This window comes from Pseudomonas sp. PDM22, from assembly GCF_014851965.1.
Taxonomy (GTDB): Bacteria; Pseudomonadota; Gammaproteobacteria; order Pseudomonadales; family Pseudomonadaceae; genus Pseudomonas.
In genome coordinates, this window is the sequence record NZ_JACVAR010000009.1 from 170,909 (window position 1) to 228,579 (window position 57,671).

At 67.6% G+C, this 57,671-nt stretch carries 34 protein-coding genes (2 of these 34 running past the window's edge); 20 read left to right on the forward strand and 14 right to left on the reverse strand.

Features of this window, described 5'->3' with window-relative positions; translation table 11 throughout:
- Positions 1–5,123, reverse strand: partial view of a VCBS domain-containing protein gene (locus IB255_RS27070; protein ID WP_081516982.1) — the 5' portion only. Its footprint begins 5,446 nt before the window's first position; 5,123 of the gene's 10,569 nt are visible here — the first part of the coding sequence; the start codon lies at positions 5,121–5,123; the stop codon falls past the left edge of the window.
- Between the two features lie 383 nt (positions 5,124–5,506).
- Here IB255_RS27070 and IB255_RS27075 point away from each other — a divergent pair, with 383 nt between their 5' ends.
- A complete protein-coding gene (locus tag IB255_RS27075; protein ID WP_081516983.1) occupies positions 5,507–6,295 on the forward strand; it encodes an SDR family NAD(P)-dependent oxidoreductase in 789 nt (262 codons plus the stop codon).
- 1 nt (position 6,296) lies between these two features.
- On the opposite strand, the gene IB255_RS27080 is transcribed toward IB255_RS27075, so the two are convergent.
- Both IB255_RS27080 and IB255_RS27085 read right to left on the reverse strand, forming a co-directional pair.
- A complete protein-coding gene (locus IB255_RS27080; RefSeq protein ID WP_151186868.1) occupies positions 6,297–6,587 on the reverse strand; it encodes a putative quinol monooxygenase in 291 nt (96 codons plus the stop codon).
- Positions 6,588–6,949: 362 nt separating this feature from the next.
- The gene (locus IB255_RS27085; RefSeq protein WP_192211105.1) at positions 6,950–8,380 is read right to left on the reverse strand and encodes a PLP-dependent aminotransferase family protein; all 1,431 of its coding nucleotides are present in this window, start codon (positions 8,378–8,380) and stop codon (positions 6,950–6,952) included.
- A gap of 149 nt (positions 8,381–8,529) precedes the next feature.
- On the opposite strand from IB255_RS27085, the gene IB255_RS27090 reads away from it, so the two are divergent.
- A complete protein-coding gene (locus IB255_RS27090) occupies positions 8,530–8,970 on the forward strand; it encodes a carboxymuconolactone decarboxylase family protein (protein WP_081516986.1) in 441 nt (146 codons plus the stop codon).
- A gap of 74 nt (positions 8,971–9,044) precedes the next feature.
- Here the strand turns inward: IB255_RS27090 and IB255_RS27095 are convergent, their stop codons facing one another.
- Both IB255_RS27095 and IB255_RS27100 read right to left on the reverse strand, forming a co-directional pair.
- The gene (locus IB255_RS27095; protein ID WP_192211106.1) at positions 9,045–10,205 is read right to left on the reverse strand and encodes a YbfB/YjiJ family MFS transporter; all 1,161 of its coding nucleotides are present in this window, start codon (positions 10,203–10,205) and stop codon (positions 9,045–9,047) included.
- A complete protein-coding gene (locus IB255_RS27100) occupies positions 10,202–11,074 on the reverse strand; it encodes a LysR family transcriptional regulator (protein WP_192211107.1) in 873 nt (290 codons plus the stop codon). The genes IB255_RS27095 and IB255_RS27100 overlap by 4 nt, the downstream gene beginning before the upstream one ends.
- Positions 11,075–11,179: 105 nt before the next feature.
- Between IB255_RS27100 and IB255_RS27105 the strand changes: the two genes are divergently transcribed.
- On the forward strand, positions 11,180–12,244 hold the full coding sequence (locus IB255_RS27105) for an NAD(P)H-dependent flavin oxidoreductase (protein ID WP_192211108.1): 1,065 nt from the start codon (positions 11,180–11,182) through the stop codon (positions 12,242–12,244).
- A 205-nt stretch (positions 12,245–12,449) separates the two neighbouring features.
- Here the strand turns inward: IB255_RS27105 and IB255_RS27110 are convergent, their stop codons facing one another.
- Positions 12,450–13,343, reverse strand: a complete 894-nt coding sequence (locus tag IB255_RS27110; RefSeq protein ID WP_151186873.1) for a DMT family transporter — start codon at positions 13,341–13,343, stop codon at positions 12,450–12,452.
- Positions 13,344–13,437: 94 nt separating this feature from the next.
- Between IB255_RS27110 and IB255_RS27115 the strand changes: the two genes are divergently transcribed.
- Complete coding sequence (locus IB255_RS27115) at positions 13,438–14,235, forward strand: AraC family transcriptional regulator (RefSeq protein WP_192211109.1); 798 nt, start codon at positions 13,438–13,440, stop codon at positions 14,233–14,235.
- 3 nt (positions 14,236–14,238) lie between these two features.
- Here the strand turns inward: IB255_RS27115 and IB255_RS27120 are convergent, their stop codons facing one another.
- Entirely contained in the window at positions 14,239–14,775 is a 537-nt protein-coding gene (locus IB255_RS27120) for an RNA polymerase factor sigma-70 (RefSeq protein WP_138214347.1), read from the reverse strand.
- A 347-nt stretch (positions 14,776–15,122) separates the two neighbouring features.
- On the opposite strand from IB255_RS27120, the gene IB255_RS27125 reads away from it, so the two are divergent.
- The 12 genes from IB255_RS27125 to IB255_RS27180 all read left to right on the forward strand — a co-directional run bounded on the left by IB255_RS27125 (position 15,123) and on the right by IB255_RS27180 (position 46,834).
- Positions 15,123–15,332 (forward strand): MbtH family protein, encoded by a 210-nt coding sequence (locus IB255_RS27125; RefSeq protein WP_192211110.1) that lies wholly within the window; start codon positions 15,123–15,125, stop codon positions 15,330–15,332.
- A gap of 3 nt (positions 15,333–15,335) precedes the next feature.
- Positions 15,336–16,058: a thioesterase II family protein gene (locus IB255_RS27130; protein ID WP_192211111.1), complete on the forward strand. Its 723-nt coding sequence runs from the start codon at positions 15,336–15,338 to the stop codon at positions 16,056–16,058.
- A 21-nt stretch (positions 16,059–16,079) separates the two neighbouring features.
- Positions 16,080–17,060 carry a TauD/TfdA family dioxygenase gene (locus IB255_RS27135; RefSeq protein WP_192211112.1) on the forward strand — a complete coding sequence of 327 codons (981 nt, stop codon included), beginning with the start codon at positions 16,080–16,082 and terminating at the stop codon, positions 17,058–17,060.
- A gap of 160 nt (positions 17,061–17,220) precedes the next feature.
- Entirely contained in the window at positions 17,221–29,985 is a 12,765-nt protein-coding gene (locus tag IB255_RS27140) for a non-ribosomal peptide synthase/polyketide synthase (protein WP_192211113.1), read from the forward strand.
- Positions 29,985–37,901, forward strand: a complete 7,917-nt coding sequence (locus IB255_RS27145) for a non-ribosomal peptide synthetase (RefSeq protein ID WP_081516997.1) — start codon at positions 29,985–29,987, stop codon at positions 37,899–37,901. Before IB255_RS27140 ends, IB255_RS27145 begins: the two co-directional genes overlap by 1 nt.
- Complete coding sequence (locus IB255_RS27150; protein ID WP_081516998.1) at positions 37,898–38,860, forward strand: alpha/beta hydrolase; 963 nt, start codon at positions 37,898–37,900, stop codon at positions 38,858–38,860. The genes IB255_RS27145 and IB255_RS27150 overlap by 4 nt, the downstream gene beginning before the upstream one ends.
- 433 nt (positions 38,861–39,293) lie before the next feature.
- Positions 39,294–39,863, forward strand: a complete 570-nt coding sequence (locus IB255_RS27155) for an antibiotic biosynthesis monooxygenase (RefSeq protein ID WP_081517000.1) — start codon at positions 39,294–39,296, stop codon at positions 39,861–39,863.
- 70 nt (positions 39,864–39,933) lie between these two features.
- Positions 39,934–40,752, forward strand: a complete 819-nt coding sequence (locus IB255_RS27160; RefSeq protein WP_081517001.1) for an alpha/beta fold hydrolase — start codon at positions 39,934–39,936, stop codon at positions 40,750–40,752.
- Positions 40,753–40,763: 11 nt separating this feature from the next.
- The gene (locus IB255_RS27165) at positions 40,764–42,617 is read left to right on the forward strand and encodes an amidohydrolase (protein ID WP_081517002.1); all 1,854 of its coding nucleotides are present in this window, start codon (positions 40,764–40,766) and stop codon (positions 42,615–42,617) included.
- A 307-nt stretch (positions 42,618–42,924) separates the two neighbouring features.
- Positions 42,925–45,117, forward strand: a complete 2,193-nt coding sequence (gene katG / locus IB255_RS27170) for a catalase/peroxidase HPI (protein WP_192211114.1) — start codon at positions 42,925–42,927, stop codon at positions 45,115–45,117.
- 145 nt (positions 45,118–45,262) lie between these two features.
- On the forward strand, positions 45,263–46,351 hold the full coding sequence (locus tag IB255_RS27175) for a glycerophosphodiester phosphodiesterase (protein ID WP_192211115.1): 1,089 nt from the start codon (positions 45,263–45,265) through the stop codon (positions 46,349–46,351).
- Between the two features lie 87 nt (positions 46,352–46,438).
- On the forward strand, positions 46,439–46,834 hold the full coding sequence (locus IB255_RS27180) for a DUF2501 domain-containing protein (RefSeq protein ID WP_192211116.1): 396 nt from the start codon (positions 46,439–46,441) through the stop codon (positions 46,832–46,834).
- A gap of 178 nt (positions 46,835–47,012) precedes the next feature.
- Here the strand turns inward: IB255_RS27180 and IB255_RS27185 are convergent, their stop codons facing one another.
- The 4 genes from IB255_RS27185 to IB255_RS27200 form a co-directional block, all read right to left on the reverse strand.
- Complete coding sequence (locus IB255_RS27185; RefSeq protein WP_192211117.1) at positions 47,013–47,471, reverse strand: GNAT family N-acetyltransferase; 459 nt, start codon at positions 47,469–47,471, stop codon at positions 47,013–47,015.
- Between the two features lie 17 nt (positions 47,472–47,488).
- Positions 47,489–47,992, reverse strand: a complete 504-nt coding sequence (locus IB255_RS27190; protein WP_192211118.1) for a GNAT family N-acetyltransferase — start codon at positions 47,990–47,992, stop codon at positions 47,489–47,491.
- A 58-nt stretch (positions 47,993–48,050) separates the two neighbouring features.
- Positions 48,051–48,308: a YjhX family toxin gene (locus tag IB255_RS27195; RefSeq protein WP_081517008.1), complete on the reverse strand. Its 258-nt coding sequence runs from the start codon at positions 48,306–48,308 to the stop codon at positions 48,051–48,053.
- Positions 48,309–48,618: 310 nt separating this feature from the next.
- Complete coding sequence (locus IB255_RS27200) at positions 48,619–49,113, reverse strand: Bro-N domain-containing protein (RefSeq protein ID WP_192211119.1); 495 nt, start codon at positions 49,111–49,113, stop codon at positions 48,619–48,621.
- Between the two features lie 455 nt (positions 49,114–49,568).
- Here IB255_RS27200 and IB255_RS27205 point away from each other — a divergent pair, with 455 nt between their 5' ends.
- The 3 genes from IB255_RS27205 to IB255_RS27215 all read left to right on the forward strand — a co-directional run bounded on the left by IB255_RS27205 (position 49,569) and on the right by IB255_RS27215 (position 52,769).
- Positions 49,569–50,474 carry a LysR substrate-binding domain-containing protein gene (locus IB255_RS27205; protein ID WP_081517010.1) on the forward strand — a complete coding sequence of 302 codons (906 nt, stop codon included), beginning with the start codon at positions 49,569–49,571 and terminating at the stop codon, positions 50,472–50,474.
- Between the two features lie 119 nt (positions 50,475–50,593).
- A complete protein-coding gene (locus tag IB255_RS27210; protein WP_151186889.1) occupies positions 50,594–51,793 on the forward strand; it encodes an MFS transporter in 1,200 nt (399 codons plus the stop codon).
- A gap of 73 nt (positions 51,794–51,866) precedes the next feature.
- Positions 51,867–52,769 (forward strand): LysR family transcriptional regulator, encoded by a 903-nt coding sequence (locus IB255_RS27215; RefSeq protein ID WP_192211120.1) that lies wholly within the window; start codon positions 51,867–51,869, stop codon positions 52,767–52,769.
- On the opposite strand, the gene IB255_RS27220 is transcribed toward IB255_RS27215, so the two are convergent.
- The 3 genes from IB255_RS27220 to IB255_RS27230 all read right to left on the reverse strand — a co-directional run bounded on the left by IB255_RS27220 (position 52,763) and on the right by IB255_RS27230 (position 55,991).
- The gene (locus IB255_RS27220) at positions 52,763–54,250 is read right to left on the reverse strand and encodes a DHA2 family efflux MFS transporter permease subunit (protein ID WP_225595069.1); all 1,488 of its coding nucleotides are present in this window, start codon (positions 54,248–54,250) and stop codon (positions 52,763–52,765) included. The genes IB255_RS27215 and IB255_RS27220 overlap by 7 nt on opposite strands.
- Before the next feature lie 101 nt (positions 54,251–54,351).
- Positions 54,352–55,479 (reverse strand): HlyD family secretion protein, encoded by a 1,128-nt coding sequence (locus tag IB255_RS27225; protein WP_151186891.1) that lies wholly within the window; start codon positions 55,477–55,479, stop codon positions 54,352–54,354.
- Between the two features lie 11 nt (positions 55,480–55,490).
- Positions 55,491–55,991 (reverse strand): winged helix-turn-helix transcriptional regulator, encoded by a 501-nt coding sequence (locus IB255_RS27230; protein ID WP_192211121.1) that lies wholly within the window; start codon positions 55,989–55,991, stop codon positions 55,491–55,493.
- 635 nt (positions 55,992–56,626) lie between these two features.
- On the opposite strand from IB255_RS27230, the gene IB255_RS27235 reads away from it, so the two are divergent.
- A protein-coding gene (locus tag IB255_RS27235; RefSeq protein WP_081517015.1) for an OprD family porin crosses the window boundary here: on the forward strand, positions 56,627–57,671 show its 5' portion. Its footprint extends 296 nt past the window's final position; 1,045 of the gene's 1,341 nt are visible here — the first part of the coding sequence; it begins with the start codon at positions 56,627–56,629; its stop codon lies beyond the right edge, outside the window.

Here is a 57,671-nt window from a genome sequence, read left to right on the forward strand (position 1 = left end):
TCGAAGATCGTGGCGCTGTGGCCGCGGTCGACCCCGCCGCCGGTGCCGACGTGTTCGAACACATTCATGCTCAGCTGCGCACCGCTAATGTTTGAGGCGATGTTGGCGACGCGCACGTTGAACTCCAGGATCACCCCTTCGATATCGCCGTCGTTGATCTCGTTGTTGGTCAGGTTGCCCAGGTTGAAGGTGATGGTCCGACCATCAGGGGAAATCTGCAGGCGCCCGCTGTTGATATTGAAGATGCCGGTGGGCTTGTCGCCGGACAGGTCGGGATGGATCGGCAGCGATACGTCACTGTTCTGGTTGCCGACCATGCCCAGGGTGCCGCCGCTGATCAGGTCGGTGGCGTCGGTGGTGAGGCCGCCAATGGCGCTGGAACCCAGGGCGATAAGGATGTTGTTGAGGTCGGCGGGGATGAACTCCAGCCCGGGAGCCAACTCGATGCGGATCTGGTAATTGGGGTTTACGCCGGTGGGCACCACGATCGCCACGCGGTAGCGGACGATCTCGCCGACCACCACGGTTTCTTCCAGCCCAGCGGTATCGGTGGCGCCCGAGGAGTTGGTCGCCGGCGGCGTGGCGTCGAGGCCGCCGACGCGCGAGACCTGGATGCCGTTGGTGACGGGAATGAGCAGCGTGTTGATCTGCCGGTAGTCGTTGAGCACCCCGGAGTTGAGCAGTCCGTCGTCGCCGCCGCGCTCGCCGGCACCCGTGTCGGTGGCGTTGCCCAGGCCGTCCAGGCTGGTCCAGCGCACCACGACGTTGTTCGTGATGACTGCCTGGCCGGCTGCCGAGGCGTTCACCACGCCCGAGAGGGAAATGACGATGCTGCCGCCATTGGCGATATCGATGTTGGCGCCGCTGGCGGTGACCAGCTGGCCGTTCTGGATGATGAAGTCCACGCCGCCGTTGTTGGTGGCGCCGTTGTAGACCTTGCCGGTGATCACGATGTTGTCCATCTGCGTGGGCAGTATGTTCAGCAGGCTGAGATCGAAGGCATTGGTGCCGGAAGTGTTGCTGATGGTGATGGTGTAGGTGACCGTGTCGCCTTCGTCGAAGCCGCCGTAGGTGGGGGTGGCCGTGACCTGCTGGCTCACCGTCAGGGTCGGCTCGACGATGGTCACCGAGGGCTGCTGCGGGCTGGCGACGGTGCGGTCCACTGCCGTGGCGCCGTTGGGGGTATCGCCGTCGGGGTCGCTGTAGGTCAGCTGCGCGCCGTTGTTCAGGGTGACGCCCTGCTGGTTGCCCTGCACGTTGCTCGCCACCAGCACCAGGCGGATGACGAAGGCGTTGTTGCCGATGTTGTTGTCGGCCGTGGAGCCGGCGGCACTGAACAGCAGGTTCAGGTCGCCGCCATCGCTGCCGTCGCCGCTGAAGGTGAGGACGTTGACAGAGCCGGCGAAGGCCTGGGTGAGTGCGCCGCTGAACGGATCGATGCCGTTGTTCACGGCGTTGTAGATGATCTGGTAGCCCGCCCCGCTGAAGGCCGTGAGGTCCAGGCGCAGCCCCGGCGGAATCAGGTCGGAAAGACGCAGGTTGGCGGTACTGCCTTCGGGCAGGGTGACCACGATGTCGTAGGTCATCTTCTCGCCGATCACCAGGTTGCTGCCGCTGGTGTGGCCGGCGCTGGAGTCGTCGTCGGTGAGGCTGCCGTTCTGGTAGGTCTTGCTGATGGTCGGCGCGGCCACCTGCTGGTTGGCGACCTCGACGATGTCCACCGGGGTGAAGTCCTGGCCGCCCTCGACGCTGGCGTAGTTGGTCAGCGCCGCGCTGCTTTGCAGGGTGCTGGAGGCGAGGATGGCGTTGCTCACCGTGACGTCGTAGGTGATCACCACGACGTTGGCGCCGGAGAGGTCGTTGGCCGTGCCGGCGCGGCCGGCGAGCAGGGTGCCCTGGTTGTTGGGGTCGAGGAAGGTGATGCTGTTGCCGCTGATGCTGTAGTCGACGCCCTGCACCAGCAGGCTGCCGTCGCCGCGATGGATCTGCAGGTTGGCGGTGGACAGGCTGCCGCCGACGAACGCCAGGCCTGCCGGCAGGGTGATGCTGGTGGACACGTCGAAGGCGTTGCCGCCGCCGCTGTTCTTGATCGCCGTGGCCAGGCGCAGGGTGTCGGCGCCGTCGATGCCGCTGACGTTGCCATCCACCGCCGCCAGGCTGGTCACGCTGCCGCTGAAGGGCGTGCCGGTGGTGCCCGGCTGGGCCCAGGTGCCGGTGGTGCCGGTGACCGTGCCATGGGTGGTGGAGACCACGCCGTGCTTGATGTCCAGCACCGGTTCGGCGACCGATTCGATGACCGCGACATCCGAGGAAATCAGCGGCGTCTTGTCGATGGTGGTGGTCTGGCTGGACTGCGCCAGCACGTCGAGTTCGCGCTGGTCGGCATAGGGCTGGTCGCCGACCACCATGGTGAAGCGCACCTGCACGGTACCGCCGTTGAGGCCGCCGGAAACGTAGTTGCCGAAGTCGAAGATGATCGAGTTGCCCGCCCCGGTGGTGACGCTGTCGGGCACGTCGAGGATGCTGTTGCCGGCGCCGAAGCTCCACTGGCCGACACCGTTGCCAATGCTCCAGTTGATGCCCGCCGCGTTGAGCAGCGGTAGCGGCAGGTAGGCGGTGAGCTTGAAGTTCTCGTAGTCCGCCACCAGCAGGTCGTAGGTGATGGTGAAGGTGACCACGTCGCCGGGACGCAACTCGCCGTTGGCAGGCGGGTTGCCGCCGTTCACCTGGGTCAGGGTGATATCGATGTTGGAGGTGTCGATGGTGCTGGTGGTGCCGGAGCCGTCGGTCTGCTCGCCGCCAATGTTCAGCGAGTCGCGCAGCACAGTGGCATCCACCGTTGCATTGTTGCTGACGCTGTCGCCCTCGTTGAGCTGGTCGTGGGGCGGGTGGTCGGAGGTGTAGGTGGTGTCGATGGTCGCGTCGTAGACGATGGACATCCGCGTGGCGCCTTCCTGCACATCGTCATCCCAGAGGTCGCCGAACAGCGCATAGAGGCCGGGCCCCTGGACGGCGGCAGCGATGGATGCGCCGATATCGAAAACCAGCGTGGTGCTGCCGTCGGCGTTCACCGTGGCGGTGTAGATCACCGGGATGACCTGCGATGCGCCGTGTTGCTGGATGACGATGCTCGGCGCATTGGCGGCGGAGAAGGTCTGGCCGTCGCTGAGCTGGTCGGTGACGGTGAAGGTGCCCTGGCCGAGGATGTTCTTGCCGAAGGCATAGAAGTCGGAGATGGCCACATCCATCGTGTAGCGCAGGGTATCGCCGGGGGTAATGCCGGGGGTGCCGACGTCGGTCTGCAGGTTCACCGTCTTGAGCAGGGTGATCGATTTGGCGACGAAGGTGATACCTGCGCCGTCGCCGGTCACGGTGAAGGGATAACCGTCCGGATCGGTGGGGCGGTCGCGCGGGTCCAGCGGGTTCCAGTCGCCATTCACCGTGGCGGTGCCGAAGGTGATGGTGCGCGGGTTGCCCGTGGCAGGGTCGAGCACCGGCCGCCCGGCCGCGTCGATCTCCGGTACGTAGAAGCCGACCGTGGTGGTGCTGGCCGCGCTCAGGGTGTCGTAGTGAATGGTGTAGCTGGCGACGAAGGCATTGGGGTTGTTGAGCGCCGCGGCGATCAGTGTCGGGTTGGTCAGTACGGTGCCGTCGTGCAGGGTGATCGAGGTCAGGGTGCCGCCGGCGCCGGGGGTGATGGAGCTGACGTGAACCTGGTCGGGCACCGTCTGGGTAACCGTCACGTTGGTCAGGGTCTGGCCGGGGGCCGGGGTCACGGTCACCGTTTCGGTGCGGGTGAAGTTCGGCCCGGTGACCGTCTCGCCCTCGGGCATGTTCACCGTCTGGGTCACCGACAGCAGCGTCGGGGTGACCACGAAACTGTGCAGCGCCGCTTCCACCAGGGTCGGGTCCTGCGCCGGGTTGTTCAGTGAATCGTTGCCGTACTCGAAGCCGCCGCGGGCATTGATGGTGAGATTGGGCGCGCCGTCGGAATAGCTGGTGTCGGCCAGGTTGCTCAGCTGCGCGGTGACCTGGATGCCGATGGCCGGCTGGCCGCTGGTCACGCTGGCGTAGGGCAGCTGCAGCACCACCATCTGGTCGCCGGCCTTCATGCCGACGCTGGCAGCGTTGATCACCAGGGCATTGCCGTTGGCGTCCTTGGCCAGCGGGTGGGTGGCATTGCCGTTGGCGTCGAAGGTGATCACATAGCTGGTCACCGCCTGGCCCAGGTAGGTGGCGGAAACGAAAGTGGCGCCGTCATTGCCGTCGCGGCCGGTGGCCGGCATGAACAGGTCGATGTAGGGCGCGAAGCCGACCTGGGTGGATGGGTTGCTGAAGTTGACGTCGAAGGTGAAGGTATCGCCCAGGCGCACCGCCGCGCCGCCGCTGCCCATGGCCACGGTGGGGCTGGCGTCGGCCAGCAGGCCCTGGAAGCTCACCAGGGTGTCGGCGCTCAGTGCGATGGACTTGTCCACGTCGCCCGCGCGCACTTCCAGGTTCCAGTCGCCGCCGGCGCTGGTGGAGCCGGTGGCATTGCTGGAGGCGCCGACGTCCGCGCCGGTCCAGCGCGCCAGTTCGTTGACCAGCGCCTGACCGGCGCTGCCTGCGCCGACGTCGCAGCCATAGAGCTGGATGTCCGCACCGGTATTGAGCTCGCCGCGCCAGGCGCTCAGGCGATCGCCGAGCTGGTCGACGCTCTGGCTGGTGAAGGTCTGGTTGCCCAGGGTGAACTGGCCGGTGGCGCCGTGGGAGAAAATCTGGATCGAGTCGACCTTGCCCAGTTGCGTCAGCGCGTTGCTGATGGCCGCGATGGCGTCCTGGCCTGCGTCCACTACCAGCGCGGTGGTGCCCACCGGCAGGCTGGCGGCGAGCTGGTCGCGGTTTTCCAGGCGGGCATCGATCACCACCAGGTTGCGCGGCGCCGCCTGTGCGGGGGCGGCTGCCTGGGCGCGAGCCTCGACGGCAGTGGCCGGCTTGGCCGTGTCCTTCGCCTCGGCGGCGGTGCTGTCGTGATGCTGTTGATCGACGGCCGCAGCGGCTGCGCCGTCGAACAGGATGCGTTGTTCCAGCGCCAGGGCGTGGGCAACTGGCTGGAAGAGCTTCGAGCGATATTTGGCCTGCATTTCCCTAATTCCGGCTGGTAAATCCCCAGAGAAAAGCAGTCCTACGCATATCTGCTTACGGAATTGACGCTAGTCGCGATTGGAATTTTCGCCAGCAGAACAGGGACATAACCGACACGTTGGCACTGAAAATGTCGCGGAAATGTAACAGCGACACTACAAAGAGATGGCGAAAGGCCCGTCAGACAAGGCGTCCGGGCAGAAGTCGGGCGAATTGCCCGAACTAGAGCGAGTGTGGGATTGCTGAAGGCTGATGGGTGCCAGCGTTTGAGGGTGTCGTACTGGAGCAACTGGCAGCCGGTGGAAACCAGCGCCTATTCTCTTTCCTTCCTTCGCTCCCCGGTTCACTGCCGGGTCCTGTCTTTCCCACCGTTGGAGGCACCATGAACCTGCACCTGTCAGACAAGCTCGCCCTGGTCAGCGGTTCGACCAAGGGCATCGGTTTCGCCATCGCCCAGGGCCTGGCCCGCGAAGGGGCGCGGGTAATCCTCAATGGTCGCAGCCAGGCGTCGGTGGATGATGCGTTGGCGCGCATCCGCGACGGGCAGGCCGATGCCAGGGTCGAAGGCTTCGCCGGTGACCTGTCCGACCCGCAACAGATTGCCGCGCTGGTGGAGCGCTACCCGGCGGTGGACGTGCTGGTGAACAACCTCGGCATCTTCGACCCCAAACCCTTCGAGGAGATTGCCGACGAGGAGTGGCTGCGCTTCCTCGACGTCAACCTGCTGTCCGGTGTGCGCCTGTCCCGTGCCTACCTGCCGGGCATGAAGCAGAAGAACTGGGGGCGGGTGGTGTTCATCAGCAGCGAGAGCGGCATCCAGATTCCCCTGGAGATGATCCACTACGGCGTCACCAAGACTGCCCAGCTCGGCCTGTCCCGCGGGCTGGCCGAATACTGCGCGGGCACCGGGGTGACGGTGAACGCCGTGCTGCCGGGGCCTACCGCGTCCGAGGGCGTGGGTGATTTCGTCGACAAGCTTTCCGGTGGGCAGCCGTTCGAGCAATTCGAGGCGGAGTTCTTCCGCACCGCGCGGCCAGGCTCGCTGCTGCAGCGCTTCGCCCGCCCCGAGGAGATCGCCAACCTGGTGCTTTATGTCTGCTCGGAGCTGTCTTCGGCCACCAACGGCGCAGCGCTGCGGGTGGATGGCGGGCTGGTGCGCACGGCGTTCTGAGTCAGTCAGCGCTGCGGCTTTCGAACTCCAGCCCCAGCGCCAGGTCGCCACAGCCGAGCTGGCCTAGCCACTGTTGTGCTTTCGGGCCGGACAGGTGCGCCTCCAGCTCGGCCTGGCTGGCCCAGCGGGTGAGCACCTGCCAGCGGTCGGCGGCCAGTTCCTGCAACTCGCTGCCCTGACAGCCGGGTTGCTGGCGGACCTGGGTGACCAGTTGATTGAGGTGCTCGCCCAGCGCGGCAGCCTGGCCGGGGAATGCCTGGACGCGAACGATGGCGATGGCGGACGGGGACATGGCGAGGCTCCTTTGTGCTGGGTGGCCATTGGGCGCTGACGCCGGAATCCGGTAAATGCCGGAACCGGCTTTCAAAACCGATGCGCAAAGGTTAAGGGCGCGCTGCCTGCGGCTGAACCGCCAATTCCCCGGAAAAGTGCCGGACCAATCCTTCCCCGGATGACGACTGCTGATCGGCCGTCGCTCCGCTGCCATGGAATCGATGGGTATCGCTGCGCTCCACGCCATCCTGCGGGTAGCCCGTGATGCTGCTGAGCAGAGTCCTGCAAGACGCGATCGTTACAGGTTGAACGCTTCGTGGGATGGGTGGAGCGCAGCGATACCCATGCTGTCAGTGCGCCAGAGTCGACAGGAAACGAGGCTCAGGCCAGCTGCTGCAACAGGTCGCGCACCTTGTCCAGCGCCGGGTCGATGTCCAGCGTGTCGATGGCGCCGAAGCCCAGCAGCAGGCCGTCGCGCACCGGCGCCTGATGATGGAAGGGCGCCAGCCCGTAGAGGCCGACCTCGACCTTGCGCGCCAGCTCGCAGAGCAGTGCCACGTTGACCGGCTGGCGCAGCAAGGCGGTGAGGTGGAAGCCGGCCACCGACGGCACCGCTTCCAGCCAGGGCGACAGGTCGCCCGCCAGCCGCGCCAGGATGCGCTCGCGGCGTCCGGCGTAGATGCCGTGGCAGCGGCGGATGTGCTTGAGCAGGTAGCCCTCGCTGATGAACTTGGCCAGCGCCCACTGCGGCAGCGTCGAACTGTGCCAGTCGGAAATCTGCCGCGCCCGCACCAGCGCCGTGAACAGGCTGGGCGGCGGGATCAGGTAGCCCAGGCGCAGTTCCGGCAGCAGCACCTTGGAGAAGGTACCGATATAGGCCACCACGCCGTGGCGATCGAGGCTTTGCAGCGCGTCGGTGGGCCGTCCTTCGTAGCGGAACTCGCTGTCGTAGTCGTCCTCGATCACCAGCGCGCCCAGTTCCAGCGCCCGTGCGAGCAAGGCCTCGCGGCGTGCCGGGCTCATCGGCATGCCCAGCGGGAACTGGTGCGACGGCGTGGTGTAGATCATCCGCGTACCGTCGGGGATCAGGTCGACGCGGATACCATCGGCGTCCACCGGCACGCTGGCCACTTCGGCGCCGAGGGTCTGGAAGATCAGCCGCGCCGGGGTGTAGCCGGGGTCTTCCATGGCGACCTTGTCACCGGGGCGGAGCATGACGCGGGCGAGCAGGTCCAGTGCCTGCTGCGCGCCGTTGCAGACCATCACGTCGTCCAGCTGGCAGTTCACACCACGGGCATAGGAGATGTGCCGGGCGATGCCGTCGCGCAACGGGGCGATGCCTTCGGGCGAGCTGTAGTGCCCGCGCAGGCCGGTCATCTGGCGCATGGCATGGTTCACGCAGCGCCGCCATTCCTCCTGGGGGAACTGCAACTGGGTGGTGGCGCCGCCGATGAAGTCGGCCTTGGCTGTACCCGCGCCGGGGTGGCGCAGGCGCGTGTCGAGGTTGGCCCAGCGCTCGATGTTGTTCTGGCTGGCGAAGCGCACGCCATCCTGGCGCCGGTCGTGGCGCGGCAGGTGGGTGTTGACGAAGGTACCGCTGCCGATCCTGCCCACCAGCACGCCTTCGTAGGTGAGCTGGGCGTAGGTGTCGGAGATGGTCTTGCGCGAGATGCCCAGCTGCTCGGCCAGCAGCCGGCTGGGCGGCAGGCGGGTGCCGGCGGCGAGGCGGCCGGAGTCGATGGCTTCGCGCAGCTGGCGATAGAGTTGCCCGGCGAGATCCTTCTGGCCGTGGATGATCAGGTGCAGCTCCAAGGACGAACTCCGCAGCTTCTGGGCAGTGGCGCAAGCGTAGCGCCGGCGCGGGGCGTGGTGAAGTTGCGCGGTCGAAATTCCGCGGATTGGTCACTTGTGGCCGGCACGGCTCGGCGCACAATGGCACGGTCAACTTCTGGAGTGCCGTCATGGAGCCACGCCTGGATTACTACACCGCCTCGCCGGAAGCGCTGAAGGCGGTGCTGGCGCTGGAAGCCGCGATCTTCGAGCTGTCGCTTGAGAAGCCGCTGCTGGAGCTGGTGCGCCTGCGGGTATCGCAGGTGAACAACTGCGCCTTCTGCGCCGACATGCACGCCATGGAAGCGCGCCGCAACGGCGAGACCGAGCGGCGCCTGTTCGCCGTCAGCGTCTGGCGTGAGTCGCCGTTCTTCACCGAGCGTGAGCGGGCGGCGCTGGCCTGGTGCGAGTCGGTGACGCTGCTGTCCGAATCCAAGGTGCCGCTGGAGGTCTTCCAGCTCGCCCGCGAGCAGTTCAGCGAACGGGAGCTGGTGGACCTCACCGTGGCCATCGGCGCGATCAACGTGTGGAACCGCCTGGGCGTGTCCTTCCGCCAGCAGCCGCCGGCCTGATCTGTACAGTTGTAGGGCGGATAACGCGTCAGCGTTATCCGCCGCGCGGCAGCGGGCGGATAACCTGTTCCAGGTTATGCGCCCTGCGTGGGCTCCACCTCGGCGTGACGCAGGGGGAGACAGCACAGCGCCCCAACCAGCAACGCACTGGCTGCCGCTCCCAATGCCGGGATGAAGCTCCCGGTCAGCCCACGCAGGGCGCTGGCCGCCAGCGGCCCGACGATCTGCCCGACGCCATACAGCGCCGTCATCGCCGCGAGCATGTTGAAGCGCACCTGCGAGGCCACCGCGCGGGCCGCCGGCATGGCGATGGTCACGGTGCCCATGAAGCTGCCGCCCACCAGTACCGCGCTGCCCAGATAAAGGAAGGTGGAGTCGCCCAGAGCCGGCAACATCACGCCTACCGCCTGCACCAGCAGGTTGAGCGCCAATGCACGCCGACCGCCGAGCTTCAGGTGCAAGCGGTGCCAGAGGAAGCACGATGGCGCAGCGCCCAGGCCGAACGCGGCCCAGACCTGCAATGGGTCGATGGCGCCCAGGCCACTCTTCATCAGCAGCGGCAGGTAGGTAGCGGTGATGATGTAGCCGAAGCCGGCCAGCCCGTAGACCAGCAGGATGATCGGCGCGGACAGCTCTGGTGCCGGCCCCGCACTGTTCGCTGCCGGATGCGGCGCAGTCGGCGCATCCCGACCGAGCGCAGGCGCGGCCAGCAGCGACAGCACCAGCCCGGCCAGCGCCAGCACGCACCAGATTGCCGCACTGCCCAGGCCGAAGGCGTTGCCGGCGGCGATCAGTTCCGCCGAGACCAGGATGCCGATCCCCACACCGGCGAACATCATCGGTGCGCCATGGCTTTCGCCCATGCTCTGCAACAGCCACTGCGCGGCGCTGACCAGCGCCATGGCGCTGAGCACGCCGGCCAGCAGGCGCACGCCGATGGCGAACCAGGCCGGTGCCGGAACTGCCATGGCGGCGAGGGTAGCCAGGGTGCCTGCCAAAGCGATCACGCAGATGCGCGCGGCATATCGCTCGTGGCTGCGCGCCAGCAGCAGGGCGCCGAGCAGGTAGCCGGCGTAGTTGGCCGAGGCAGCCAGGGAGCCGCCGGTGACGCTGAGCACGCCGTCGCGCACCATCAACGGGTACAGCCCGGTGAAGGCGAAGCGACCGAAGCCCATGCCGACGGCCAGGATCAGTGCCGCCGACAACGCGGCGGGCAGGCGGCAAGTGCGGCTCATGGGCGTGCCTCCAGGGTTTCCCGCCAGCGCTGGAAGGCGCCGGTGGCGTAGCCGTCGCGCCAGATCAGCAGGGTGTCGACTTCAGTCAGCGGCACCAGCTGCAGGTCCGGCGTTTCCCGTTGCAGCTCCAGCACCGAGCGCGGCAGCACGCCGATGCACGAGCCGGCGTTCACGCAGGCGAGGATGCCGTGGTAGGAGCCCACCTCCTGCACCGCCAGCAGCGTGCCTTTCAGCCAGCTTTCCGCCAGTTGACGGTAGGTGCAGCCGCGGGTGAAGCCGACCAGGGTGCGAATCTGCACATCCTCTGGCCGGTGTACCGGTGGATGGTTGCCCGGCAGCACCAGCAGCAGTTCCTCGCGGAATACCGGTTCGGCGCGCAGGCCGCGCTCCAGCTTCGCTTCGAAGCCCGGCTCGGCGCGAAGGATGTCCGGGTGGGCGATTAGGGCGCAGTCCAACTGGCGGTTCAGCACTTCGCCGAGCAGCTTCTGGCTGTGGCCGGTGGTCATGTGCAGTTCCACCTCGGGGTAGGCGCGGTGGAAGCGCGCCAGCGGCTCGGGCAGGCGGCTGGCGGCGGAGGCCTCCATGCTGCCCAGGCGCAGGCTGCCAGTGGCGCTGTGCGGGTGCAGCGACTGTCGCGCCTCGCTGGCCAGGGCCAGCAATTGCTCGGCGTAGCGAAGGAATTCGCGGCCCTGGTCGGTCAGCGTCATGCGCTTGCCGTCGCGCAGGAACAGCGCCGCGCCGAGGTCTTCCTCGAGCTGGCGGATGCGTGTGGTGACGTTCGATTGCACGCGTTGCAGGCGGGCGGCGGCGCGGGTGACGCTCTGTTCCTCGGCCACGCAGCGGAAGATTTCCAGGCTGGAGAGATCCATGATTGATCTTCAGTAGAGAACAAGTTGCCGTTAATATTCTCTTTGTGAGATTGTTGGTCAAGTGCCAATCAGCCAGTCGGCCCTGCCGACCACGAGGACCCCGTCATGCGCATCACCGAACTGCTCGGCATCCAGCACCCCATCATCCAGGCGCCCATGGTCGGCGTGTCCACCCCGGCGCTGGCGGCGGCGGTGGCCAATGCCGGCGGGCTGGGCTCCATCGGCCTGGGCGCGAGCAATGCCAAGCAGGCTCGCGCCCTGCTGGAGCAGACCCGCGCGCTGACCGACAAGCCGCTCAACCTCAATCTGTTCTGCCACCGCCCGGCCGTGGCGGACCCGGCCCGCGAGGCCGCGTGGCTGGACCACCTGCGCCCGCTGTTCGCCGAGTTCGATGCGCAGCCGCCAGCGCAGATCACCGAGATCTACCGCAGCTTCCTGGCCGACCCCGAGATGCTGGAATTCCTCATCGAAGCGCGCCCGGCCGTGGTCAGTTTCCACTTCGGCCTGCCGCCGCAGCAGTGGATCGACCGACTGAAAGCCGCTGGCATCCGCCTGCTGGCCACCGCCACCTGCCTTGCCGAAGGCCGAGCCATCGAGGCGGCGGGCATCGACGCGATCGTTGCGCAAGGCTATGAGGCCGGCGGCCACCGTGGCGTGTTCGAGCCGGAGAAGGACGCGCGCATCGGCACCTTTGCATTGGTCCGTACGCTGGTGAAGGGCACCGGCCTGCCGGTGATCGCGGCGGGTGGGATCATGGACGGGCAGGGCATGCGCGCAGTGTTCGAGCTGGGCGCGCAGGCGGTGCAGATGGGTACGGCCTTCATCTCTGCCGACGAATCCTCGGCCAACGCTGCATTCAAGGCAGCGCTGCGCGGCGAGCGTGGGGAGCGTACCGAGGTGACGGCGGCGATTTCCGGCCGTGCCGCGCGGGGCATGGTCAACCGGCTGTTCACCGACCTGGGCAGTGCGGATGCGCCAGCGCTGCCGGATTACCCGATCACCTACGACGCCGCCAAGGCGCTGACCGCCGCGGCGACCGCCAAGGGCAACACGGACTTCGCCGTGCAATGGGCGGGGCAGGGTGCACCGCTGTCGCGGGAGATGTCGGCGGCGGAGCTGGTTTCGACTCTGATGGCCGAGTTCCACGCCGGTCGAGCGCAGGGCGCATAACCTGGAACAGGTTATCCGCCGGCCCACTCACGGCGGATAACGCTGGCGCGTTATGCGCCCTACGAGACTGATGCGGGAGTTTGAAACCGGCACGAAGCTGTAGGAGCGAGGGGGACGCCATCGTTATTGCTCGCGAACAGATTTCCCGCCGACGTCTGCGTCAAGCGGTTCGCGAGCAAGCTCGCTCCTTCAAACGGCGTCCGGGTCAACGAGCGTTGATGGCGGCGACGGCCTTCTCCCGCGGCCGCCACAGTTCGGCCAGCAGCACGCCGGCCAGGGTCAGCGCACCGCCCACCAGGTGGTAGCTGGTCAGCTGTTCGCCCAGCACCACGGCGGCGATGGCGGCGGTCAGTACCGGCAGCAGGTTGAAGAACAGCGCCATGCGGCTCGGCCCCATGCGCTGCACGCCCTGCATCCACGCCAGCGCGCCGACGATGGAGGCCAGCAGCCCGGCATACAGCACCAGCGGCAGGTTGGCGGCGTTCAGGCCGTGGTGCGGCGAGGCCAGGTAAAGCGGTGCAAGCGCGACGATGGCCACCAGCACCTGCAGGTACAGCATCAGCAGCGGCGGCAACGGCAGGTTCCACTTCTTCAGCAGCACGCCATACACGCCGTAGGCGAGGGTGGCGATGATCATCATGCCGTCGCCCAGGTTCACGCCGTGGCTGATCAGTTGCTGCGGGTTGCCCTGGGTGATCACCAGCAGCACGCCGCCCAGTGACACCAGTGCGCCCAGCACGGCGGCAGCACTCAGCTTGTGGCGCAGCAGCACTGAGGCCAGGGCGAGGGACATCAGCGGCATCAGCGAGAGAATGATGCCCATGTTGGTCGCCGAGGTGAGCGCGGCGGCGTAGTAGGCCAGGCACTGGTAGACGGCCATGCCGAGCAGGCCGAGGGTGACGAGCTTGCCCAAATTGGCGCGGATCACCGGCCAGTGGGCGAGGGTGGCGCGCAGCAGGAAGGGCGTCAGCAGCGCGCCGGCCAGCACCCAGCGATAGAAGCCGATCTCCGCCGGGGCGATCTGCCCCACGGCGAGCTTGTTGACGACGGTGTTGCCGGACCAGATGACCACGGCCAGCAGGGGGAACAGGTAATTCATGAAGGAACGCTTCCGGGGATAACGGAGCGTATTGTCCGCTCGTCCGAAACCAGACGTATAATGAAAACCGGACAATCCACCCCGGCATTCGGACATGACCCACGTACTGCCGCTCCCGCTTCCCGACATCGACCAGTTGCCCGCCGACCTGTACTTCCGCTACGACGAGTTCGACGCTGGAACTCATTCCCCCAGCCATCGTCACGCCTGGGGCCAGCTCAACTACGCGTCCCACGGGGTGATGGAGCTGGAAGTGGACGGCCAGCGCTTCCTCTCGCCGCCGCAGTACGCCGTGTGGGTGCCGCCGGGGCTCGAACACAGCTGCTACAACCGCCAGGCCATTATCTATCGCTCGCTCTACGTGTCCGCCGAACTGGCGCGCAAGCTGCCGCAGGGGCCCTGCACCCTGGCCATCAGCGACATCCTCAAGGCGATCCTCTCCGACTTCGCCGCACGCCAGGTGAACATCCCGCAGAGCGCCGCCGATCAGCGCCTGGCCGAAGTGGTGATCGACCAGCTGCAGGCCGCGCAGCCCCACGACGACTACCTGCCGTACGCCAGTGGCGGTGCGCTCGGCGAAGTGCTGGCCGCGCTGCAGGCCGAGCCCGGCGACAACCGCACCCTCGCGCAATGGGCCGAGCGCGTGCACAGCACCGAGCGCACCCTGGCGCGGGCCTGTCAGCGGGAGTTGGGAATGTCGTTCGGCGAATGGCGTCAGCGCCTGCGGTTTCTCGCCGCTATCGAGGCACTGGCATCGGGGGAAGGGGTACAGCAGATCGCCTTCAACCTGGGCTACAGCAGCCCTTCGGCGTTCATCGCGATGTTCCGGCGGCTGTCGGGCACCACGCCGGAGCAGTATCGCTCGACCTTCCGCGCCCTGGCGGAAGGCTGAGGCCTACAGCTTGCCGTCCTCCAGGCCCTTCAGGGTCTTGCGGCAGTGGATCAGCGCATCACGCACCATGAAGTTGACCAGGGTCGGAGAGACGCCCAGTTCCTCGGCGATTTCCTTCTGCGTGCGGCCGTGCAGGCGATACATCTCGAAGGCGTAGCGAGTGCGCTCGGGCAGCGTCTGCAGGGCGCTGGAGATGGCCTCCAGGGTCTGCCGGTCCTCGTGCTCGATCTCCGGTGACGCGGACGGCGTCGCGATGTGCATGCCTTCTTCCTCGCTACCCGAGTAGCGCTTCTCCAGCGCCTGGCGGCGATAGAGGTCGATGGCCAGGTTGCGCACCACGCGCATCAGATAGCCGCTCTGCGACTGGATGCCGGGAGTGAGGTCGCTCGCATTGAGCTTGATGTACGCATCATGGACCACGTCTTCGGCATGGCTGCGGCAGCCGAGGATGCGTGCGGCCGCATTGATGAAGGTCTGCCGGTGGGTAGCGAACAGCTCGTGGAGAGCGGGGCGCGACTCGGCGGGCATTGGCTTGGACATGCAAGGGTTTCCTATGCGGCGGCGGAGGCGGGGACGTCCACATGGGTTGAGGCGGCCAATCTAGATCAAATGATAATTATTATCAATTTATTCGAGAGACTCCGACTATCGCTCTGCGACAGGGTTCCCACACAAGTGTGAAGATTTTTCATTCGCATCCATTCGTCAGATCTCTCAGCGCTCGGGTGAAGGACAAGCCAGGAAATTTCGCCGGCGCATATCTTATGAGAATTAATCGCATCCGAGAACACTAACTATTTCATCGCCTCCCTCGTCTTCATGGCAGAGCTGGAAAACATCGGTAATGGCCGGTGGCCGGCATCCCATACAGCTGAAGGAGAAGGGCGATGGCGTTCGATCGCGAAGATGCGGTTTACAAGGTGCTGGTCAATGGTGAAGAGCAGTACTCGCTGTGGCCGCAGTACAAGGAAGTCCCGGCCGGCTGGCGCGAAGCGGGCAAGCAGGGGAGCAAGGCCGAGTGCCTGGCCTTCGTCGAAGCCAACTGGACCGACATGCGCCCGCTCAGCCTGCGGCAGAAGATGGCCGAGGGGCAGTAACCCATGCTGCGTCTGTTCTGCCTGCCGTACTCCGGCGCCAGCGCCATGGTCTATGCACGCTGGAAGCGCCAGCTGCCGAGCTGGATCGAAGTCTGCCCGGTGGAGCTGCCCGGCCGTGGCCGGCGCTTCGCCGAAAGCCTGCAGACCGACCTGCGCGCCCTGGCCAGCCAGTTGGCCGATGAAATCGCCGCGCGCCTGGACCAGCCCTACGCCATCTTCGGCCACAGCCTCGGTGGCCTGCTGGCCTTCGAACTGGCCCATGCGCTGCGTGAGCGCGGCCTGCCGATGCCGCAGGCGCTGTTCGCCTCGGCGGCCTCCGCGCCGGCGCGCCGCGACAGTCATCGCGAGCTGGCGCAAGAGCAGAGCGACGCCCAGCTGATCGAGCGCATGCGCCGCCTGGGCGGAACGCCCGAAGCAGTGTTCGCCGACGAGGAAATGCTGCGCCTGACCCTGCCGGTGATGCGCGCCGACTTCCTCCTCTGCGGCCTCTACGACTACCGCCGCCGCGCGCCGCTGGCCTGCCCGATCCACGTGTTCGGCGGCAAGGCCGACCGGCTTTCGGTGGAGTCCCTGTCCGCGTGGCAGGACGAGACCAGCGCTGGCTTCTCCCTGGAGATGCTCGACGGCGGCCACTTCTTCCTCAATGCCGGCGAGGCGCGCCTGCTCGAGCTGCTGCTCGGCCACCTGCGCCAGCCCGGCCAGTCGACCAGCGCAGCGCTGGCCTGATCGATTCAAGCGGAGACCCAGATGCCCACCTCCACTCTGTTCGACATTGCTCCCCTGGCCGAAGCGCGCGGTGGTTTGCCGCTGCTGGTGCAGGCCCGCGGCGACGGCATCGACCTGCTCGACGCCCTGGCCGAACTGCGCCCGCTGGTGGATGAACGCCTGCCGGTCTGTGCCGGCATTCTCTTCCGTGGCTTCCAGGTCGGCGCGCCGGAGCGCTTCCGCGAGTTCGCCGCCGGCTTCGGCCACCCGCTGCTCAACTACGAGTTCGGCTCCACCCCGCGCAGCAACGTCACCAGCGGCGTGTACACCTCCACCGAATACCCGCCGCACCAGCACATCCCGCTGCACAACGAGCAGGCCTATACCCGCGAGTGGCCGATGAAGATCTGGTTCTACTGCGTGCAGGCCGCGCAGAGCGGTGGCGAGACACCGATCGCCGACAGCCGCGAGATCTATCGCCGGGTCGATGAAGGCATCCGCCGCCGCTTCACCGAGCGCGGGCTGATGTACACCCGCAACTTTGGCAACGGCCTGGACGTGGCCTGGGAGCAGGTGTTCAACAGCGACGACCCGGCCGTGGTCGAGGCCTACTGCAAGGCCCACAAGATCGGCTGGGAGTGGAAGGAAGACGGCGAACTGCGTACCCGCCAGGTCTGCCAGGCAGTGGCGCAGCATCCGGTCACCCGAGATTGGGTCTGGTTCAACCAGGCGCACCTGTTCCACGTCTCGAATCTTCCGCCGGAAGTGCGCGAAAGCCTGCTGGAAATCGTCGACGAGGAAGACCTGCCGCGCAACGTCTACTACGGCGACGGCAGCCCCATCGAGCCCTCGGTGCTCGACGATATCCGCGGCGTGCTGGAGGAGGCCAAGGTGAGTTTCCCCTGGACCAGCGGCGACGTCCTGATGCTCGACAACATGCTCGCTGCCCACGCGCGCTCGCCGTTCAGCGGCCCGCGAAAGGTAGTAGTCGCGATGGCGGAAGGGCATGGCGCTGACGCCTGACGCCTGACGCCTGACGCCGGCACGAATAGCTCCCTCTCCCTGAGGGGAGAGGGAACAGTTCGGAGTACCCGGGAAGCGCCTGCGACGGCCATCCCCCGGTACACCCCACGAATTTCCCTCCGGCGGGCCCCACGCGCCCGCCGACAGAACAGGTGATGTCATGAACGACCGTTACGAAGCCGCAGGAAACCTGGTCGAGGCCCTGCTGCAACGCGCCTGCGAAATGCCGCGCAAGACTGCCCTGCGATTCATCGCCGAGAATGTCGAACAGCCCATCAGCTTCCGCGAGCTGGACGAGCGCGCCCGCGCCATGGCCGCCTGGATGTTGCGCCACGGCCAGCATGGCGACCGCGCCGTATTGCTGCTGCCCAGCGGCCCGGAGTACGTCACCGCGTTCTTCGCCTGCCTCTATTCGGGAATCATCGCCGTGCCGGCCTATCCGCCGGAATCCGTGCGCCCGCAGCACCTGGCGCGCCTGCGCTCGATCCTCGATGACGCCGAACCAAGCCTGGTGCTCACCGATTCCACGCTGATCGAAGCCCTGCGCCCGGCCTGCGAACGCGAGAGCGGCGACAGCCCGCTGCTGCTGGCGGTGGACCAGGCCGACCCGGCGCTGGCCGTCGAGTGGCAGATGCCCGAACTGGCCGACGACGACATCGCCTTCCTGCAATACACCTCCGGCTCCACCTCGACGCCCAAGGGCGTGCAGGTCAGCCACGGCAACCTGGTGGCCAACGAGCGCCTGATCCGCCAGGGCTTCGGCATCGGCGACGACGACGTGATCGTCAGCTGGCTGCCGTTGTTCCACGACATGGGCCTGATCGGCGGCCTGCTGCAACCGATCTACAGCGGCATCGAATGTGTGCTGATGTCGCCGCGCTACTTCCTCGAGCGCCCGCGCCGCTGGCTGGAAGCCATCGCCCGCTTCGGCGGCACCGTCAGCGGCGGGCCGGACTTCGCCTACCGCCTGTGCTGCGAGCGGGTCAACGAGGCGGCCATGGAAGGTCTCGACCTGAGCAAATGGCGCGTGGCCTTCTCCGGCTCCGAGCCGATCCGCCCGGACACCCTGGAGCGCTTCGCCGCCTGGTTCGCCCCGGCGCAGTTCGACGCCTCGTCCTTCTACGCCTGCTACGGCCTTGCCGAAGCGACCCTGTTCGTCACCGGTGGCGTGCGCGGCGACGGCATCGGCCAACTGGAAGTGGACCTCGATGCCCTGGGCGAGAACATCGCCCGTCCGGGCCGCGGCACCTCGCTGATCAACTGCGGCCGCGCCCAGCCCGACCATGAAATCCAGCTGGTCGACCCGTTGAGCGGCGAAAGCCTCGGCCCGGACCGCGTCGGCGAAATCTGGAGCAGCGGCCCCAGCGTTGCCCTCGGTTATTGGCGCAACCCGGAAGCCAGCGCGCGCACCTTCGTCGAAAAGGACGGCCGCACCTGGCTGCGCACCGGCGACCTGGGCTTCCTGCACAACGACGAACTCTTCGTCACCGGCCGCCTCAAGGACATGCTCATCGTCCGTGGCCAGAACCTCTACCCGCAGGACCTGGAACGCTGCGTCGAGGAAGAGGTGGACCTGGTGCGCAAGGGCCGCGTTTCCGCCTTCGCCATCGAGCATCAGGGCCGCGAGGGCATCGGCATCGCCGCCGAAGTCGGGCGCAGCGTGCGCAAGCTGATCTCCGCCGAGGCGCTGGCGAAAGCTATCTCCGCCGCCGTGGCGGAAACCTTCCAGGAAGCGCCGCTGGTGGTGGCGCTGCTGGAGCCGGGCGCACTGCCCAAGACCTCCAGCGGCAAGCTGCAACGCTCGGCCTGCCGCACCCAGTTGCTCGACGGCAGCTTGCAGGCCTACGCCATCCAGCGCGCCGGCGAGCCGATCAGCGATGGCGCCAGCGCCAAGCCGGTCGCACCACTGTCTGCCGAAGAGCAAGCCATCGCCGCGCTGTGGAGCGAAGTGCTGGAGCTGCCGGCGATCCGCCGCGACGACAACTTCTTCGCCCTGGGCGGCAACTCGATCAAGGCCACCCAGTTGATGGCGCGCCTGCGCGAGCGCCTCGGCCGCGCCGTGGAATTGCGCCTGCTGTTCGAAGCGCCGGAGCTCGGCGCCTTCGCCGCCGCACTGGCAGCCCTGCCGACTGCTGAAGTTGAAAGCGTGCCGCAGGTCCCGCGTGACGGCCTGCTGCCGCTGTCGCCGGCCCAGCGCCGCCTGTGGTTCCTCTGGAAGCTGGAGCCGGAAAGCGCCGTCTACCACATCGCCGGCCGCATGAACCTGCGCGGTGAACTGCGCCGCCCGGCCGTGGAGCAAGCCTTCGCCGTGCTGCTGGGCCGCCATGAAACCCTGCGCAGCCGCTTCATCGAACAGGCCGATGGCGAGGTGTCGCTGAGCCTGTCCGACGCTGCTCAAGTGGAGCTGACCGAGAGCGACTTCAGCTCCCTGGGCAACGCCCGCCGCGACATCGCCGCCCGCGAGGATGCCGATGCCTTCGCCGCACAGCCCTTCGACCTGGCCAGCGGCCCGCTGCTGCGCCTGCGCCTGCAGAACCTCGGCGGTGGCCGCCAGGCGCTGCTGCTCTGCGTGCATCACATCATCGCTGACGGCTGGTCGCTGAACCTGCTGCTGGACGAGTTTGCCGAGTGCTACCGCGCCATCGTCGAACAGCGCGAGCCCGTGCTGCCGGTGCTGCCGCGCCAGTACCTCGACCTCGCCGCCGCCCAGCAGCACAAGCTGGAAGCGGGCGAGGGCGCGCGTCTGCTGGACTGGTGGAGCGAGCGCCTGGGCAACCAGCATTCGCCGTTGGAGCTGCCTTTCACGACGGGAGAGAAAGGCCAGAGCGCCGAGCTGATCGAACGCGAAGTGGACGCCGAGCTGACCGCGAAACTGCGCAGCCTGGCCCAGGCCCACGGCGCGACCCTGCCGATGCTCCTGCTCAGTGCCTACAACCTGCTGCTGCAGCGCTACAGCGGCCAGCACGACCTGCGCATCGGCCTGACCCAGGCCGGCCGCGAGCAGCTCGACAGCGAGCGACTGGTCGGCTTCTTCGTCAACCTTCTGGTGCTGCGCAGCGAGCTGCCCGAAGGCGCCAGCCTGCGCGGCGTGCTCCGCCAACTGCGCGACGACCTCCTGCAAGCCCAGGCGCACCAGGGCCTGCCGTTCGAGCAACTGGTAGAGGCGCTGCAACCCGAACGCGGCCACGGCCGCCATCCGCTGTGCCAGGTCGCCTTCGACCACCAGTGGCAGCCGCGCGCCGGCAACGGCCTGCCCGGCGTCAGCGTGGAAACCCTGGAACAGATCGACCTGGAAACACCCTTCGACCTGGTGCTGCGCGTCCGCGAGGGCGAACAGACCCTGCGGCTGAGCTTCTGCTATGCCCGCGAGCGGTACGCCGCCAATGGCATGCAGCGCCTCGTCGGGCACTTCCTCGACCTGCTGCGCGCCTTGCCGCAGCTCAATGCCGACGCCGTGCTGGACGCCCGTGACTGGCTGCCCGCCAGTGACTGGAGCATCGCCGTGGCCGGTGACGCGCCGGCTTTCGAGGCGCTGAGCGAGACCATCGCCGCCCAGGCCCGCCGCCATCCGGCCAAGGTCGCGCTGCTCGACGAGCAGCGCGAAGTGAATTTCGCCGAGCTGGAGGATCGCTCCAACCGCCTGGCGCAACGCCTGATCCAGCGTGGCATCGGCGCCGAGCGCCGAGTCGCCGTGGCTCTGCCGCGCGGCGTGGACATCCCGCTGGCCCTGCTGGCCGTCATGAAAGCTGGCGGCGCCTACCTGCCGCTGGACATCGACTACCCCGAAGAGCGCCTGGCCTGGCTGATGCAGGACGCCGGCGTCGACCTGCTGCTGACCAACGCCGAGCTGGCCGAACGCCTGCCGCTGCCCGTAGGTGTCGAGCGCCTGGTGCTGGAAGAAGCCGACCTCGGCAACGCCCTGGCCGTGCGCCCGCTGGTGCGCACCCAGGCGCAGAACCTCGCCTACCTGATCTACACCTCCGGCTCCACCGGCCAGCCCAAGGGCGTTGCCGTCGCCCACGGCGAGATTGCCGCGCACTGCCGCGCCATCGGCCAGCGCTACGCCATGAGCGACGCCGACCGCGAGCTGATCTTCATGTCCTTCGCCTTCGACGGTGCCCACGAACGCTGGCTCACCGCGTTGTCCCACGGTGGCAGCCTGCTGATCCGCAATGACGCGCTCTGGACCGCCGAGCAGACCCTGGAACAGCTGCGCCGCCATGCTGTGACGGTCTCCGCCTTCCCGCCGGCCTACCTGCAGCAGTTGGCTGAGCAAGCTCTGATCACCGGTCACGCGCCGAGCATGCGCATCTACTGCTTCGGCGGCGATGCGGTGCCGGAAGCGGCCTATCACCTGGCGCACCGGGCGCTCAAACCCGAACACCTGATCAACGGCTACGGCCCGACCGAAACCGTGGTCACCCCCATGCTGTGGAAAGCCGATGCACGTACCACTTGCGGCGCGGCCTACGCGCCCATCGGCGAAGTGGTCGGCGAGCGCAGCCTGTACATCCTCGACGACCGACTGCAGCCGCTGCCGCGCGGCGTGGCCGGTGAGCTGTACATCGGCGGCCACGGCCTCGCCCGTGGTTACCACCAGCGCGCCGGCATGACTGCCGAACGCTTCGTGGCCGACCCTTACGCCGACGGCCTTCGCCTGTACCGCAGCGGCGACCGCGTGCGCTGGCGCGAAGACGGTTCGCTGGACTACCTCGGCCGCGTCGACCAGCAGGTGAAGATTCGCGGCTTCCGCATCGAGCCGGGCGAGATCGAAGCCCGCCTGCGTGCGCTGACCGGCGTGCGCGAAGCGGCGGTGATCGCCCGCGAAAGTGAGCGTGGCAAGCGCCTGCTGGGTTATGTCTGTGGTGACAGCCTCGCCGAAGATGCGCTGAAAGCCGCCCTGCGCGCACAGCTGCCGGACTACATGGTGCCGTCGCGCATCCTCGTGCTGGAGCAGATGCCGCTCAACGCCAACGGCAAGATCGACCGCAAGGCGCTGCCCGAGCCGCAGGAAGCCGCCAGCACCGCCGAAGCCCCGCGCGACGGCCTGGAAAGCCGCGTCGCCGCTGTCTGGGCGGAAGTGCTCGGCGTGCCGGCGGTGGGCCGCGAGGACGACTTCTTCGAACTGGGCGGCCACTCGCTGCTGGCCACCCAGGTCATCTCTCGCCTGCGCCGCGACCTCGGTTGCGAAGTGCCGCTGCGCGACCTGTTCGAAGCCAGCCGTCTGGACGAATTCGCTGCACGGCTGACAGCTCTTGCGCCCAGCGCTCGCCCGGCACTACGCGCCGTGGCCCGCGACGGCGACCTGCCGCTATCCGCCGCCCAGAGCCGCCTGTGGTTCTTCTGGCAGATGGAGCCGACCAGCGCCGCCTACAACGTGCCGGGTGCGCTGCGCCTGCGCGGCCAGCTCGACGAGTCTGCGCTGCGCCGTGCCTTCGATGCCCTGGTGGCGCGCCACGAAACCCTGCGCACCACCTTCGATGAGGTGGACGGCCAGGCCTTCCAGCACATCCAGCCGGCGCAGCCCCTGGGCCTCGCGCGGGTCGATCTGTCCGCTGAAAAAGAGGCCGAAAGTGCCGCCCGCCAGTTGGCCGAGGAAGAAGCACAGCGTCCGTTCGACCTGCGCAACGGCCCGCTGCTGCGCCTGACCCTTATCAAGCTGGCCGATGCCGACCATGTATTGCTGCTGACGATGCACCACATCGTCTCCGATGGCTGGTCGATCCGTGTGCTGGTGGACGAATTCAGTCGTCTTTACGGCGCCTTCGCAGCAGGCGAAGAACTTCAACTGCCGGAGCTGCCGGCGCAATACGCCGACTACGCCCAGTGGCAGCGCGAGCTGCTGGCGGGCGAGGAGGGCCAGCGTCAGCTGAGCTGGTGGACCGAGCAACTGAGCCTCGAGACGCCCGTGCTGGAACTGGCCGCCGACCGCCCGCGCCCGGCCGTGCAGAGCTACCGTGGCGGCAGCCTCGGCTTCAGCCTGGACGCCGGTCTCGGCAGCCGCCTCAAGCAACTGGCGCGCGAGCAGGACGTCACCCTGTTCATGCTGCTGCTCGGTGCCTACGCCGTGCTGATGCAACGCTACAGCGGCCAGCGCGACCTGCGCGTCGCAGTGCCCATCGCCAACCGCCAGCAGCTGGAAACCGAGGGGCTGATCGGCTTCTTCGTCAACACCCAGGTCATGCCCTGCGCGCTGGCCGACGACGAGTCCTTCGCCGCGCTGCTGGCTCGCCTCAAGCCGCTGGCCCTGGGCGCCCAGGCGCACCAGGACCTGCCGTTCGAACAACTGGTGGAAGCCCTGCAGCCCGAGCGCAGCCTGGCCTACAACCCGCTGGTGCAGGTGAAGTTCAACTTCGGCTTCGACGTCAGCCGCCTGCCCGATGCCGGCGCGCTGAAGCTGGAACTGTTCAGCGAAGAACAGTACGGCGCGCGCTTCGACCTCGCCCTGGACATGGCCGAGGCGCTGGACGCCAGCGGCCAGCCGGGCGACGAGCTGCGCGGCAGCTTCGTCTATGCCCGCGACCTGTTCGACGAGGACAGCGTCGCCGCCATCGCCGGGCAGTTCGAAGCGCTGCTGCGCCAGCTGTGCGCCGAACCGCAGCGCGCCCTTGGCGAACTGCCGCGCCCGGTGGCTTCGCGCCGTCGCGGTGAGGCCCGGCAATGGCCGCAATCCGACGTACTCGGCCTGTTTGCCGCGCAGGTCGCCGCGCAGCCGGACGCCATCGCCGTGCAGGACGACAGCATCCGCTATAGCTACGCCGAGCTGGACCAGCGCAGCAACCGCCTGGCCAACGCGCTGATCGCCAGCGGCGTGGAGCAGGGCGAGTGCATCGCCCTCTGCCAGGAGCGCAGCGCGCAGTGGGTGCTCCTGCTGCTGGGCGTGCTCAAGGCCGGCGCCACCTATGTGCCGCTGGACCCGGCGCAACCGGCCGAGCGTCTGCGCCAGTTGCTCGCCGACAACGGCATCGGCCGCGTGCTGGTGAGTGATGCCGCGCTGCTGGAAACCTTCGGCGCCGCCACGCTGATCCCGGCTGGTGGTCCGGAGCAGGGCAGCAACGCCGTACCTGCGCGGAGCATCGACCCGCAGCAGGCTGCCTATGTGATCTTCACGTCCGGCTCGACAGGCCAACCCAAGGGCGTGCGCGTCAGCCACGCGGCGCTCGCCAACTATGTGCAGGCCGTGCTCGAACGCCTGCAACTGGACCAGGGCCGCGCCCACGGCCTGGGCTTGGCGATGGTCTCCTCGGTGGCTGCCGACCTCGGCCACACCACGCTGTTCGGCGCGCTGTGCGGCGGCGGTCGCTTGCACCTGGCGGATGCCCAGGCCGTGGCCGATGCCGAGCGTTTTGCCGCGTTCATGCAGGACGTGGACGTACTGAAGATCGTCCCCAGCCATCTCGCCGGCCTGCTGGCCGCCGCGCCCAACGCTGCCGCCGTGCTGCCGCGGCGTCTGCTGGTGGTAGGCGGTGAAGCCTGCGACCGCGCGCTGTTGCAGCCGATCCGCGAGCTGTCGCCCAAGCTGCGCATCGTCAACCACTACGGCCCCAGTGAATCCACCGTGGGCGTGCTGACCCACGAATGGTCGCTGCTGGACGACCTGCCGGCAGGCAGCCTGCCCATCGGTACGCCGCTGGCCAACAGTGCCATTCGCGTGCTTGACGAGAACGGCCGCGACCTGCTGCCGGGCGTGCCCGGCGAGCTGTACATCGGCGGCGCCGGCCTGGCGCTGGGTTACCTCGGCCAGCCGGAAATGACCGCCGAGCGCTTCGTGGCGATTGAGGGCGAGCACCTGTACCGCAGTGGCGACCGCGTGCGGCTGAGCCGTCGCGGCGTCGTGGAATTCCTCGGCCGCGTCGATGACCAGGTGAAGATCCGTGGTTACCGCGTCGAGCCGGGTGAACTGGCGCAAGCGCTCAAGCGCTTGCCCGGCGTGCGTGATGCCGTGGCGCTGGCCGAGCGTGACAACGACGGCCCGATGAGGCTGCTGGCCTGGGCCGTGGCTGAAGGGCCGAGCGTGGAAAGCCTGCGCGAAGCCCTGGCCGCTGCCGTTCCGGAATACCTGCTGCCGGCCCAGCTGATGCTGCTGGAACGCCTGCCGCTGAACGCCAACGGCAAGGTCGACCGCAAGGCGCTGCCGCGTGCCGAGGCGGTCACCAAGGTCGCGGACAGTGCGCCGCTGAGCGAGCTGGAACAGCGCATCGCCGCTATCTGGCAGGCAGTGCTGAAAGTCGAGCGCGTTGGCGCCGAAGACAACTTCTTCGAGCTGGGCGGCGACTCCATCCTCAGCCTGCAGATCATCGCGCGCATCCGCAAACTCGGCTACAAGCTCAGCCCGAAACAGCTGTTCGAGCGGCAGAGCGTCCGCCAACTGGCGCAGTGGCTGGAAAGCCGCGCTCCGGCTGCCCCGGCAGCACCCGCGCCGGTTGCTGCTGTCAGCGCTGAGGTGGCCCTGTCGCCGGTACAGGCGCGCTTCTTCGAGCGCGTGCCGAGCGCCCAGCGTCACCACTGGAACCAGGCTTTGCTGCTGCAACCGCGTGAAGCGCTGGACGGCGACGTGCTCGCCCGCGCGCTGCACTGGCTGGTCGGCCAGCACGACGCGCTGCGCCTGCGCTTCGACGGCAACCGCCAGCGTTACGCCGAACACGGCCCGCTGGATATGACGCTGCTGTGGCGTCGCCGCGCCGCTGACGCCCGCACCCTGGAACGCCTGTGCGATGACGCCCAGGCCAGCCTGGATATCGCCAATGGCCCGCTGCTGCGCGCCATGCAGGTCGGCCTGGAGGATGGCAGCGAGCGCCTGCTGCTGGTGATCCATCACCTGGCGGTGGATGGCGTTTCCTGGCGCATCCTGCTGGAGGACCTGCAATATGCCTACCGCGAACTACGCGCCGGCCGCACGCCTGCCGCATTGCCGCGCAGCGACAGCTACCAGGCCTGGAGCGCCCGCCAGCAGGCGGCTGCCAATGGCGCTGCGGCTGAGCTTGGCTACTGGCAGGCCGAACTGCGCGATGCGCCGCGTCTGACCCGCGCCCGCAGCGGCGCCTCGGCCACCTGGAAGGAAGCCGCCAACGCGCGCTTCAGCCTCGACGCCGAGACCACCCGCCAACTGCTCGGCCCGGCACTGAAAGCGCAGCGCCTGCAGATCAACGACCTGCTGCTGACCGCGCTGGCCCGCGCCCTCTGCGCCTGGACCGGTGAAAGCTCTGCGCTGGTGGAGATGGAAGGCCACGGCCGCGACGTCTTCGATGGCGAAGCCGCGCTGGACCTGAGCCGTTCCGTGGGCTGGTTTACCGCGCTCTATCCCGTACGCCTGCAAGCCGGTGGCGAGCCGGGTGCGGACCTGCGCGCCACCCGTGAACACCTGCGCGAACTGCCGCGTGCCGGTATCGGCTACGGCCAGCTGCGCTACCTCAGCCAGCACGCCGCCAGCCTGCGAGACCTGGCAGCGCCGCAGGTGACCTTCAACTACCTCGGCCAGCTCGACCAGGCCTTCGCCGACGCCGATTTCCTGCCGGCCTTCGAAGGCGTGGGCCGCAGCCAGCCGCTGAACGCTGCACTGGGTAACGCGCTGGTCTACGCCGGCCGCGTGCTCGGCGGCGAACTGAGCCTGGAGGTCACCTACAGCAGCGCCATGTTCGATGCAGCAGACATCGATGAGCTGCAAGCGCTGCTGCGCGCCGAGCTGCAAGCACTGGTTGCTTACTGCCTGAGCCATCCCTACAAGCTCGGCGCAAATGACCTGCCGCTGCTCGATCTCGACCAGCAACAGCTCGACGCACTGCCGTTGCCGGCCGGGGTGGAAGACCTCTATCCGCTGTCGCCGATGCAACAGGGCATGCTGTTCCACGCCCTCGACGTGCCGGGCTCCTCGCTCTACGTCAACCAACTGCGCGTCGATCTGGAGGGTCTCGACGAGGCTCGTTTCCTCGATGCCTGGCGCGCGGTCATCGCCCGCCATGCCAGCCTGCGCACCGGCTTCCTCGCCAGTGCCGACACCGCGCCGCTGCAGTTCGTCCTGCGCGACGTGCAGTTGCCGGTGCAGTCCTTCGACTGGCGCGACCAGCAGGTCAGCGCACAGCAACTTGAAAAGGTCGCTGACGCCCAGCGCAACCTCGGCTTCGACCTGGCCAAACCGCCGCTGCAACGCCTGGCGCTGGTACGCCTGGGCGAGCGCCGCTACCACCTGATCTGGACCTGCCACCACCTGCTGCTGGACGGCTGGAGCAGCGCGCGGCTAATCGGCGAAGTGCTCGCGCTCTACCGGGGCGAAGCACTGCCGGCGCCGGCGGCGCAGTACGCCGACTACATCGGCTGGCTGCACGCCCAGGACGGCGCGGCGGGCGAGGGCTTCTGGTGCGAGCGGCTGAAGGGCTTCGACGAGCCGACCCTGCTGGCCACCGCCTGCAACGCCGGTTTCCGCGAGGAGCCGCTGCGCGAGCTGCACAGCCGCCTCGACAGCGCGCCGCTGCAACGCTTTGCCCAGGCCCAGCGCATCACCCTCAACACCCTGGTGCAGGGCGCCTGGGCGCTGCTGCTGCAACGCTACTGCGGCCAGCGCAGCGTGACCTTCGGCGCCACCGTGGCAGGGCGCCCGGCCACGCTGCCGGGGGCGGAAGAGAGCCTCGGCCTGTTCATCAACACCCTGCCGATCCTGCAAAGCCCGGATGACGCCCAGCGCGTGGGCGACTGGCTGCGCGAGCTGCAGGCCTTCAACCTCGACGTGCGCGAGTTCGAGCACACGCCGCTGTACGACATCCAGCGCTGGGCCGGCCGTGGCGGGCAGGCGATGTTCGACAGCATCATCGTGTTCGAGAACTTCCCCATGGATGCGGCGCTGTCCTCGTCCAGCGAGGACGACCTGCGCATCCTCGGCCACCACCCGGTGGACGGTACCAACTACGCCCTGGCCCTGGTAGCCAGCGCCGGCGAACAGCTGGACGTGCGCTACACCTACCGCGCCGACCGCTTGAGCGCGAGCCAGATCGAGCAGCTGCGCGGGCACTTCGAGCACCTGCTGCTGACGCTGGTGGAAGATGCCGAGCGCCCGTTGGGCCGGGTCAGCCAACTGGCCGACGCCGAGCGCAACGAACTGCTGCAGCGCTTCAATGACACCGAGGCGAAATTCCCCGCCGACGTGCAACTGCAGGAGCTGATCGAGCGGCAGGTCGCCGCGACCCCGGAGGCGCTGGCCGTACAATTCGGTGATGAGCGCCTGAGCTACGCCCAGCTCAATGCCCGTGCCAACCAGCTCGCGCACTGGTTGCGTGGTCAGGGCGTCGGCCCGGACGTACTGGTCGGTGTGGCCGCCGAGCGTTCGGTGGAACTGGTGGTGGCCCTGCTGGGCATCGTCAAGGCCGGCGGCGCCTACGTGCCGATGGACCCGGACTACCCGCAGGAACGCCTGCAGCACATGCTGGCCGATAGCGGCGTGAGCCTGCTGCTGACCCAGCAGCACCTGCTGGATCGCCTGCCGGCGAGCACTGCTGAGCTGATCTGCCTGGACAGCCAGTGGGGCGAGATCGCCACGGCCTCCGAGCAGAACCCGGCCAGCGCCGGCAGCCCGCAGAGCCTGGCGTACCTGATCTACACCTCCGGCTCCACCGGTAAGCCCAAGGGGGCCGGCAACAGCCATCGCGCGCTGGTCAATCGCCTGAACTGGATGCAGAAGGCCTACGCGCTGGACGCCTCCGATCGCGTGCTGCAGAAGACTCCGTTCAGCTTCGACGTGTCGGTGTGGGAGTTCTTCTGGCCGCTGCTGACCGGCGCCGCCCTGGTGGTCGCCGCGCCCGGCGCGCATCGCGATCCGCTGGCGCTGCGTCAGGTGATCGAGGCGGGGCAGGTCACGACGTTGCACTTCGTGCCGTCGATGCTGCAGGCCTTCGTCGCCTCCGGTGAACTGGAGCGCTGCCCGTCGCTGCTGCAGGTGATGTGCTCCGGCGAGGCGCTGCCCTATGAGCTGCAACAGCAGTTCCGCCAGCGCAGCAGTGCGAAGCTGCACAACCTCTACGGCCCGACCGAAGCGGCGATCGACGTCAGCTTCTGGGCCTGTGACGAGGACAACGCGCGGCAGGTCGTGCCCATCGGCCGGCCCATCGACAACCTGCGCCTGGTGCTGCTGGACGAGCGCCTGGAACCGGTGCCGCAAGGCGTGGCCGGCGAGCTGTACATCGGCGGCGTGGGCCTGGCGCGCGGTTACCACGCGCGTCCCGGCCTGACTGCCGAGCGTTTCATTGCCGACCCGTTCGGCAGTGGAGAACGCCTGTACCGTACCGGCGATCTGGCTCGCCAGCGCGAAGACGGCGCCATCGAATACCTCGGCCGTCTCGATCACCAGGTGAAGATTCGCGGCCTGCGTATCGAACTGGGCGAGATCGAGGCGCGCCTGCAGGCCCATCCGCAGGTCAGCGAAGCGGTAGTGGTGGCCAAGGACGGCGTGCTGCTGGCCTACGTGGTCGCCAGCGCCGAGCCCGAAGCCCTGCGTCAGGCGCTGCAAGGCGAATTGCCGGACTACATGGTGCCGTCGCGAATCATCGCCCTCGACGCCATGCCGCTGTCGCCCAACGGCAAGCTTGACCGCAAGGCCCTGCCGGACCCGCAGCTGGGCGACAGCCTGCGCGAGTACATGGCGCCGCGCAGCGACCTGGAAGTCGAACTGGCCGGCATCTGGCAGCACGTGCTGCAGGTGGACCGCGTCGGCCTGCACGACGACTTCTTCGAACTGGGCGGCCATTCGCTGCTGCTCACCCAGGTCGGCCTGACCCTGCGTCAGCGCCTGGGCCTGGAACTGCCGCTGCACCGCCTGTTCGAGCTGAGCAATATCGAGGCGCTGGCCGCCTGGATCGAAGCCCAGCGGGCAGGCGCCGCCAGCGCGGAAGAGGAACTGGACCTGATGGACGAACTGCTCGGCGAGCTGGAGAACCTGTAATGAGTCAACCGATGGACGCCCAGCTGAAACAGGTCGCGGAGCGCCTTGGCGCGCTGCCCGAGGACAAGCAGATCGTCTTCCTGCGTCAGCTGCGCGAGAAAGGCGTGAGCCTGTCGCGACTGCCGATCCTGCGCGAGGGGCGCGAGCACGCGCCGCTCTCGGCAGCCCAGGCGCGCCTGTGGTTCCTCTGGCAGATGGAACCGCACAGCGCCGCCTACAACATTCCCGCTGCCGTGCGCCTGCGCGGCGTGCTGGACGAGGGTGCGCTGCAGCGGGCCTTCGCCGCGCTGATCGCGCGCCATGAAAGCCTGCGGACGGTCTTCCGCACGGTCAACGTTTCGGCGGATAACGCTGGCGCGTTATGCGCCCTACGGGAGCCGGCTGGCGAGGTTCAGGGCACGACAGAGGACCGCTCTGGTAGGGCGAATGACGCGCAGCGTCATCCGCCGCAAGGTGCGGCGGATGGCGAGGTGCTGCAATGCATCCTGCCTCCGGGCCCGGCGCATCTGGAGGCGAAGGACTTCAGTAACGAAGCCGAAGCGCGGCAATGGCTCAACGAGTGCGCCCAGCGCTCCTTCGATCTCGCCGAAGGCCCGCTGCTGCGCCTGCACCTGGCGCGCCTGCCGGGCGAGGCGCTGCTGCTGGTGAACCTGCACCACATCATTGCCGACGGCTGGTCCATCGGCGTGCTGATCGACGAGTTCGCTGCTCTCTACAGCGCCGAGGTGCTAGGCACCCAGGCCCAGCTGGAAACCTTGCCGATCCAGTACAGCGACATGGCCCGCTGGCAGCGCCTGTGGCTGGCGGCCGGCGAGGGCGAGCGGCAGCTGGCCTACTGGAAGGAACAGCTGGGCGACGAATCCCTGCTGCTGACCCTGCCGGGCGACCGGCCGCGCCCGCTGGTGCAGAGCTACCGCGGCGCGACGCTGGACTTCGAGCTGCCCCGTGCGCTCAGCGATTCCCTGCGCGAACTGGCGCGTGGGCAGGGCGCCACGCTGTTCATGCTGATCCTCGCGGCCTACCAGCTGCTGCTGTCGCGCTACAGCGGCCAGCGCGAGCTGCGCGTGGGCGTGCCCATCGCCGGCCGTGGCCGTGCCGAAAGCGAAAGGCTGATCGGCTTCTTCGTGAATACCCAGGTACTGTCGGCGCGCATCGACGGCGACGAATCCTTCAACGCCTTCCTTGCCCGTACCCGCGAAGCAGTGTTGGGTGCCCAGGCCAACCCGGACCTGCCGTTCGAGCAACTGGTAGATGCCCTGCAGCCCGAACGCAGCCTGAGCTACAACCCACTGTTCCAGGTGGCCTGCAACCACCAGCCGAGCCGCCGCGATGCCCTGCGCGAGCTGCCCGGCGGCCTGCAGCTGGAAAGCCTGGAGCTGGACAGCGGCATCGCCAAGTTCGACCTGACCCTGAACACCGAGGAAAGCCGCGACGGCCAGGTGCGCGGGCAGTTCATGTACGCCACCGACCAGTTCGACGCAGCGACCATCCAGCGCCTGAGCGGGCACTTCCTCAACCTGCTGCAGGCCCTGGTGCGCGAGCCGCAATGCCCGGTGGCGCGCCTGCCGCTGCTGGATGGCAGCGAACGCGAACAACTGCTCTACGGCTGGAACGCCACCGCGATGGACTACCCGCGCGATGCCTGCCTGCATCAGCTGATCGAGCAGCAGGTGCAGCGCTCGCCCGCTGAGGTGGCGCTTACCGACGGCCAGCGCAGCTTCAGCTACGCCGAGCTGAACAGCCGCGCCAACCGCCTCGCGCATTGGCTGCGCGAGCAGGGTGTCGGCGCGGACAGCCGTGTCGGCGTCGCGCTGGAGCGCTCGGTGGAGCTGCCGGTAGCGCTGCTGGCGGTGCTCAAGGCCGGCGGCGCCTATGTGCCGCTGGACCCGGAGTTCCCCGCCGAACGCCTGGCGCACATGCTCGAAGACGGCGGCGTGCGTCTGCTGCTGACCCAGCAGCACCTGCTCGGCGAGCTGCCGCAGACGGGCGCCCGCGCGTTCTGCCTGGACCGCGACTGGGCGCAGCTGGATGGCTACGCCGACAACGATCTGGCAAACCTCGCCAAGCCGGATGATCTGGCCTACGTCATCTATACCTCTGGCTCCACCGGCAAGCCCAAGGGCGTCGCCGTTCGCCACGGCGGGGTGGTCAACTTCATGCTGAGCATGGCCCGTGAGCCGGGCCTGAACGCGCAGGACCGTGTGCTTGCGCTGACCTCGCTGTCCTTCGATATCTCCGCGCTGGAGCTGTACCTGCCGCTGCTGGTCGGCGGCCGTGTGGTGCTGGTCGACCGCGACGTCGCGCGTGACCCGGCGCGTCTGCTCGGGGTGGCGCTGGAGCAGGGCGTGACGGTTATCCAGGCCACCCCGAGCACCTGGACGCTGCTCAGTGGCCACCAGGACTTCCCGCGCCTGACCGGCTGCCGCTTCTTCTGCGGCGGCGAAGCGCTGTCCGCCGAGCTGGGGGACAAGCTCACCGTGCAGGCCGAGGCGCTTTGGAACCTCTACGGCCCCACCGAAACCACCATCTGGTCGGCGGCCTGGAAGATCGACAAGGGCGCCCGCGCGCTGCTCGGCAAGCCTATTGCCAACACCCAGCTGTACATCCTCGATGGCGAGCTGCAACCCGCACCCATCGGCGTGGCGGGCGAGCTGTACATCGCCGGCGACGGCCTGGCGCGCGGCTACCACGGGCGCCCGGAACTGACCTGCGAGCGTTTCGTCGCCGATCCCTACGGTAGGGAATCCGGCGCGCGCATGTACCGCACCGGCGACCTCGCGCGCTGGCGCGCCGACGGCGTGCTGGAATACCTCGGCCGTATCGATCACCAGGTGAAGATCCGCGGCTTCCGCATCGAGCTGGGCGAGATCGAATCGCGCCTGCTCGGCCAGCCCGGTGTGCGCGAGGCGGTGGTGATCGCCCGCGATGCCGGGCAAGTGAAGCAACTGGTTGGTTACGTCACGGGGCATATCGACAGTGACCTGCGTGCGGCCTTGCTGGAAGAGCTGCCGGACTACATGGTCCCCGCGCAGATCGTCCAGCTCGAGCGCATGCCGCTGACCCCCAACGGCAAGCTCGACCGCAAGGCGCTGCCGGAGCCGGACTTCAGCCTGTTGCAGAAGACCTACCGCGCGCCGGAGAACGAGCGCGAGCAGACCCTGGCGGCCATCTGGCGCGCCGTGCTCGGCCTTGAGCGCGTAGGGCTGGACGACAACTTCTTCGAGCTGGGCGGCGACTCCATCGTCTCCATCCAGGTGGTCAGCCGCGCTCGCGCCGCCGGCCTGCAGCTGAGCCCGAAGGACCTGTTCCAGCACCAGACATTGCAGGCGCTGGCCCGCGTGGCCGGTGATGTCGTGGCGGCCGATGCGCCGGTTGCCATCGCCGCTTTCGAGGCGCCGGACGCCGCACAGCTGGCCGCCCTCGGCCTGAATCCCGAGCAGATCGAAGACCTCTATCCGCTGTCGCCGATGCAGCAGGGCATGTTGTTCCACGGCGTGGACGGCAGCGAGGGTGGCGTCTACGTCAACCAGCTGCGCGTGGAGGTGCAGGACCTGGACGTGGAGCGCTTCCGCGCCGCCTGGCAGGCCGCGCTGGATGCCCACGACAACCTGCGGGCCGGCGTGCATTGGCATGCTGTCGGGACAGCCAACGGACAGCCGGTGCAGGCCGTGCACAAGCACGTCGAGCTGCCGCTGGAAGTGCTCGACTGGCGCGGTCGCGAGGACATGGACGCGGCGCTGGACCAACTGGCCGCCGCCGAACGCAGCCGCAGCTTCGACCTGGAGCGCCCGCCGCTGCTGCGCCTGGTGCTGGTGCGCAGCGCCGAGGCCAGCCACCAGCTGGTTTACACCCACCACCACATCCTGCTCGACGGCTGGAGCAACGCCCAGCTGTTTGCCGAGGCATTGCGCCGCTACAACGGCGAGAGCATCGCCGAGCAGGGCCGCTACCGCGACTACATCCACTGGCTACAGGTGCAGGACCAGCAACAGGCGCAGGACTTCTGGAGCGCTCGCCTGCAAGGCTTTGCCCAGCCCACCGTGCTCGCCGACAGCCTGGCGCGCCCGGTCGAAGGCAGCGGCCACGGCCTGGAATACAGCCGCTACGACGCGGCGGCCACCGAGCGCCTGAAGGCCTTCGCCCGCAGTCAGCGGGTAACGCTCAATACCCTGGTGCAGGCGGCGTGGATCCTTCTGCTGCAACGCTACACCGGTCAGCAGCGCGTGGCCTTCGGTGCCACCGTGGCCGGGCGTCCTGCGCAACTGGTCGGCGCCGACAGCCTGCTGGGCCTGTTCATCAATACGCTGCCCATCGTCCAGGCGCCGGCCGAGCATGCCGACCTCGGCGACTGGCTGCGCGAGCTGCAGGCCTACAACCTGGACGTGCGCGAGTTCGAGCACACGCCGCTGTACGACATCCAGCGCTGGGCCGGTCAGGCCGGGCAGGCGCTGTTCGACAGCATCATCGTGTTCGAGAACTATCCGGTCGACGAGGTGCTGCGCAGCGCCCAGGGGCCGCGCTTCGGCGAGCTGAAGTCGAAGGACGAGACCAGCATCCCCATGGACCTTGCCGTGCGCGTCGGCGAGCGCCTGGAGATCGAGTACCAGTACCTGCGTGCGCACTTCAGCGCAGCCGCCGTAACGCGCCTGCGCGGCAATATGGAACAGGTGCTGGAGAGCCTGCTGCACGGCGCCGGCAAGCGCGTCGGCGAGCTGCAATGCCTGTCCGCCAGTGACCGTGCGGCCCTGGCCGCCTGCCGTGGCCCGCACCAGTCGCTGCGGCCGGCCGAGCCGGTACACCTGGCGATTGCCCGCCAGGCTGCGCTGCGTGGCGATGAGGTAGCGCTGATCTGCGGCGACGAGGAAGTCGACTACGCGGCGCTGGAACGCGACTCCAATCGCCTGGCCCATCGCCTGATGGCGCTGGGTGTCGGCCCGGAAGTCCGGGTCGGCGTGGCCCTGCCGCGTAGCGTGCGCATTCCGTTGGCGCTGCTGGCGGTGCTCAAGGCTGGCGGTGCCTACGTGCCGCTGGACGCCGAGTACCCGCGCGAGCGCCTGGAGTTCCAGATGAGTGACGCCGGTATCGCGCTGCTGATCACCGACAGCCGCCTGCGCGAGCGCCTGCCGCTGCCGGGGGGCGTGACCTGCCTGGAGCTCGACAGCCTCGACCTCACCGGCGAAGACAGTGACCTGCCGGTGGTGGCCCTGGAGCCGGAAAACCTCGCCTACCTGATCTACACCTCCGGCTCCACCGGCAAGCCCAAGGGCGTTGCGGTCAGCCATGGCCCGCTGGCCATGCACTGTGCGGCCATCGGCGAGCTGTACCGGATGGATGCGGCGACCCGCGAGCTGCATTTCATGTCGTTCGCCTTCGACGGCGCCCATGAACGCTGGCTGACCACCCTGGTACACGGCGGCAGCCTGGTGCTGCGCGGCGATGAGCTGTGGACGCCCGAGCAGACCTACCGCGTCCTGCACGACAAACAAGTGAGCGTGGCGGCCTTCCCGCCGGTGTACCTGCAGCAACTGGCCGAGCACGCGCTGCGTGACGGCAACCCGCCGCCTGTGCGCATCTACTGCTTTGGCGGCGACGCAGTGCCCAACGCCAGCTTCGAACTGGCCAAGCGCGCGCTGCGGGCCGAGCACCTGATAAACGGCTACGGCCCCACGGAAACCGTGGTCACGCCGCTGCTGTGGAAGGCTGACCGCGCCACCTCCTGCGATGCCGCCTATGCGCCCATCGGCAAGGGCGTCGGCGCGCGCAAGCTGTACATCCTCGATGAGCAGCTGCGCCAGGTGCCGCTGGGTGTGGCCGGTGAGCTGTACATCGGCGGCGATGGTCTGGCGCGCGGTTACCACCAGCGCGCCGGGCTGACGGCCGAGCGCTTCGTTGCCGACCCGTTCGATGCAGCGGGTGGCCGCCTGTACCGCAGCGGCGACCTGGTGCGCGGCCGTGCCGATGGCGTGATCGACTACGTCGGGCGCATCGACCATCAGGTGAAGATTCGCGGCTTCCGCATCGAGCTGGGCGAGATCGAGGCGCGCCTGCAGGATCACCCGCAGGTCAGCGAGGCGCTGGTAGTGGCCCGCGACGGCATCAGCGGCAAGCAGCTGGTCGGCTATGTGGTCGGTGCAGCGGAAGGCGATACTCTGCGCAACTTCCTCCGCGAGCAGGTGCCGGACTACATGGTGCCCGCGCAGATCCTCCGGCTGGAGCGCTTCCCGCTGTCGCCCAACGGCAAGATCGACCGCAAGGCGCTGCCCGAGCCGACCTGGCAGGGCGAGGCCTACGAGGCACCGCGCAACGAGCGCGAGCGTGCCCTGGCGATCATCTGGCAGGACGTGCTGCAAGTGGAGCGCGTCGGCGTCCGCGACAACTTCTTCGACCTGGGCGGCGACTCCATCCTCAGCCTGCAGATCGTCTCCCGCGCGCGCCAGGCGCTGGGCGAGGGCGTGGAAATCCGCCTGCGCGACCTGCTGCAGTACCAGACCATCGCCGGCCTGCTGGAGCGCGCCGAGAGCGTCGCCGAGGCAGCGCCAACAGTGTCTGTGGCGGTGGCCGACGATGGCGAATCCTTCGGCCTGGTGCCGATCCAGCAATGGATGTTCGAGCAGCAGCTGGAGGAGCCGAACCACTTCAACCAGGCGGTGCTGCTGGAGTGCCGCCAGCGCCTCGACGCCGAGGCGCTGGAAGCGGCGCTGCAAGGCCTGCTGGCCGAGCATGGCAGCCTGCGGCTGTCGTTCGCCCGTGGGGCTGACGGCCTGTGGCGCCAGCGCTATCGCGAGGCCAGCGAGATCACCGGTGCGCTGCTCTGGCAGCGGCAGGTGGCGAATGCCGAGGAGGCGCTGCTGATCGCCAACCAGGCGCAGCGCAGCCTGGACCTGAGCGACGGCCGGCTGCTGCGCGGCGTGCTGACCGACATGGCCGACGGCACCCAGCGCCTGCTGCTGGTGATCCACCACCTGGGCGTGGACGGCGTGTCCTGGCGCATTCTGCTGGAAGAGCTGCAGCAGCGTTACGTTGCGCAGCTCTCTGGCGAGGCGGCGCCGCGCTTCGAACGCACCAGCGCCTACCGCGCCTGGGCCGAGGGTCTGCGCGACTACGCCGACAGCCAACTGGCGCAAGGCGACCTGCCGTACTGGCTGGAGCAGACCGAACCCGCCGGCCTCGGCGAGCCGCAACGCGACAACCCGCGCGGCGCCGAGCGCATGACGCACCTGGAGCAGCTGTTCCTGCGCCTGGACCGCCAGCAGACCCAGCGCCTGCTGAAGGTGGCGCCCGAGGCCTATCGCACGCAGATCAACGACCTGCTGCTGACTGCTCTTGGGCGCACGCTTTGCCAATGGTGCGACAGTGACTCGGTGCTGATCGGCCTGGAAGGCCACGGCCGCGAGGACATCCTCGACGAGGTGGACCACAGCCGCACCCTGGGCTGGTTCACCAGCCTGTTCCCGCTGCGCCTGACGCCGGGGCAGGGCGACTACGCCCAGGCCATCCCGGCGATCCGCCAGCAACTGCGCGCGGTGCCGGACAAGGGCATCGGCTACGGCGCCCTGCGCTATCTGGGCGACAGCGCGCTGCGCCGCCAGCTCGCCGCCCGCGCCGAGCCGCGCGTCACCTTCAACTACCTCGGCCAGTTCGACCAGAGCTTCGACGACAAGGCACTGTTTGTGCCGCTGCAGGAAAAGCCCGGCGACACCTACGCCGCCAGCACGCCGATGAACAACTGGCTGGAGATCGTCGGCCAGGTCTATGACGGCGAGCTGACGCTGCGCTGCATGTTCAGCCGCCGAGTGTTCCGCCCGTCGCGCATCGAGGTGCTGATGGCGCAGTTGCGCACGGAACTGGAAGGGGTGATCGGCCATTGCTGCGCCCAGGTGGAAAGCGGCGCGCGCCAGGAGCAAGCCACGGTATGAACGCAATGATGAAAGAGGTCGGCATGCTGCACCCGGAGATTTCCGCCTTTCTGGACATGGTCGACGAGGGGCGTCGCGCTGGCCGGCCGGCGCTGCACGAACTGCCGGTGGAGCAGGCGCGACAGGACTTCGAGGCTTCCTCGGAGTCACTCAAGGCCGGCGCACCGTCGATGCCGGTGGAAGACCTGCTGATCCCGGTGCGGGAGAGCCGCCAGCTGCCGGTACGTCTGTACCGGCCAGTGGGAGCTGGTGACGCGGCGATCCTGTATTTCCACGGTGGCGGCTACACGGTCGGCAGCCTGGATTCCCATGACGGGCTGTGCCGGTGGCTGGCGAAGCACTGCGATTGCGCGGTGATTTCGGTGGGTTACCGGTTGGCGCCGGAGGCACCGTTCCCGGCTGCGACCCATGACGCCCGTGATGCCTGGAGCTGGTTGCTGGAGTCCGCCGCTAACCTCGGCCTGAACCCGCGCCGCCTTGCCGTTGGCGGCGACAGCGCGGGTGCCACGCTGGCCACCGTGCTCTGCGCCGAGCTGGCGGGCGAGGGCGCCGAGCAGCCCTGTGCCCAACTGCTGTTCTATCCGGCAGCGGACGCCAGCACGCGTACTGAATCGGAGGAACTGTTTGCCGAGGGCTATCTGCTGGAGACGGCCAGCCTGGACTGGTTCTACCAGCAGTACGTGCCTGACGTTACGCAGCGCAGTGATTGGCGCTGCTCGCCGGTCCATGCCGGTGCTGCTTTGCAAGGTAGCGCTCCGGCATTGCTGTTCGCGGCCGAGTTCGATCCGTTGCTGGACGAAGGCCTGGCCTACGCTCATGCGCTGGTGGAGCAGGGCGTGGAGGTGGAGGCGGAGCGTTGCTGCGGGATGACCCACGACTTCCTGCGCATGGGCAACCTGGTGCCGGAGGTGGAGGGCTATTACCGGCGCGTGGCGGAATTCCTTGCCGCCCGCTGGTGACCCAGCAGGGCGTCCGCTTGCACCTGCGTTGCGGCGGATCAGGAACCTAGGATGGTGTGGAGCGTAGCGATACCCATCGATATCCGTGAGCCGAGGGCAGCATGGGTATCGCAGGCTCCACCCATCCTACGCAAGTGCTTCCCTGTAGAAGCGGGCCATGCCCGCGATCACGCACATGGCCCGCTCATGCAGATTGGCTCCGTTCGTGCCGGGGCGGCCGGCATCATGGACTACTGAATCGCCGCCACCGGCTGCCCGGCCACCTGCCGGCTTGCCGCTTCCTGCGGGGCGGGGTTGGCCCAGGGGCGTAGGGCGCATAACGCGCCAGCGTTATCCGCCGCCATGGCCGGCACCGATCCAGCACATGCGTCCAATAGGACGACCGTTGCCGCCGCCATAGTGAGCGGACCTCAATCATGAGTCCGGAACACCCATGAGCGCCGAAACCATCGATCTGAACAGCGTGGTGACGCTGGTGGTCCACCACAAGGTGCGTTGCGAAGCCCTGCCCAGCTACGAGGCCTGGCTGCGCCGCACGGTTTCGGCCGCGCGCCGGCAGCCGGGGCACCTGGGGGTGAACGTGATCCGCCCGGACGGCGAAGGTGCGATGTATACCACCGTGGTGCGTTTCGCCGCCGCCGCGCAGTTGCAGGCCTGGATCGACTCCCGCGAGCGCGCCGAGCTGATCGACGAGGTTTCGCCGTTGCTGGAAGAGGGCGACCACCCGCTGATCCACAACGACGCCGAATTCTGGTTCACCCCCGAGCACGGCAACGTGCGCCAGCCGCCGAAATGGAAGCAGGCGCTGCTCACCTACCTGGTGATCAGCCCGCTGACCATGGTCATCCCGCCGCTCTGGGGACCTGCCTTCGAGCGCTTCCCGGTACTGGCCGGGGTGGTGCCGAGCAACCTGCTGGTGACCCTGTGCATCGTCCTTCCGGTGGTCTACCTGATCATGCCCTGGGTGACCCGTCGCTGCGCCGGCTGGCTCAACGCCGATTGATTTTCCCTCCCGCGGCGTCTACGTGGCGCCAGTACCCACATCGTCCTGCATGGCAGGCAGAGGAGTTTCCATGAGCACTTTCGTTACCCGCGACGGCACCGAGATCTATTACAAGGACTGGGGCAGCGGCAAACCCGTGCTGTTCAGCCACGGCTGGCCGCTGGACGGCGACATGTGGGAATACCAGATGCAGTACCTGAGCAGCCGCGGCTACCGCACCATCGCTTTCGACCGTCGCGGTTTCGGTCGTTCCAGCCAGCCGTGGAACGGCTACGACTACGACACCTTCGCCGATGACATCGCCGGCCTGATCGAGCACCTGGACCTGCGCGACGTCACCCTCGTCGGCTTCTCCATGGGCGGTGGCGACGTCAGCCGCTACATCGGCCGCCACGGCACCTCCCGCGTTGCCGGCCTGGTGCTGCTGGGCGCCGTCACGCCGATCTTCGGCAAGGCCGCCGACTTCCCGCAGGGTGTGGACACCGCCGTGTTCGACGGCATCAAGGCCGGCCTGCTGCAGGACCGTGCGCAGTTCATCGCCGACTTCGCCGCGCCGTTCTACGGCACCAACCATGGCCAGAAGGTCTCCGACGGCGTGCTGACCCAGACCCTCAACATCGCCTTGCTGGCGTCGCTGAAAGGCACCGTGGACTGCGTCAGCGCGTTCTCGGAAACCGACTTCCGCGCGGACCTCGCCAAGGTCGACGTGCCGACCCTGGTGATCCACGGTGACGACGACCAGATCGTGCCGTTCGAGACCACCGGCAAGCTGGCCGCCGAGCAGATCAAGGGCGCAGAACTGAAGGTCTACGCCGGCGCTCCCCATGGATTTGCCGTCACCCATGCGCAGCAACTCAACGAAGACCTGCTGGCCTTCCTGCAACGCTGAGGGCCACGAGCATGAGCAACGCAGAGCGCAACGCAGACCTGATCCTGTTCAACGGCAAGCTGCACACCGTTGACCCGGAACGCCCCCACGCCACGGCCGTGGCCATCGCCGACGGCAAGTTCCTGGTCGTCGGCACCGACGCCCAGGCGATGGCCTACCGCGACGCCTCGACCCAGTTGGTCGACCTCAATCGCCGTACCGTCATCCCCGGCCTCAACGACTCGCACCTGCACCTGATCCGCGGCGGCCTGAACTACAACCTCGAACTGCGCTGGGAGGGCGTGCCGTCGCTCTCCGACGCGCTGGAAATGCTGCGCCTGCAGGCCCAGCGCACGCCCTCGCCGCAGTGGGTTCGCGTGGTCGGTGGCTGGAACGAATTCCAGTTCGCCGAGCGCCGCCTGCCGACCATCGAGGAGCTGAACAAGGCTGCGCCGGATACCCCGGTGTTCGTCCTGCACCTGTACGACCGCGCGCTGCTCAACCGCGCCGCGCTGCGCGTCGTTGGCTACACGAAAGACACGCCGAATCCGCCCGGCGGCGAGATCGTCCGCGACAGTAACGGCGAGCCCACCGGCATGCTGATCGCCCGCCCGAATGCGATGATTCTCTACGCGACCCTGGCCAAGGGACCGAAGCTGCCGCTGGAGTACCAGGTCAACTCGACCCGCCAGTTCATGCGCGAGCTGAACCGCCTCGGCCTGACCAGCGTGATCGACGCTGGCGGCGGCTTCCAGAACTACCCGGACGACTACCAGGTGATCCAGCAACTGGCCGACGCCGACCAGCTCACCGTGCGCATCGCCTACAACCTGTTCACCCAGAAGCCCAAGGAAGAACTGGCCGACTTCAGGAACTGGACCTCCAGCGTGACCTACGGCCAGGGCACCGACTTCCTGCGCCACAACGGCGCGGGTGAGATGCTGGTGTTCTCGGCTGCCGACTTCGAGGACTTCCTCGAACCGCGTCCGGACCTGCCCGGCACCATGGAAGCGGAGCTGGAGCCGGTAGTGCGCCACCTCGTCGAGCAGCGCTGGCCGTTCCGCCTGCACGCGACCTATGACGAGTCCATCTCGCGCATGCTCGACGTGTTCGAGAAGGTCAACCTGGACATCCCGTTCAACGGCCTGCCGTGGTTCTTCGACCACGCCGAGACCATCACGCCGAAGAACATCGAGCGGGTGAGGGCGCTGGGCGGCGGTATCGCCATCCAGGACCGCATGGCGTTCCAGGGCGAGTACTTCGTCGACCGCTACGGCAAGCAGGCCGCCGAGGCCACGCCGCCGATCAAGCGCATGCTGGCCGAAGGCGTGCCCGTTGGCGCCGGCACCGACGCCACTCGCGTGTCCAGCTACAACCCCTGGACCTCGCTGTACTGGATGGTCAGTGGCAAGACCGTGGGCGGCCTGAGCCTCTACCCGGAGGGCCTGTCCCGCGAGGTGGCGATCCAGCTGTTCACCCACGGCAGTGCCTGGTTCTCCAGCGAGCAGGGCAAGAAGGGCATGCTCAAGGCCGGCCAGCTGGCGGACCTGGCGGTGCTGTCGGAGGACTTCTTCAGCGTCGAGGAAGAGGCGATCAAGTCCATCGAGTCGGTGCTCACCGTGGTGGGCGGCAAGATCGTCCACGGCGACCGTGAGTTCGACAAGCTGGCCCCGCCGAGCATCCCGGTGGTGCCGGAATGGTCCCCGGTGGCCATGGTTCCCGGTCACTGGCGTCCGCAGGCGCCGCTGCAGCAGGCCGTGCACCAGTGCGTCGGCTCCTGCGGCGTGCACGGCCACAGCCACGAGCGCGCGCGTACCAGGGATGTCCCGGTGAGTGACTTCGCCGGGTTCTGGGGCGCCTTCGGTTGTTCGTGCTTCGCGTTCTGATGTTGACCTGAGCACAGGAGCGGGTTTTGTCAGCGATCCCTTTTCGGGTTCGCGGGCGTGGCCCGCTCCTGAAAAAGCGAGGGCGCCGACCCCAGGATTGAAGGAGCGGGCCATGCCCGCGACCCTCCCCGCAACGATCCTGCCGGCACACCCCTCTGTAACACGGCTTTTCGCCATCCCCGCATCGATAGCCTTTTACCGCTCGAGCCGATCAATAACTGCAATAGCAGCCCGTCCCGTTTGATCTATCTTCTGATGGGTTGTGCGTATACGAAGCGCCGCGCCAGGCGCTCACAAGGAGCCTGCAATGAGTGAAGAAAAGAAAGGTAGCTGCCCCTTCCACCAGACCGCCGGTGGTGGCACATCGAACCGTGACTGGTGGCCCAACCAGCTGAGGCTGGACCTGCTGCACCAGCATTCTTCCAAGTCCAACCCCATGGGTGAGGACTTCAACTACGCCGAGGCCTTCAAGACCCTCGACCTGGAAGCGGTCAAGGCCGACCTGCGCGCCGTGATGACCGACTCCCAGGACTGGTGGCCGGCCGACTTCGGCCACTACGGCCCGCTGTTCATCCGCATGGCCTGGCACGCCGCCGGTACCTACCGCATCGGCGACGGCCGTGGCGGTGCCGGGCGTGGCCAGCAGCGCTTCGCCCCGCTCAACAGCTGGCCGGACAACGTCAGCCTGGACAAGGCCCGCCGGCTCATCTGGCCGATCAAGCAGAAGTACGGCGCCAAACTGTCCTGGGCCGACCTGATCGTCCTTACCGGCAACGTCGCCCTGGAATCCATGGGCTTCAAGACCTTCGGCTTCGCCGGCGGCCGTGAGGACGTCTGGGAACCGGACATGGACGTGTACTGGGGCGAAGAGACCACCTGGCTGGGCGGCGACAAGCGCTACACCGGCGAGCGTGACCTGGAAAATCCCCTGGCCGCTGTGCAGATGGGCCTGATCTACGTGAACCCCGAAGGCCCCAACGGCAACCCCGACCCGGTGGCCGCCGCCCGTGACATTCGCGAGACCTTCGCGCGCATGGCCATGGACGACGAGGAAACCGTCGCCCTGATTGCCGGCGGCCACACCTTCGGCAAGACCCATGGCGCAGGTCCGGCGGACAACGTCGGCGCCGACCCGGAAGCCGGCGGCCTGGAAAGCCAGGGCCTGGGCTGGGTCAGCACCTTCGGCACGGGCTCCGGTGGCGATGCCATCACCAGCGGCCTGGAAGTCACCTGGACGTCCACGCCGACGCGCTGGAGCAACAACTTCTTCTGGAACCTGTTCGGCTACGAATGGGAGCTGACCAAGAGCCCGGCCGGCGCCCACCAGTGGCAGCCGAAGAACGGCGCGGGCGCCGGCAGCATTCCCGATGCTCACGACAAGTCCAAGCGCCGTGCACCGTCGATGCTCACCACCGACATCTCGCTGCGTGTCGATCCGATCTACGAGAAGATTTCCCGTCGTTTCTACGAAGATCCCGACGCGTTCGCCGACGCTTTTGCCCGTGCCTGGTTCAAGCTCACCCACCGCGACATGGGCCCGCTGGCTCGCTACCTGGGGCCGGAAGTGCCGAAAGAGGAGCTGATCTGGCAGGACCCGATCCCGGCGGTCAACCACCCGCTGGTGGACGAGCAGGACATCGCCGCGCTCAAGGCCAAGGTGCTGGCCTCGGGCCTGTCGGTTTCCGAACTGGTCTCCACCGCCTGGGCCTCGGCCTCGACCTTCCGTGGCTCCGACAAGCGCGGCGGCGCCAATGGCGCGCGCATCCGCCTGGCGCCGCAGAAGGACTGGCCGGTGAACCAGCCCGAACAGCTGGCCAGGGTGCTCGGCGCGCTGGAGGAAATCCAGGCCGAATTCAACGCATCCGCCGCCGGCGGCAAGAAGATATCCCTGGCCGACCTGATCGTCCTGGCCGGCGATGCAGGCGTGGAAGAGGCGGCGCGCAAGGGTGGCCACAAGGTCAGCGTGCCGTTCGCACCGGGCCGCATGGACGCCAGCCAGGAGCAGACCGACGTGCACTCGGTGGGCATGCTGGAGCCGGTGGCCGATGCCTTCCGCAACTTCCAGAAGGCGAAGTTCGCTGTGCCGGCCGAAGCGCTGCTGATCGACAAGGCGCAGCTGCTGACCCTGACCGCGCCGGAAGTCACCGCGCTGATCGGCGGCCTGCGGGTGCTCGGTGCCAACACCGGCGGCTCGCAGAACGGCGTGTTCACCGCGCGCCCCGGCACCCTCAGCAACGACTTCTTCGTCAACCTGCTGGACATGGGCACCGTGTGGAAACCGACCTCGGCGGACAACACCGAGTTCGAAGGCCGCGACCGCAAGACCGGCGAAGCCCGGTGGGCCGGCAGCCGCATTGACCTGCTACTGGGTTCAAACTCTCAGCTGCGGGCGCTGTCGGAGGTCTATGGTTGCTCGGACGGCGAACGCAAGTTCGTCCATGACTTCGTCAAGGCCTGGACCAAGGTGATGAACCTCGACCGCTTCGACCTGCCGCGCTGATCGGGCAGGGAAGGGCAAAGGGCCCGCGGACGAGCGATCGTCCGCGGGCCTTGTCGTTCATGAGTGGGCTGGCCGTCGCAAGAGCTTCACAGGCCGCCGGCAGACTGAGCCGCTTATCCGTTACCCAGCCAAAGGGGTTTCGCACATGCGCCGTCGCATCATCGCTGTACTGGGCTCCATCGCACTGGCCGCCGCCAGTTTCACCGCCAGCGCCGAGGAGTCTCCCGGCCGCGCCCTCAGCGAGGCCGCCGGCGTTCCCTGGCCGGCGGTGATCGCCCACCGCGGCGCTTCCCACGATGCGCCGGAGGAAACCGCGCCGGCCTATCTCGCAGCCCGTGACCTGGGCGCGGACTACCTGGAGGCGGACCTGCAGCGCACCAGCGACGGCGTGCTGGTGGCCGTGCATGACGACACCCTGGAGCGCACCACCAACATCGCCAAGGTCTTCCCCGGCCGCGAGAAGGACCCGGTGAGCAAGTTCACCCTGGCCGAACTCAAGCGCCTGGATGCCGGCAGCTGGTTCAACGCCATCTATCCCGAGCGCGCCCGCTCCAAGTACGCGGGGCTGCGCATCCTCACCCTGGACGAGTTGATCGACATCGCCGAAGGCGGCGGCGAAACCCCCGGCCTGTACCTGGAAACCAAGGCGCCGGGGCAGTTCCCCGGCATCGAGGAAGACCTGCGCAAGACCCTGGAAAACCGCGGCTGGCTCAACGCGGACGGCGAGCCGCAAGGCAAGATCGTCCTGCAGACCTTCGAGAAGAGCAGCCTCGAACTGCTGCAGAAGAGCATGCCGAAGGTGCCGAAGATCCTGCTGCTGTGGACTGGCGATGGCTATATGGCGGCGAAGAGCCCGACGACCTTTGCCCAGTCCGGAGAGAAGATCAAGGCGGACTTCTATGCCCGGCAGGAGGTGAAGTCCAGGGAAGAGTTCTTTGCCTGGCTGGACTGGGCCAAGGCCCATGGCGCGCTGGGCACGGGCCCTTCGGCGACCCTGACCGCCCGTGGCGACCAGAGCTACATGGACCTGGTGCAGCCGTGGATGAACCAGGCCGCCCACGAGCGTGGCCTGTTCGTGCATGCCTACACCGTCGACGACTCGGTGGACTTCGACAAGCTCACCAAGGCCGGCGTGGACGGCTTCTTCACCAACCGTACCGACCAGCTGCTGATGTTCCTCGGCCGGCCGCCGAGCCTCGACATGGACGAGGTGCTGAAGTCGGTGGGGTACTGAGTTGGCGCGCAGGGGTGTCTACACTCGCAGTGGCGCCTCGCGTTGCGTCGAACGCAACCAGGAGCGCCCCATGAACAGGAGAATCCCATGAATGCCCGCAAACTGATTCCTACTGTCCTCGCCGCCTTGCTGCCCTGGTCGATGGTCCAGGCCGCGTCCCTCGGCGATGTCGCCGGCCAGCTCGGCGGCCTTGGCAGCCTGCCGTCCGCGTCGTCGAGCAGCAGCAACGTCGCCGGCTTGCTGGAATATTGCGCGAAGAACAACTACCTCAACGCCGATGCCGCCACCCAGGTGAAGGACAAGCTGCTGGGCAAGCTGCCGGGCAACACCACCACCAGTGACAGCGGCTACAAGGATGGCGCCAAGGGCATCCTTACCGGCAGCGACGGCAAGAGCCTTGACCTGTCCGGCAGCGGCATCAAGGAAAAGGTCACCAAGCAGGTGTGCGACAAGGTCCTCAGCCAGGGCAAGTCGCTGCTGTGACGGTGCTTCCTGTCAGGCACGTCGTTTCCTGCAGGAGCGGGCCACGCCCGGGCACAGCGCCTGTAAGGCGCGGTCTGGAACCAGTGATGACGTTCGCCTGACATTCAGCTGTTTGATCCGCCACCGGCCCTGCCGGCGGATCGCGGGCAGGGCCCGCTCCTACAGTGAGAATTCACGGTCAGGGGCGGGACTTCTCGTAGCGCACATCCCGCTCATCCACGCGCTCGGCGAGTTGCCAGCCGTGGCGGCGGTAGAACGCATTGGCGCGAATGCCATCGCCACCATCGGTCACCAGCCAGATGCTCCCGTGCTTACGGAACAACTGCTCCTCGGCCGCCGCCAGCAAAAGCCGACCCATGCCCTGGCCCTCGAACTCCGGGCGTACGAACAGGGCGAAGAGTTCTCCCTCTTCGGTATCCACCATGGCGAAGCCGCCGGCAATACCGTCGATCTCGGCGACCCACGCGCAAGGCGCAGATTCAATTGCCTCGGCCAGCACCTGCGGCGTGATGCCCATATCGGCCATCTGCTCGCGGCTCAGGTGGTTCTCCCGCACGCTGGTGCGGATGTCGAAGAGGGTGTCGATGTCCGCCGGGGTGGCGGGGCGGATCGATGCCGTGCTGATCGATGGAGACATGGCGACTGTTCTCGTCTTCAGGTGGCGGAGAAACCGCTGTGGTAGGCAACCTGTCCGGCGGCCTTCGAGCCGTCCAGCGACAGCGCCATGAAGTATTCCGGCGGCACGCCCGCATACTGGATCGCCGGGTCCTGGCGAAAGCCGAAGCGCGGGTAGTAGGCCGGGTCGCCGAGCACCACGCAGCCATTCGCACCCAGGGCGTTCAGGCGCTCCAGCCCGGCGCGAATCAGCGCGGCACCGATGCCCCGGCCGTGCAGGTCCGGCCGCACCGAGACCGGCCCCAGGCCGTACCAGCCGAGGTCCGCGCCGTCCAGGGTGACGGGCGAGAAAGCCACATGGCCGACCACCTCGCCCTCCAACGTGGCGACCAGGGAAACGCTCAGCGCCCCGGCCGTGCGCAAGGCATCGACGATGGCACCTTCGGTGCCGCTGCGGTGTTCGGCCACGGCGAAGGCGGCGGTGGTTACTTCGGCAATGACGGCGACATCTTCAGGCCGTTCCCGGCGAATCTCGTAAGGCATGGTGTAGTTCCCTTGTGCAGGTGGCCGGGCGCGCGAAGCCGGCCCGGCCTTTGGTGGGTCAGCGGTTGTCCAGTTGTGGGCGCACGGCGCCCAGGCCTGTGGCGTTGATCCGGTAGGGTGAACCGCCGCGCGAGATGATCAGGCGCTTGTCCCTGAGCTTCCTGAAGACAGCCAGGGTGCAGTCGGCCAGTACATACCCGTCACGGGTATAGCACTCGACGAAGACGACGCGTCCGGCGTCGTCGCGCTGGAAGGAAATGTGGCCGCCCTTGGCGAGGACGTGCAGGGTCCGTTGTTCCGGTCTGGAAATATTCATGATGGAAACCTGAATGCAGTAGGTGCGTAGAAACCGCAGACACGAGGTGGTGTCTGCCAGCGTTTGTGCGCATCGATAACCGGCCCGCCTTGTCGGCAAGGCGAAGGGGGTTATCGGATTACTGCTATCTCCAACATGAAGCCTGTCTCAACGGATCAGAAAGGAATGCCCGGAAATCGAGCCCGGTGATTCTAGGTGTGACGGCCGAAGCCGATCAACCCGGCGTTTGTTGCCACGTCTTTCAAACAGGCTGCTCGTCGCCGACTCGGGAGTGCCCTGGCGACGAGCCTGCTGCGGATCGGCTGGCCACTCAGCGCTTCCAGAAACCGCGCGGACCCTTTGGCTTGCCGTTGATGCGAGTGAAGGTCGGCAGGTCGTCCAGCGGAACCCAGACTTCGCCCTGCCAGTCGAGCACGGTGACGAAGCCGTCCAGCCAGGTCATGCGCATGCGCCGTGGCTGGTGCGGGCATTGCGTGTGCTCGTCGCGCAGCTGCGGGATCACCTCGTGACTGAACCATTGGCGAAGGGTGCGGTTTTCCGGGTGGCTGTGGCGGTAGAACGCCATGTACAGCGCCGCTTCGCTGATGACTTCGACTTGTTCCTCGTTGCCGCTGTTGCACAGCAGGCGCACGGTCCTGGCTTCGCCTTGTTCCAGGCGGCGGGCGAGGACGGTGGGGTGGTGCAGGCCGAGCAGGCGGGCGACGTCGGTGCCGACGAACCAGGGCTGGTTGTCGATCATCACGCCGCGTACGGGGCGGTTGTGGCGCAGGAAGGTCATGGCGGTGACGGTAATCAGGGCATCCATGGCAGGTACTCCAACTCGGGGAGAGAGCCGCCATCCCGAAAAGGGAGGCGGACCGCGTGGGGTTGGTGAACCGGAACCAGAGCCGGCAGGCCCGAGGGCCTCCCCACGCGATCCGCCATATCAGCGCTGTAGTTTTCTACAGTTGCGTGGGGGCCTACGAAAACGATTCGCCGTCTTCGCATGCACTTTCAGCGCAATCGCGCTGGTTATCAGGTCACCAAACCCGACCACGGGATTGACCGTGGCGGGTTGGAATCTAGCGATGGCTCGTGTAGGCCCACAAGGCGGTTGGCGGGTGGGAAGATTCGTGGAAAACGGCGGGATATCGCGCGGGCTTCAGCAGCGCCTTACAGGCGCTGTCGGGGGCATGGCCCGCTCCTGCAGGGGGAGTTCGGTGCACCGCGCGATGCGGTAAGCTCCGCAGCTTTCCCAGCGTTCCATGCGGAGAACGATCCATGGAAGACCTCAACACCCTCTATTACTTCACCCAGGTGGTGGAGCAGGGTGGTTTCGCCGCTGCCGGCCGCGCGCTGGACATCCCCAAGTCCAAGCTCAGCCGGCGCATCGCCCAGCTGGAGGAGCGCCTCGGCGTTCGCCTGCTGCATCGCACCAGCCGGCACTGCTCGCTGACCGAGATCGGCCAGGAGTACTACCAGCGCTGCGTGGCCATGCGCATCGAGGCGGAAGGCGCTTCCGAGGTCATCGAACGCAACCGCGCCGAGCCGCGCGGACTGGTGCGGCTGGCGTGCCCGACGACGCTGCTCAACTCCTGGGTCGGGCCGATGCTCACCCGCTACATGCTCAGGTACCCGCTGGTGGAGCTGTTCATCGAGAGCACCAACCGCCGCGTCGACCTGCTCCATGAGGGTTTCGACATCGCCCTGCGGGTGCGCTTCCCGCCGCTGGAGAACACCGACATGGTGATGAAGGTGCTGGGCAACAGCACCCAGTGCCTGGTGGGGCGCCCGGACTTCCTCGAACGCATGGCCGGCGACAGCTCGCCGCTGGGCTTCGGCCAGCTGCCCAGCCTGCATTGGGGCGGCATGCAGCGCGAATACCAGTGGGAGCTGTTCAATGAAGAGGGCGAGCGCCTGCTCATATCGCACAAGCCGCGGATGGTCACCGATGACCTGCTGGCCCTGCGCAACGCGGTGATTGCCGGTGTCGGCATCGCCCACGTGCCGCGTGTGGCGGTGCGCGAGGACCTGGCCGCCGGCCGGTTGGTGGAGTTGCTGCCGGGCTGGTCGCCCAAGTGCGGCATCGTCCATGCGATCTTCCCTTCGCGCCGTGGCCTGCTGCCCTCGGTGCGCACGCTGATCGACTTCCTCGCCGAGGAGTTCAGCAACAGCGACATGGCCTGAGGCCCGCGCCGGCAGGCAGCGTTGCGTTTCGCGCACCGCTGTATTGCCGGCCCGACCGATTCTGCGCGGGAGGCTGCCGGCATAGGCTGGCGCCACTGTTTTTCCCACAAGGAATGGTCATGAACCCCGCTTCGAATTCCCTTCCGGCCGACCACGCGCAGCCGACCCTGTCCTCGGCAATGGTGGTGCTGCTCGCGTTCTGCTGCGGCGCCGTCGTCGCCAACCTGTATTACGCGCAACCCATCGTCGAGCTGATTGCCCCGGCGATTGGCCTCTCCACCGAAAAAGCCAGCCTGATCGTCTCGCTGACGCAGTTCGGCTACGCCATTGGCCTGCTGTTTCTGGTGCCGCTGGCGGACCTGCTGGAAAACCGCAAGCTGGTGATCGGCTTCACCCTGGCCGTGGCGCTGTGCCTGGCCGGCGCCGGGCTGGCGAATTCGCCGTCGGTGCTGCTGGCCTGCGCACTGCTGATCGGCCTGACCTCGGTGGCGGTGCAGATCCTCGTGCCGCTGGCCGCGCACCTGGCGCCGGAGGAGGCCCGTGGCCGTGTGGTGGGCAACATCATGGGCGGCCTGTTGCTGGGCATCCTGCTGTCGCGGCCGGTGTCCAGCCTGGTGGCGGAAGTCTTCGGCTGGCGCGGAGTGTTTCTCGCCGCGTCCGTGCTGATGCTGGTGATCGCGCTGGTGATGGCGGTGGCGCTGCCGCGCCGCGTGCCGGCCCACAGCGCGACCTACCCGCAGCTGATCGGTTCGGTGTTCTCCCTGGCGCGGCGCTACGCTGTGCTGCGTGAGCGCGCGCTTTATCAGGGCCTGCTGTTTGCCGCTTTCAGCGCCTTCTGGACCATCGCCCCCATCGAGCTGATCCGCCACCACGGCTTCAGTCAGACCCAGGTCGCGCTGTTCGCCCTGGTCGGCGCGGTCGGAGCCGTTGCCGCGCCCATCGCCGGACGGCTGGCCGATGCCGGGCATACCTTCAAGGGCACCCTGGTGGCGCTGCTGCTGGCGCCGTTCGCGCTGTTGCTCGGCGCGCTGCCCGGTGCGGGGTTCTTCTGGCTGGTGGTGTGCGCGGTGCTGCTGGATTTCGCCGTGCAGCTGAACATGGTGCTCGGCCAGCGCGAGGTGTACGCCCTCGACCCGCACAGCCGTGCGCGCCTGAACGCGGTGTACATGACCAGCATCTTCGTCGGCGGTGCACTCGGTTCGCTGGTCGCCAGCCCGCTCTACGAAGCCATCAGCTGGACGCCGTTCGCCATCGGCGCGGCGGTTGTCCCGACCATCGCCACCTTGCTCTTCCTGCTGCGCGGCGACAGCCACGCCTGAGAGCACAGGCGTGCAAGGCGAGCGCAGGGGTGATTGGGTACACTCCGGGGTTTCCCGCTCCCGGAGTGCCGCCATGGACAAACTGCAGGCCCTGTCGATGTTCGTCGAGACCGTCCGTTGTGGCGGCTACTCGGCGGCGGCCCGCAAGCTCGGCGTGGCAACCTCCTCGGTGACCCGCCAGGTGGCGGCGCTGGAAGCGGAGCTGGGCGCCACGCTGCTCAACCGCACCACCCGCCACAGCAGCCCGACGCTCGCCGGGCAGGCATACTACGACAAGGCCGTGGAAATCCTCGAGGCGCTGGTGGAAGCCGACGGCCTGGTCAGCGACCGTGGCCGCGAGGCGAAAGGGCGGCTGCGCGTCAGCGTGCCGGTGGAGTTCGGTCGCCGGGTCATCGCCCCGCACCTGGGGCGCCTGCTGGCGCAGTACCCGGAGCTGGAGGTCAGCCTGTCCCTGAGCGACCAGATCACCGACCTGCCGAAACAGCAGATCGACCTCTCCGTGCGCCTGGGCTCGAGCCTTACCAGCGACGACATCATCAGCCGCCCCATCGGCCAGTTCCAGCGCTGGCTGGTGGCGAGCCCCGACTACCTGCAGCGCGCCGGCACACCGGCCCACCCGCTGGACCTGATGGAGCACCAGTGCCTGCGCTTCGACTACGGCGGCGCACACCTGACCTGGACCTGCAGTGACGGCCAGGACACCTGGCCGCTCAACGTGCAGGGCCGCCTGCAGAGCAACAATGCCGATGTCCTGCGCGAGACCGCGCTGGGCGGCGGCGGTATCGCGCTGCTGTCGGACTGGCTGGTGGCCGAAGACGTCCGCGCCGGGCGGCTGGTACGGTTGCTGCCCGCGTACGACTCCTATCCCGGCAACACCGTGGGCAGCATCAACGTGCTGTACCCGCCGAGCCTGCGTGAATCCAGCCGCATCCGCGTGTTCGTCGCCTTTCTCGAGGAGCTGATGGCGGCTCAGTGACTGTCCGCGCTGGGCTGCGTGGGCGGAGCAATCCTGCGCATCAGTGGCACCAGCAGCAGCGTCACCGCGAAGCACGCGCCGACCAGCAGGAAGGCATCGGCGAAGGTTAGCGTCTGCGCCTCGCGCCAGGTCAGGTTCCACAGGTGCTTGAGCGCCTGCTGCGACGGTTCACCGTTGAGCTCCATGGAGGGCGCCAGCCAGTGGTTGAGCGCTTCGTTGCCGCTGTTCAGGTGCTCCGCCAGGCGCAGGAAGTGCAGGTTGGCGCGGTCGTTGAGCACCGTGGCGCAGGCGGCGATGCCGATGGCGCCGCCCAGGTTGCGCATCAGGTTGAACAGCCCGGAGGCGAGCTTCAGGCGCTCCGGCGGCAGTGAGCCCAGTGCCAGCGTCACGGTGGGCGCTACGCAGAACTGCTGCGCCATGCCGCGCAGGGCCTGCGGGAACATCAGCTGGCCCGCGCCCCAGTCGTGGGTCAGTGGGGCGAATTCATACATCGACAGGGTGAACATCACCATCCCCAGCAACAGTATCCAGCGCAGGTCGACGCGCCGGGCGAGGGCGGCGTAGAGCGGGATGCTCATGATCTGGAAGATGCCCGTGGAGAAGATCGCCAGGCCGATGTCCAGCGCGCCGTAGCCGCGCACCCGGCCGAGGAACAGCGGGGTCAGGTAGATGGTGGCGAAGATGCCGATGCCGGTGACGAAGCTGAACAGGCAGCCGAGGGCGAAGTTGCGTTCCCTCAGGGCGCGCAGGTCGACTATGGGGTGCGCGGCGGTCAGGCTGCGGTAGATGAAGGCAATGCCGCATAGTGCGGAAATCCACGCGGTGGCAACGATGGTGTCGTCGCTGAACCAGTTCCAGCGCGGGCCTTCCTCCAGGGTGTATTCCAGGCAGCCGAGGAACAGCGCCATCAGCAGAATCGCCGGGTAGTCGGCGCCCTTGAGCAGCGACAGGTCGGGCTTGTCGATACGCACCATGACCGGCACCACGATGGCGACGAACAGCCCCGGCACCAGGTTGATATAGAACAGCCAGGGCCAGGAGGAAATGTCGGTGATCCAGCCGCCGACCACCGGCCCGAGAGTCGGCGCCAGGGAGGCGATGGCGCCGATGGTGGCGGCGACTATCACCCGCTGCTTGCCGTCGAAGTAGAGGAAGCCGGTGGTGAACACCATGGGGATCATCGAACCACCGAGGAAGCCCTGCAGCGCGCGGAAGGCGATCATGCTCTGGATGTTCCAGGCCATGGCGCAGAGCAGGCTGGTAAGGGTGAAGCCCAGTGCCGAGGCGGCGAACAGCCAGCGCGTGGAGAGCACCTTGGACAGCCAGCCGGAGAGCGGGATGACGATGATCTCGGCGATCAGGTAGCTGGTCTGCACCCAGGCCAGTTCATCGGCACCCGCCGATAACCCGCCGCCGATGTCGCGCAGCGACGCGGAGACGATCTGGATGTCCAGCAGGGCGATGAACATCCCCAGGCACATGCAGGCAAAGGAGATGACTTTGCGGCCGGTGGAAAGACTCTCCACCGGGATCACCTCGCTGCTCCAGTGCTTTGCGATCCACAGCTTGCTGGCGGAGAGGTTCACGGCTGGTTGCTCAGGACGACGCGCTGGTCGGCGGCATCGTGCGCGTGGGCACGGGTATCCACTTCCACCAGTACCGAGAGGCCGGGGCGCAGGTTGCCCAGGCGGCCGTCGGCATCGTCCAGGTGCACGCGCACCGGCACGCGCTGGACGATCTTGGTGAAGTTGCCGGTGGCGTTCTCCGGCGGGAGGATGCTGAACTGCGCGCCGGTGGCCGGGGCGAGGCTGTCCAGGTGGCCGTGGAAGACCTTGCCGGGCAGGATGTCGGCCTCGATGGTCACCGCCTGGCCGGGCTGCATGCGCGCCAGTTGGTCTTCCTTGAAATTGGCGTCCACCCACAGGCCCTGTGCGGGCACCACGGCGAGCAGCTGGGTACCGGCGGCGACGTAGCTGCCGACCCGTGCGCGGCGGTTGCCGATGTAGCCGTCCACCGGGGCGCGCAGTTCGGTGTAGCTGAGGTCCAGGCGGGCCAGGTCACGGGCGGCTACGGCCTGCTCCAGCGCTGCCTGGGCCTGCTGCCGCTGGCTGTGGATCACGTCCAGCTGGCGACGCGCGGCGAGCAGGCTGGCGCGGGCCTTGTCGCTGTTGGCGCGGGCGGATTTGAAGCTGGCGTCGGCGCGCTGCGCGGCCTCCACCGATACGGCGTTGGTGCGCACCAGGGTGGCGTAGCGACGCTGGTCGTCGTGGGTGCGAACCTCTTCGGCGGCGGCCGCGTCGATCTCCGCCTGGCTCTGGCGGATCAGCGCGTCCTGCAGCGAGGCCTGGGCGTCGACATTGCCCAGCGCTGCCTCCTCGGCATGCACCGCGCCCTCGGCCTTGGCCAGCGCGGCACGGTAGTCACGGTCGTCGATACGAGCGAGCAGGTCGCCGGCGTGCACCAACTGGTTGTCGCTCACTTTCAGCTCGGCGATGTAGCCGGCCACGCGCGGGCTGATGACGGTGACGTCGCCGCCGACGTAGGCATCGTCGGTCTTTTCCAGGAAGCGCCCGTCGAGCCACCAGTGTCCGACGTAGGCGGCGGCGCCGAGGATGGCGGCGGTGGCGATGGCCAGCTTGAGCGCCTTGCGGGATTTCGCTCTGGCCGTGTCGACGGCAGGCGTGGCGGGGAGGGTGACGGGCTGGTTCATGGCGGCCTCGCTCAGGCGTGATCGGCTTGGGGGATGTTCTGGGAGTTCGCTTGCGGGAAGACGGGGACGAGTCGGTCGCCCTCGCGGCGGTGAATCTGGTGCTGCGGGCCGATGGGCTCGCCGCTGTCGGCATCCACCAGGGCGATGCGCACCGGGCGGCCGCTGCGGGTGTCCACCAGTTCGGCGGTGCTGGCCATGCCGGCGTGGCGCTTGCCCCATTGCAGCAGCGTCAGCAGCACCGGGCGCAGGTCGCGGCCGCGCTCGGTGAGCAGGTAGTCGAAGCGCGGCGGGTGATCGTTGTACTGGCGGCGCTGCAACAGCCCGCTATCCACCAGGGCGCGCAGGCGGCGGGTGAGCACGTTGCTGGCAATGCCCAATCGTGCGAGGAACTGGTCGAAGCGGGTGGAGCCGTAGAAGGCTTCGCGCAGGATCAGCACGTTCCAGCTGTCGCCGATCAGGTCCAGCGCCTGGGCTACCGGGCAGGGCAGGTGGTCGAAGCTGGTTCTGCGCATGGTCGCACCCTTTACATGAGAGTCGTCATCTAATTGGGCCGCCTTGTCTCGGGCCTGGCAAGGCGACAGGCAAGGTCTGGCTGAAAAAGATTATGGTCGTAATTTAAAGCGGTCACTTGCTTTGCGCAAGTGACTCGTTGGGGGCGGCGCAAGGCAGGGGATGAACGGCGTACCGGGTGAATTTCCGGCTGGCGCAAGGGTTGCCCGATCCTGCGGAAGTTGCCCGGCCAAGTTCAGGGGAAGTTCGCGGAAAGTACCGTCCGGATAACTCGGAAAGTGGCCGGGATAATTATCCGGAAATGGTCTGGAACGGCTGTTCCATAACTTTCCTTCAGGCAAAAAAAGGCCGCCTGGGGAGGCGGCCAAACCAAAGGATGATGAAGTGGAGCAATCCTCCGGAGGCTCTGGAGCGGGCATCCGGGACTCATGTTCTTCATCGGGGCGCAAGCTTAATGGCGCGGCTGGAAAATGCTTAATCATTCGTCTCGATATCGACTATCGACACTGCTGGTTGGAGACGCAGACGGCGGATTGTTATCTCTTCGCTCGCTCTGCCTAGGGCGGGGAAACATAAGAAAGTTGTTCAGAAGTCACTCGATACACCTGCCAAGACAAGTCCAACAAAGGGGTAGCAGATGTCCGCGTTCCGTCTTTCAATGCTCGGTGCCTGTGTCAGTGCATCACTCGCCGGCATTCCGTTCCAGTTGGCGCAAGCCGCCGCCGTTTCCGACCAGTCCGAAGCCACCGGCTTCATCGAAGGCAGCAGCGCTTCGCTGCTGATGCGCAATTACTACTACAACAGCGATCGCAAGTCCGGGGCGGGTGACCGCAAGGACTGGACCCAGGGCTTCACGCTGAACTACAGCTCCGGCTTCACCCAGGGCACGGTAGGTTTCGGTGTCGAGGCCTTCGGTAACTGGGGTATCCGCCTGGATGGCGGCGCCGGCACCTCCGGCACCGGCAACCTGCCGGTGCGTGACGATGGCTCGCCGGAAAGCGAGTACGGCCGTGCCGGCGGCGCGGTGAAGCTGCGTGTGTCGAAAACCGAACTGCGCTGGGGCGATCTGCAGCCCACCGCACCGGTGTTCGCCGCCGGCGGCACCCGCCTGTTCCCGCAGACCGCCACCGGCTTCAACGTGCTCAGCAGCGAGATCGCCGGGCTGGATCTGGACGGCGGCCACTTCACCGGTGGCAACGGCCCGGTGACCACCAACGGCGACCACGGCATCTGGGCCTCCTACGCCAACGTCGAGGCCAGCAGCATCGACTACGTGGGCGGCAAGTACGCGGTCAACGACGCGCTGAACTTCTCGCTGTATGCGTCCAAACTCGAAGACGTGTGGCGCCAGTACTACGGCAACGCCAACTACACGCTGCCGCTGGCGGATGACCAGTCGCTGAACTTCGACTTCAACCTCTACCGCACCAATGACGACGGCAGCGCCAAGGCCGGCGAGATCAGCAACACCACCTGGTCCGCCGCTGCTGCGTACACCTTCCTCACCGCGCATACCCTGACGCTGGCGTACCAGAAGGTCCACGGCGATACGCCGTTCGACTACGTGGCCTTCGGCGTCAACGGCCCCGGCGACACGGGCGACTCGATCTTTCTCGCCAACTCCATCCAGTACTCGGACTTCAACGGTCCGGAAGAGAAGTCCTGGCAGATGCGCTACGACC

Excerpts from the sequence above, each read along its gene's own strand:
- IB255_RS27230 (WP_192211121.1), bottom strand. The coding sequence starts at position 55,991 with ATGCGCAGAACCAGCTTCGACCACCTGCCCTGCCCGGTAGCCCAGGCG.
- IB255_RS27220 (WP_225595069.1), bottom strand. The coding sequence starts at position 54,250 with ATGTGCCTGGGGATGTTCATCGCCCTGCTGGACATCCAGATCGTCTCC.
- IB255_RS27150 (WP_081516998.1), top strand. The coding sequence starts at position 37,898 with ATGAACGCAATGATGAAAGAGGTCGGCATGCTGCACCCGGAGATTTCC.
- IB255_RS27225 (WP_151186891.1), bottom strand. The coding sequence starts at position 55,479 with ATGAACCAGCCCGTCACCCTCCCCGCCACGCCTGCCGTCGACACGGCC.
- IB255_RS27130 (WP_192211111.1), top strand. The coding sequence starts at position 15,336 with ATGCTGCGTCTGTTCTGCCTGCCGTACTCCGGCGCCAGCGCCATGGTC.
- IB255_RS27095 (WP_192211106.1), bottom strand. The coding sequence starts at position 10,205 with ATGAGCCGCACTTGCCGCCTGCCCGCCGCGTTGTCGGCGGCACTGATC.
- IB255_RS27165 (WP_081517002.1), top strand. The coding sequence starts at position 40,764 with ATGAGCAACGCAGAGCGCAACGCAGACCTGATCCTGTTCAACGGCAAG.
- IB255_RS27185 (WP_192211117.1), bottom strand. The coding sequence starts at position 47,471 with ATGTCTCCATCGATCAGCACGGCATCGATCCGCCCCGCCACCCCGGCG.
- IB255_RS27195 (WP_081517008.1), bottom strand. The coding sequence starts at position 48,308 with ATGAATATTTCCAGACCGGAACAACGGACCCTGCACGTCCTCGCCAAG.
- IB255_RS27210 (WP_151186889.1), top strand. The coding sequence starts at position 50,594 with ATGAACCCCGCTTCGAATTCCCTTCCGGCCGACCACGCGCAGCCGACC.
- IB255_RS27160 (WP_081517001.1), top strand. The coding sequence starts at position 39,934 with ATGAGCACTTTCGTTACCCGCGACGGCACCGAGATCTATTACAAGGAC.
- IB255_RS27190 (WP_192211118.1), bottom strand. The coding sequence starts at position 47,992 with ATGCCTTACGAGATTCGCCGGGAACGGCCTGAAGATGTCGCCGTCATT.
- IB255_RS27155 (WP_081517000.1), top strand. The coding sequence starts at position 39,294 with ATGAGCGCCGAAACCATCGATCTGAACAGCGTGGTGACGCTGGTGGTC.
- IB255_RS27100 (WP_192211107.1), bottom strand. The coding sequence starts at position 11,074 with ATGGATCTCTCCAGCCTGGAAATCTTCCGCTGCGTGGCCGAGGAACAG.
- IB255_RS27090 (WP_081516986.1), top strand. The coding sequence starts at position 8,530 with ATGGAGCCACGCCTGGATTACTACACCGCCTCGCCGGAAGCGCTGAAG.
- katG (WP_192211114.1), top strand. The coding sequence starts at position 42,925 with ATGAGTGAAGAAAAGAAAGGTAGCTGCCCCTTCCACCAGACCGCCGGT.
- IB255_RS27205 (WP_081517010.1), top strand. The coding sequence starts at position 49,569 with ATGGAAGACCTCAACACCCTCTATTACTTCACCCAGGTGGTGGAGCAG.
- IB255_RS27115 (WP_192211109.1), top strand. The coding sequence starts at position 13,438 with ATGACCCACGTACTGCCGCTCCCGCTTCCCGACATCGACCAGTTGCCC.
- IB255_RS27175 (WP_192211115.1), top strand. The coding sequence starts at position 45,263 with ATGCGCCGTCGCATCATCGCTGTACTGGGCTCCATCGCACTGGCCGCC.
- IB255_RS27200 (WP_192211119.1), bottom strand. The coding sequence starts at position 49,113 with ATGGATGCCCTGATTACCGTCACCGCCATGACCTTCCTGCGCCACAAC.
- IB255_RS27120 (WP_138214347.1), bottom strand. The coding sequence starts at position 14,775 with ATGTCCAAGCCAATGCCCGCCGAGTCGCGCCCCGCTCTCCACGAGCTG.
- IB255_RS27145 (WP_081516997.1), top strand. The coding sequence starts at position 29,985 with ATGAGTCAACCGATGGACGCCCAGCTGAAACAGGTCGCGGAGCGCCTT.
- IB255_RS27180 (WP_192211116.1), top strand. The coding sequence starts at position 46,439 with ATGAATGCCCGCAAACTGATTCCTACTGTCCTCGCCGCCTTGCTGCCC.
- IB255_RS27140 (WP_192211113.1), top strand. The coding sequence starts at position 17,221 with ATGAACGACCGTTACGAAGCCGCAGGAAACCTGGTCGAGGCCCTGCTG.
- IB255_RS27105 (WP_192211108.1), top strand. The coding sequence starts at position 11,180 with ATGCGCATCACCGAACTGCTCGGCATCCAGCACCCCATCATCCAGGCG.
- IB255_RS27215 (WP_192211120.1), top strand. The coding sequence starts at position 51,867 with ATGGACAAACTGCAGGCCCTGTCGATGTTCGTCGAGACCGTCCGTTGT.
- IB255_RS27135 (WP_192211112.1), top strand. The coding sequence starts at position 16,080 with ATGCCCACCTCCACTCTGTTCGACATTGCTCCCCTGGCCGAAGCGCGC.
- IB255_RS27125 (WP_192211110.1), top strand. The coding sequence starts at position 15,123 with ATGGCGTTCGATCGCGAAGATGCGGTTTACAAGGTGCTGGTCAATGGT.
- IB255_RS27110 (WP_151186873.1), bottom strand. The coding sequence starts at position 13,343 with ATGAATTACCTGTTCCCCCTGCTGGCCGTGGTCATCTGGTCCGGCAAC.
- IB255_RS27075 (WP_081516983.1), top strand. The coding sequence starts at position 5,507 with ATGAACCTGCACCTGTCAGACAAGCTCGCCCTGGTCAGCGGTTCGACC.
- IB255_RS27080 (WP_151186868.1), bottom strand. The coding sequence starts at position 6,587 with ATGTCCCCGTCCGCCATCGCCATCGTTCGCGTCCAGGCATTCCCCGGC.